The organism is Tateyamaria sp. Alg231-49, from assembly GCF_900143535.1.
Lineage (GTDB): Bacteria > Pseudomonadota > Alphaproteobacteria > Rhodobacterales > Rhodobacteraceae > Tateyamaria.
Genome location: NZ_FRFA01000001.1, coordinates 227,836 through 284,067 on the forward strand (window position 1 = coordinate 227,836; position 56,232 = coordinate 284,067).

General features: G+C 60.1%; 56 protein-coding genes and 2 riboswitches (2 of these 58 cut by a window edge). Of the genes, 31 read left to right on the plus strand and 25 right to left on the minus strand.

Going from position 1 to position 56,232, the window contains the following annotated elements:
• The 3 genes in view from ruvB to ruvC are tightly spaced (at most 3 nt apart) and all read right to left on the minus strand, a layout consistent with a single transcriptional unit that may run on beyond the window.
• Positions 1–637, minus strand: partial view of a Holliday junction branch migration DNA helicase RuvB gene (gene ruvB / locus DHN60_RS01085; RefSeq protein WP_108835419.1) — the 5' portion only. 398 nt of this gene lie to the left of the window's left edge; only the first 637 of its 1,035 coding nucleotides appear in the window; its start codon is at positions 635–637; its stop codon lies off the left edge, out of view.
• 3 nt (positions 638–640) lie between these two features.
• The gene (ruvA, locus tag DHN60_RS01090; protein WP_108835420.1) at positions 641–1,303 is read right to left on the minus strand and encodes a Holliday junction branch migration protein RuvA; all 663 of its coding nucleotides are present in this window, start codon (positions 1,301–1,303) and stop codon (positions 641–643) included.
• Positions 1,300–1,815, minus strand: a complete 516-nt coding sequence (gene ruvC / locus DHN60_RS01095; RefSeq protein ID WP_108835877.1) for a crossover junction endodeoxyribonuclease RuvC — start codon at positions 1,813–1,815, stop codon at positions 1,300–1,302. The genes ruvA and ruvC overlap by 4 nt, the downstream gene beginning before the upstream one ends.
• Before the next feature lie 342 nt (positions 1,816–2,157).
• Here ruvC and DHN60_RS01100 point away from each other — a divergent pair, with 342 nt between their 5' ends.
• The gene (locus DHN60_RS01100) at positions 2,158–2,367 is read left to right on the plus strand and encodes a DUF1127 domain-containing protein (RefSeq protein WP_108835878.1); all 210 of its coding nucleotides are present in this window, start codon (positions 2,158–2,160) and stop codon (positions 2,365–2,367) included.
• Positions 2,368–2,477: 110 nt separating this feature from the next.
• Here DHN60_RS01100 and DHN60_RS01105 read toward each other — a convergent pair whose 3' ends face one another.
• From DHN60_RS01105 to DHN60_RS01120, 4 genes are all read right to left on the minus strand, one after another.
• Positions 2,478–2,825: a hypothetical protein gene (locus DHN60_RS01105; RefSeq protein WP_108835421.1), complete on the minus strand. Its 348-nt coding sequence runs from the start codon at positions 2,823–2,825 to the stop codon at positions 2,478–2,480.
• Positions 2,826–2,937: 112 nt separating this feature from the next.
• Positions 2,938–3,804: a 50S ribosomal protein L11 methyltransferase gene (locus tag DHN60_RS01110; protein WP_108835422.1), complete on the minus strand. Its 867-nt coding sequence runs from the start codon at positions 3,802–3,804 to the stop codon at positions 2,938–2,940.
• Positions 3,804–5,189 (minus strand): MATE family efflux transporter, encoded by a 1,386-nt coding sequence (locus tag DHN60_RS01115; RefSeq protein ID WP_234423475.1) that lies wholly within the window; start codon positions 5,187–5,189, stop codon positions 3,804–3,806. The genes DHN60_RS01110 and DHN60_RS01115 overlap by 1 nt, the downstream gene beginning before the upstream one ends.
• 1 nt (position 5,190) lies before the next feature.
• A complete protein-coding gene (locus DHN60_RS01120; protein WP_108835880.1) occupies positions 5,191–6,423 on the minus strand; it encodes an MFS transporter in 1,233 nt (410 codons plus the stop codon).
• A gap of 133 nt (positions 6,424–6,556) precedes the next feature.
• Here DHN60_RS01120 and DHN60_RS01125 point away from each other — a divergent pair, with 133 nt between their 5' ends.
• Positions 6,557–7,012, plus strand: a complete 456-nt coding sequence (locus tag DHN60_RS01125; RefSeq protein WP_108835881.1) for a methylated-DNA--[protein]-cysteine S-methyltransferase — start codon at positions 6,557–6,559, stop codon at positions 7,010–7,012.
• Positions 7,013–7,020: 8 nt separating this feature from the next.
• Here DHN60_RS01125 and DHN60_RS01130 read toward each other — a convergent pair whose 3' ends face one another.
• From DHN60_RS01130 to fsa, 5 genes are all read right to left on the minus strand, one after another.
• Positions 7,021–7,710, minus strand: coding sequence for a phosphatidylcholine/phosphatidylserine synthase (locus tag DHN60_RS01130; RefSeq protein WP_108835882.1), 690 nt, complete (start codon positions 7,708–7,710; stop codon positions 7,021–7,023).
• 99 nt (positions 7,711–7,809) lie between these two features.
• Complete coding sequence (locus DHN60_RS01135) at positions 7,810–8,394, minus strand: cytochrome P460 family protein (RefSeq protein ID WP_108835423.1); 585 nt, start codon at positions 8,392–8,394, stop codon at positions 7,810–7,812.
• Positions 8,395–8,513: 119 nt separating this feature from the next.
• The gene (locus DHN60_RS01140; protein WP_108835424.1) at positions 8,514–9,434 is read right to left on the minus strand and encodes a tyrosine recombinase XerC; all 921 of its coding nucleotides are present in this window, start codon (positions 9,432–9,434) and stop codon (positions 8,514–8,516) included.
• A complete protein-coding gene (locus DHN60_RS01145) occupies positions 9,431–10,138 on the minus strand; it encodes a DUF484 family protein (protein ID WP_108835425.1) in 708 nt (235 codons plus the stop codon). Before DHN60_RS01145 ends, DHN60_RS01140 begins: the two co-directional genes overlap by 4 nt.
• Positions 10,139–10,415: 277 nt before the next feature.
• The gene (fsa, locus tag DHN60_RS01150; protein WP_108835426.1) at positions 10,416–11,069 is read right to left on the minus strand and encodes a fructose-6-phosphate aldolase; all 654 of its coding nucleotides are present in this window, start codon (positions 11,067–11,069) and stop codon (positions 10,416–10,418) included.
• A 90-nt stretch (positions 11,070–11,159) separates the two neighbouring features.
• On the opposite strand from fsa, the gene DHN60_RS01155 reads away from it, so the two are divergent.
• The gene (locus DHN60_RS01155; protein WP_108835427.1) at positions 11,160–13,355 is read left to right on the plus strand and encodes a primosomal protein N'; all 2,196 of its coding nucleotides are present in this window, start codon (positions 11,160–11,162) and stop codon (positions 13,353–13,355) included.
• 421 nt (positions 13,356–13,776) lie between these two features.
• Here DHN60_RS01155 and ileS read toward each other — a convergent pair whose 3' ends face one another.
• The 6 genes from ileS to DHN60_RS01190 form a co-directional block, all read right to left on the minus strand.
• A complete protein-coding gene (ileS, locus tag DHN60_RS01170; protein ID WP_108835429.1) occupies positions 13,777–16,683 on the minus strand; it encodes an isoleucine--tRNA ligase in 2,907 nt (968 codons plus the stop codon).
• Positions 16,684–16,955: 272 nt separating this feature from the next.
• Positions 16,956–19,652 (minus strand): DUF2339 domain-containing protein, encoded by a 2,697-nt coding sequence (locus tag DHN60_RS01175; RefSeq protein ID WP_234423476.1) that lies wholly within the window; start codon positions 19,650–19,652, stop codon positions 16,956–16,958.
• A gap of 467 nt (positions 19,653–20,119) precedes the next feature.
• Positions 20,120–20,251: a hypothetical protein gene (locus tag DHN60_RS22790; protein ID WP_255415543.1), complete on the minus strand. Its 132-nt coding sequence runs from the start codon at positions 20,249–20,251 to the stop codon at positions 20,120–20,122.
• 57 nt (positions 20,252–20,308) lie between these two features.
• Entirely contained in the window at positions 20,309–21,322 is a 1,014-nt protein-coding gene (locus DHN60_RS01180; protein WP_234423477.1) for a YcjF family protein, read from the minus strand.
• A complete protein-coding gene (locus DHN60_RS01185; RefSeq protein WP_108835431.1) occupies positions 21,322–21,771 on the minus strand; it encodes a GNAT family N-acetyltransferase in 450 nt (149 codons plus the stop codon). Before DHN60_RS01185 ends, DHN60_RS01180 begins: the two co-directional genes overlap by 1 nt.
• A complete protein-coding gene (locus DHN60_RS01190; RefSeq protein ID WP_108835432.1) occupies positions 21,768–23,180 on the minus strand; it encodes a YcjX family protein in 1,413 nt (470 codons plus the stop codon). Before DHN60_RS01190 ends, DHN60_RS01185 begins: the two co-directional genes overlap by 4 nt.
• 198 nt (positions 23,181–23,378) lie before the next feature.
• Between DHN60_RS01190 and truA the strand changes: the two genes are divergently transcribed.
• Positions 23,379–24,158, plus strand: a complete 780-nt coding sequence (truA, locus tag DHN60_RS01195; protein ID WP_108835433.1) for a tRNA pseudouridine(38-40) synthase TruA — start codon at positions 23,379–23,381, stop codon at positions 24,156–24,158.
• Here truA and DHN60_RS01200 read toward each other — a convergent pair.
• The 3 genes from DHN60_RS01200 to DHN60_RS01210 form a co-directional block, all read right to left on the minus strand.
• A complete protein-coding gene (locus DHN60_RS01200; RefSeq protein WP_159089077.1) occupies positions 24,155–24,658 on the minus strand; it encodes a hypothetical protein in 504 nt (167 codons plus the stop codon). The two genes, truA and DHN60_RS01200, sit on opposite strands and share 4 nt — an antisense overlap.
• The gene (locus DHN60_RS01205) at positions 24,655–26,295 is read right to left on the minus strand and encodes a hypothetical protein (protein ID WP_108835435.1); all 1,641 of its coding nucleotides are present in this window, start codon (positions 26,293–26,295) and stop codon (positions 24,655–24,657) included. Before DHN60_RS01205 ends, DHN60_RS01200 begins: the two co-directional genes overlap by 4 nt.
• Positions 26,296–26,461: 166 nt before the next feature.
• Complete coding sequence (locus DHN60_RS01210; protein ID WP_108835884.1) at positions 26,462–27,697, minus strand: acyl-CoA dehydrogenase family protein; 1,236 nt, start codon at positions 27,695–27,697, stop codon at positions 26,462–26,464.
• A 251-nt stretch (positions 27,698–27,948) separates the two neighbouring features.
• On the opposite strand from DHN60_RS01210, the gene DHN60_RS01215 reads away from it, so the two are divergent.
• The 4 genes from DHN60_RS01215 (at position 27,949) to DHN60_RS01230 (ending at position 31,928) form a co-directional block, all read left to right on the plus strand.
• Entirely contained in the window at positions 27,949–29,376 is a 1,428-nt protein-coding gene (locus tag DHN60_RS01215; protein WP_199913610.1) for a circularly permuted type 2 ATP-grasp protein, read from the plus strand.
• A gap of 3 nt (positions 29,377–29,379) precedes the next feature.
• Positions 29,380–30,321 (plus strand): alpha-E domain-containing protein, encoded by a 942-nt coding sequence (locus DHN60_RS01220; protein WP_108835436.1) that lies wholly within the window; start codon positions 29,380–29,382, stop codon positions 30,319–30,321.
• A 4-nt stretch (positions 30,322–30,325) separates the two neighbouring features.
• Positions 30,326–31,126, plus strand: coding sequence for a transglutaminase family protein (locus tag DHN60_RS01225; RefSeq protein ID WP_108835437.1), 801 nt, complete (start codon positions 30,326–30,328; stop codon positions 31,124–31,126).
• 64 nt (positions 31,127–31,190) lie between these two features.
• On the plus strand, positions 31,191–31,928 hold the full coding sequence (locus DHN60_RS01230; protein ID WP_108835438.1) for a proteasome-type protease: 738 nt from the start codon (positions 31,191–31,193) through the stop codon (positions 31,926–31,928).
• Positions 31,929–31,963: 35 nt separating this feature from the next.
• Here DHN60_RS01230 and DHN60_RS01235 read toward each other — a convergent pair whose 3' ends face one another.
• Together DHN60_RS01235 and DHN60_RS01240 are read right to left on the minus strand one after the other, a co-directional pair.
• Positions 31,964–32,356 (minus strand): 5-carboxymethyl-2-hydroxymuconate Delta-isomerase, encoded by a 393-nt coding sequence (locus tag DHN60_RS01235; protein ID WP_108835439.1) that lies wholly within the window; start codon positions 32,354–32,356, stop codon positions 31,964–31,966.
• 22 nt (positions 32,357–32,378) lie between these two features.
• Positions 32,379–33,824 carry a cobyric acid synthase gene (locus tag DHN60_RS01240; RefSeq protein ID WP_234423478.1) on the minus strand — a complete coding sequence of 482 codons (1,446 nt, stop codon included), beginning with the start codon at positions 33,822–33,824 and terminating at the stop codon, positions 32,379–32,381.
• Between the two features lie 86 nt (positions 33,825–33,910).
• On the opposite strand from DHN60_RS01240, the gene DHN60_RS22190 reads away from it, so the two are divergent.
• Positions 33,911–34,063, plus strand: coding sequence for a hypothetical protein (locus tag DHN60_RS22190; protein WP_159089078.1), 153 nt, complete (start codon positions 33,911–33,913; stop codon positions 34,061–34,063).
• Between the two features lie 265 nt (positions 34,064–34,328).
• Here the strand turns inward: DHN60_RS22190 and cobO are convergent, their stop codons facing one another.
• A complete protein-coding gene (gene cobO, locus DHN60_RS01245) occupies positions 34,329–34,940 on the minus strand; it encodes a cob(I)yrinic acid a,c-diamide adenosyltransferase (protein WP_108835441.1) in 612 nt (203 codons plus the stop codon).
• Between the two features lie 125 nt (positions 34,941–35,065).
• A riboswitch (cobalamin riboswitch) is annotated at positions 35,066–35,277 on the plus strand.
• Between the two features lie 85 nt (positions 35,278–35,362).
• Here cobO and DHN60_RS01250 point away from each other — a divergent pair.
• Genes DHN60_RS01250 through cobJ form a run of 7 tightly spaced genes read left to right on the plus strand, consistent with a single transcriptional unit; the run spans position 35,363 to position 43,336 of the window.
• Complete coding sequence (locus tag DHN60_RS01250; RefSeq protein WP_108835442.1) at positions 35,363–35,737, plus strand: DUF1636 domain-containing protein; 375 nt, start codon at positions 35,363–35,365, stop codon at positions 35,735–35,737.
• A 2-nt stretch (positions 35,738–35,739) separates the two neighbouring features.
• The gene (cobW, locus tag DHN60_RS01255) at positions 35,740–36,795 is read left to right on the plus strand and encodes a cobalamin biosynthesis protein CobW (protein ID WP_108835443.1); all 1,056 of its coding nucleotides are present in this window, start codon (positions 35,740–35,742) and stop codon (positions 36,793–36,795) included.
• A 12-nt stretch (positions 36,796–36,807) separates the two neighbouring features.
• Positions 36,808–40,089 carry a cobaltochelatase subunit CobN gene (gene cobN / locus DHN60_RS01260; RefSeq protein WP_108835444.1) on the plus strand — a complete coding sequence of 1,094 codons (3,282 nt, stop codon included), beginning with the start codon at positions 36,808–36,810 and terminating at the stop codon, positions 40,087–40,089.
• Entirely contained in the window at positions 40,086–41,231 is a 1,146-nt protein-coding gene (locus DHN60_RS01265; RefSeq protein ID WP_234423479.1) for a cobalamin biosynthesis protein CobG, read from the plus strand. The genes cobN and DHN60_RS01265 overlap by 4 nt, the downstream gene beginning before the upstream one ends.
• A 4-nt stretch (positions 41,232–41,235) precedes the next feature.
• Complete coding sequence (locus DHN60_RS01270) at positions 41,236–41,865, plus strand: precorrin-8X methylmutase (RefSeq protein ID WP_108835445.1); 630 nt, start codon at positions 41,236–41,238, stop codon at positions 41,863–41,865.
• Entirely contained in the window at positions 41,862–42,590 is a 729-nt protein-coding gene (locus DHN60_RS01275; RefSeq protein WP_108835446.1) for a precorrin-2 C(20)-methyltransferase, read from the plus strand. Before DHN60_RS01270 ends, DHN60_RS01275 begins: the two co-directional genes overlap by 4 nt.
• Positions 42,587–43,336 (plus strand): precorrin-3B C(17)-methyltransferase, encoded by a 750-nt coding sequence (gene cobJ / locus DHN60_RS01280; RefSeq protein WP_108835447.1) that lies wholly within the window; start codon positions 42,587–42,589, stop codon positions 43,334–43,336. Before DHN60_RS01275 ends, cobJ begins: the two co-directional genes overlap by 4 nt.
• On the opposite strand, the gene DHN60_RS01285 is transcribed toward cobJ, so the two are convergent.
• Positions 43,312–44,064: a cobalt-precorrin-6A reductase gene (locus DHN60_RS01285; protein ID WP_108835448.1), complete on the minus strand. Its 753-nt coding sequence runs from the start codon at positions 44,062–44,064 to the stop codon at positions 43,312–43,314. The two genes, cobJ and DHN60_RS01285, sit on opposite strands and share 25 nt — an antisense overlap.
• Here DHN60_RS01285 and cbiE point away from each other — a divergent pair.
• The 15 genes from cbiE to ureG all read left to right on the plus strand — a co-directional run.
• Positions 44,063–45,253, plus strand: a complete 1,191-nt coding sequence (gene cbiE / locus DHN60_RS01290; RefSeq protein WP_108835449.1) for a precorrin-6y C5,15-methyltransferase (decarboxylating) subunit CbiE — start codon at positions 44,063–44,065, stop codon at positions 45,251–45,253. The two genes, DHN60_RS01285 and cbiE, sit on opposite strands and share 2 nt — an antisense overlap.
• Complete coding sequence (locus DHN60_RS01295; RefSeq protein ID WP_234423480.1) at positions 45,208–45,618, plus strand: cobalamin biosynthesis protein; 411 nt, start codon at positions 45,208–45,210, stop codon at positions 45,616–45,618. The genes cbiE and DHN60_RS01295 overlap by 46 nt, the downstream gene beginning before the upstream one ends.
• Positions 45,615–46,409, plus strand: coding sequence for a precorrin-4 C(11)-methyltransferase (gene cobM, locus DHN60_RS01300; RefSeq protein WP_108835451.1), 795 nt, complete (start codon positions 45,615–45,617; stop codon positions 46,407–46,409). Before DHN60_RS01295 ends, cobM begins: the two co-directional genes overlap by 4 nt.
• The gene (locus DHN60_RS01305; protein ID WP_108835452.1) at positions 46,402–47,715 is read left to right on the plus strand and encodes a cobyrinate a,c-diamide synthase; all 1,314 of its coding nucleotides are present in this window, start codon (positions 46,402–46,404) and stop codon (positions 47,713–47,715) included. The genes cobM and DHN60_RS01305 overlap by 8 nt, the downstream gene beginning before the upstream one ends.
• Positions 47,712–48,431 (plus strand): uroporphyrinogen-III C-methyltransferase, encoded by a 720-nt coding sequence (gene cobA, locus DHN60_RS01310; RefSeq protein WP_108835453.1) that lies wholly within the window; start codon positions 47,712–47,714, stop codon positions 48,429–48,431. The genes DHN60_RS01305 and cobA overlap by 4 nt, the downstream gene beginning before the upstream one ends.
• A gap of 148 nt (positions 48,432–48,579) precedes the next feature.
• Positions 48,580–48,768: riboswitch (cobalamin riboswitch) on the plus strand.
• A gap of 52 nt (positions 48,769–48,820) precedes the next feature.
• A complete protein-coding gene (locus DHN60_RS01315; RefSeq protein ID WP_108835887.1) occupies positions 48,821–49,498 on the plus strand; it encodes an energy-coupling factor ABC transporter permease in 678 nt (225 codons plus the stop codon).
• 65 nt (positions 49,499–49,563) lie between these two features.
• Positions 49,564–50,298: a precorrin-6A synthase (deacetylating) gene (cobF, locus tag DHN60_RS01320; protein ID WP_108835454.1), complete on the plus strand. Its 735-nt coding sequence runs from the start codon at positions 49,564–49,566 to the stop codon at positions 50,296–50,298.
• A gap of 118 nt (positions 50,299–50,416) precedes the next feature.
• Positions 50,417–51,235 (plus strand): urease accessory protein UreD, encoded by an 819-nt coding sequence (locus DHN60_RS01325; protein ID WP_108835455.1) that lies wholly within the window; start codon positions 50,417–50,419, stop codon positions 51,233–51,235.
• Between the two features lie 3 nt (positions 51,236–51,238).
• On the plus strand, positions 51,239–51,541 hold the full coding sequence (locus tag DHN60_RS01330; RefSeq protein ID WP_108835456.1) for an urease subunit gamma: 303 nt from the start codon (positions 51,239–51,241) through the stop codon (positions 51,539–51,541).
• Positions 51,542–51,553: 12 nt separating this feature from the next.
• Complete coding sequence (locus DHN60_RS01335) at positions 51,554–51,859, plus strand: urease subunit beta (RefSeq protein ID WP_108835457.1); 306 nt, start codon at positions 51,554–51,556, stop codon at positions 51,857–51,859.
• 30 nt (positions 51,860–51,889) lie between these two features.
• Positions 51,890–52,711 carry a cyclase family protein gene (locus DHN60_RS01340; protein ID WP_108835888.1) on the plus strand — a complete coding sequence of 274 codons (822 nt, stop codon included), beginning with the start codon at positions 51,890–51,892 and terminating at the stop codon, positions 52,709–52,711.
• 253 nt (positions 52,712–52,964) lie between these two features.
• Entirely contained in the window at positions 52,965–54,725 is a 1,761-nt protein-coding gene (gene ureC, locus DHN60_RS01345; RefSeq protein WP_108835458.1) for an urease subunit alpha, read from the plus strand.
• A gap of 100 nt (positions 54,726–54,825) precedes the next feature.
• Complete coding sequence (locus tag DHN60_RS01350) at positions 54,826–55,281, plus strand: urease accessory protein UreE (RefSeq protein WP_108835459.1); 456 nt, start codon at positions 54,826–54,828, stop codon at positions 55,279–55,281.
• The gene (locus tag DHN60_RS01355; protein ID WP_108835460.1) at positions 55,278–55,910 is read left to right on the plus strand and encodes an urease accessory protein UreF; all 633 of its coding nucleotides are present in this window, start codon (positions 55,278–55,280) and stop codon (positions 55,908–55,910) included. The genes DHN60_RS01350 and DHN60_RS01355 overlap by 4 nt, the downstream gene beginning before the upstream one ends.
• A protein-coding gene (ureG, locus tag DHN60_RS01360; RefSeq protein WP_108835461.1) for an urease accessory protein UreG crosses the window boundary here: on the plus strand, positions 55,907–56,232 show its 5' portion. It continues 301 nt past the right edge of the window; the window shows 326 of its 627 coding nt (coding positions 1–326); its start codon is at positions 55,907–55,909; the stop codon falls past the right edge of the window. The genes DHN60_RS01355 and ureG overlap by 4 nt, the downstream gene beginning before the upstream one ends.

Here is a 56,232-nt window from a genome sequence, read left to right on the forward strand (position 1 = left end):
GCGCACCACCTTCCTCTGCAGGCGCGCCCAGCTTGCGCGCGTTGCGCTCTACAATCGTGAACAGTTCGTCCTCGGTGTAAAACTGTAGCCGCGTAGGAATGCCAAAGCGATCGCGCAGCGGCGTGGTCAACAGGCCCATCCGCGTCGTCGCCCCAACCAGCGTAAAAGGCTGGAGTTCGATGCGCACAGTACGTGCGGCGGGCCCTTCGCCAATCACAAGGTCCAGTTCGAAATCTTCGAGCGCAGGATACAGTACTTCTTCGACTGCCGGGTTGAGGCGATGGATTTCGTCGATAAACAGCACATCGCGCGCCTCAAGATTGGTAAGGATCGCGGCCAAGTCGCCTGCTCGGGCCAGCACAGGGCCGGACGTCATGCGAAAGTTCACCCCCAACTCGCGCGCCATGATTTGGGCAAGCGTGGTTTTACCCAAACCGGGAGGGCCGTGAAACAGGGTGTGATCCATCGCCTCGCCCCGCTGGCGCGCGGACTGGATAAAGACACGCAAGTTGGCACGTGCTTCTGCCTGTCCGACAAAATCGTCGAGCATTTGCGGGCGCAGCGCGCGATCGAACGCTGTGGCGTCGTCTTCGGGCAAAGGAGCAGCGCGCAAGGTAGGATCAGATTCGTCGGTCATCCCCTACCCCTTCGGTGCCAGCAGCTTGAGTGCTGCGCGGATCAGCGCTGGCGTATCCGCCTCCGGAGTTTCGCCGGCAGCTTGCGCGACCGCAGCGGCGGCGTCCGAGGGGCTGTAGCCGAGATTGCCAAGAGCGGACAACGCGTCGGCTTGGGCAGAAGACGGTGGCGCAGAGACAGGCATCGGTTCAATCACGTCCACTTCTGACGCTCTTGCAGGCACCTCTCCGCTCGCTTGGGCCACAGTGCCTCCCATCGCCATGACACCGGGAGCCTTGTCCTTGAGATCCAGCACGATGCGCTGCGCGATTTTCGGGCCAATGCCCTTGGCAGCCTTGACCGCGTTCCAATCACCAAGCGCAATGGCCCGGCTGACCCCATCCGGACCAAGCGTTCCGAGGATCGCAAGCGATGCCTTGGCCCCGACACCCTGCACCGACATCAAAAGGCGGTGCCATTCTTTTTCCACAAGCGTGGGAAAGCCGAACAGCTGCATCAGATCTTCGCGCACCACCAAATCCGTAAACAGCGCGCACGCCTGCCCTGCCCCGGGCAGCGTCGCCAATGTACGGTCCGAACAATAGACGAGGTAACCCACCCCGCCGACGTCCAGCAGGATGTGATCACCCGCCCGATAGTCAATCCGCCCTGTCAACTTGCCAATCATGCGCGCGCCCTTGCGACAGCCGCCGCCAAACCGCTGTTGGCGCTCGCCCCGCCGTGATGCGCATGGCAGATCGCTATCGCCAAAGCGTCCGCCGCATCAGGCCCTGCGATCTGAACCCCCGGCAACTGTACGCGGACCATGTGGGCCACCTGCCCCTTGTCCGCATGACCCACCCCGACGACAGTCTTTTTAACCGAGTTGGGGGCATATTCTCCAACGCTGAGTCCAGCACGGGCCGGAGCAAGCATCGCGATCCCACGCGCCTGACCCAGTTTCAGAGTCCCCGCACCGTCTTTGTTAACGAACGTCTGTTCAACGGCAGCAGTGTCAGGCAGATGCGTGGCAATCACTTTGGTGAGCTGATCAAACAAGGAAAGCAGGCGCAGCGACAAATCATCCCCGCTTGAGTTACAAACACCGTTGGCCACATGGCGCAATCTGGGGCCGTCAGCCTCAATGATTCCCCAGCCCATATGCCGCAAGCCCGGATCAATCCCCAAAATTCGCATGATGTACCGCCCGTTTCTGCACGCCTTACGGCTTTTTCTCAGGGTTAGCACGAAAGGCGAACATGCGCCAAGGGTTAACAGCCAGCATCTGAATGCGACATCCCAATGTTCTGGTCGCGACAGACCGGGCAAAAGAGGGACAAATACGCCATCAAACGGTCGAAAATCGACACGCCCACCGTTAAGATTTTCCCTTATTATACGGTGCGTTAGCATTGATTTCTGGCTATGCAATTTCTGCATAGCACATATGACTTTAACGTCCTTGTCCAAAGTTCTCACACTGCCTAAATGCGCAGCACAAGGCCGAATGGTTCGGCTCAGACAAACATAAAGGACTGCAAAATGGCATCATTCGACACCACCCGCCCCGTTTATGGCACTGCCCCAGCTGCAGGCCACGTCAAAGGGTTTGTTTCCAACCTGATTGCACAAGTGATCTCATGGAACGACGCGCGCGTCACACGCAAAGCGCTGAACACTTTGACGGACCGTGAACTGGAAGATATCGGCCTCGTTCGTGGCGATATCGACGATGTGGCAAACGGCCACTAAACCTAATGCAAAATGCGATGCATGCTCTTAAATGGGCAAAAGCCGCGAGACCCGAACTGGGCTCGCGGCTTTCTTATTTGAGGCGTTATCATTTCACTTACTAAAAAGTATTATTCAACAAAGGGTTCGATAAATCCTGCAAGATACGACGTGGCGGGATCGATTTGCATCAACCACGCCCCGCCCTGTTCGAACGCACCGCCTTGTTTAAGCTTGGCCACACGCTCGTTGTAGGTAATCTCACTCAAAGATGAGACCATAATCGCCTTGAACACAAAAAACCCGAGCACTAGGGCGAGCAGCCCTTTGATCGGAAATCCACGGCGCAATGCACGGTTTGGTCTGACAACAATCAGCCCGTCCTGACGCATTACGGTGGTGAACCCTCGGGACATGGCCTGATGTTTGCGGCCTAGCACCGAGAGGCGCTTGTTAAAATCAGCTTGCGAATCTCGCATGACAGCCTCGGTAAACACTCAAAACGGCCCCCACCGTCGAAGTGTCTAAACTGCATCTGAATTGTGGCAAAATCTGGGCAAACGTCGCAAATACCCTGAAAACAGGGGGGAATTATGGCTTTTTTTGCAATGTCAAAGTTGTCCAATCACCAATAACGTCACGATGAACAACACTGTTTCCGCACTGCGTGTAAACTTCAACCACAGCGTTTGCCTGCTCATTCAAGATCCCAGACAGAATCGCGTACCCGCCTTTATCGAGTCGCGCTGACAAGTCTGGGGCCAGCGCGATCAGCGGTCCTTTGAGGATATTGGCGAAAATCAGGTCGAAAGGCCCGGCAAGACCTGCGTGATCGAATCCCGCCGCCTCCAATACCGTGACACGGTCGGACATGGTGTTGGCCGCCAGATTGGCCTCAGCCACTTCGACCGCTTGGGCATCAATGTCACTGGCCAAAACGGGTGCGGGCCAGATCGCTGCGGCCCCCATCGCCAACACCGCAGTGCCGCAGCCTATGTCGACGGCGCGCTGCGCGACAAAATCGGTATCGGCCAAACGATCCAAGGCGCGCAAACAGCCCAGCGTCGTGCCGTGATGCCCGGTGCCAAAGGCCATCGCCGCCTCGATCAGCAAAGGGTATTTGTCGTCAGGCACTTTGTCGGCATCATGGCTGCCGTAGACGAAAAACCGCCCTGCCTCGACCGGGGCCAATTCGCGGCGCACGTGGGCGACCCAGTCCGTTTCGGGCAGCTGAGACACCTGAAAGGGTTTGGCCCCAAATGCAGTGGCCAGCAGCATCAACGCAGTGTCATCCGGGGCTTCTGTGAAATAGGCGCCCACTTCCCAAAGACCTGATCCATCCTCGACCTCAAACACGCCAACGCCTGTCGGTGTCTCGTCCAGTTCTTCGAGCGCTGCGCCCAGCCGTTCGGCGTCGGGCTTGCCCATGAGTGTCGTGAGGGCGGTCCATGTGGGCATCAGCGTCTCCGATATCTGTCAGCGTTGGGCCACGGGCGCGGCGGTGGAGGAGAGACATCCGTCTCTGGCCCGAGGCTCGCCACATACCGCCAGCCCCACAATGCCGCAAGTGCGCCCATGAGTGCCCCTGCTGCAGCTTGCCCGTATATAACGCCCGTCGCGCCAAAACTGGCCGCCAGAAACGCTGCCAACGGCCAGCTCAGAACCCCATCCTTGATCCAGCCCAGTAGGGTCGACCGCCCGGGCTTGCCCAGATTGTTAAAGGCCGCAGTCGACACAAACATGCCTCCCAGAAAAATGAAGGCACCCGAGCCCACGACGGTAAACGCACGCAACACTTCCGCCCCTTGCCCGGTCAAGGCAAAGGCGTCGATCACAAGCGGTGTGGAGGCCCAAAGCACCCCCCATGTGACAACCGTGTAGATCGCGCAAAAAATCAGAGCGTCGCGGTAGGTCGTGCGCAGTCTGTCATACTGCCCGGCCCCAAGGTTCTGCCCAAAGATCCCACCTATCGCCCCCGAAAGCGCAAAGACACCCCCAAAGGCAAGCACGGTCAGTCGCCCCACCACCGCCCAGGCGGCCACGGCGTCATCGCCAAAAGGGGCCATCACGATGGTCAGAAAATAGTTGCCCGCAGGGGTCGCCATTTGCGTGGCAATCCCCGGGACGGCCACGGCCATATAGGGACGAAAGGTTTCGACGACACCCGCCCAGTCGGGCCGCGCGATCAGATCGTGCTGATAGGCCGCAAAGAAAAGCGCAAGCCCCATCAAAGAGAACCGGAACAGAACAAGCCCGAGCGCCGCGCCGTCGAGCCCCATTTCCCAATAGATGATAAAGATCGGGTCCAGCACCATCAGCACAGCGCCCGAACAGAGGGTAACGTACATCGCCTTGGCCCCGAGCCCTTCGGCCCGCAACGTGCCAGACGCGGCAAATGCGACAGCCATGGGCACAAGTGACGGCACGGTATGCAGCAGATACCGCGCCGACAAAGCGGCCGTTTCGCCTCTCGCCCCTGCCAACGCCACAAGGTCGTGGCGCAATAGGACAACGATCAGGGCCACGAGACCTTGAATTGTGCATGAAATAGCAATGGTCGCACCAGCTTGGCGGCGGGCGGCGGCGCGATCCCCTTCCCCGATCCGGCGCGACACAAGCGCCGTCGCTGCAATCATGAGCCCTACGCCAGAAGACACCGAAAAGAACTGGATCGCGTAGGCAAATCCGATGGCGGCCACCAGTTGCGGTTGGCCCAATTGCGAAATCCAAAGCAGGTTCGCCGCATCCACCAGAAAGACAAAGGTAATTCCGAACGCACCCGTGGCCGTCATCCGCACCACATGACCCATCGTAGAACCCGTCAGAAAACGCCCAGCGGACATTCTATTCGGCCGGGGATGGCAAAGGTGTGGCCAAACGGGTCTCGTATCCCGGCTCAGGATGACGTGGGATCAGAAGGGCAAGGCAAAGCGAAGTCGCAGCCATACCTGCCGCCAGAAAAAACACAGCCCCCGGAGAGACAAGCCAGAGCAGGCCCAGCGGCAAGGGCAGCGTGACGGCCGCGATATGGTTGATGGTGAAGGCGACCGCAGCCGTCGGAGCGATGTCCTGCGGGTCCGCAATCTTTTGGAAATAGGTTTTCAATGCCAGTGCCAGACCGAAAAAGATGTGATCCACCACATAGAGCGTGGCCGCCACAATCAGCCCCCAACCTAGAAAATACACACCGCCATAGGCGAGAAATACGAGGACGAGCCCGGTGTATTCAAAGATGAGGGCTTTGTGCTCTCCGTACCGGGCCACAATGCGGCCCAAGAGGGGAGCGACCAGAATGTTGACCACAAGGTTGATTAGATAGAGCGCAGTGAGTTCATGTACCTCAAACCCGAACTTTTCGACCATCATAAAGCCTGCAAAGACCATAAAAATCTGGCGCCGCGCACCGGACATGAACTGCAACGCATAATAGAGCCAGTAGCGGCGTCGCAGCACAAATGTCTTGAGTTGGGGATGGGGTGCCTCGAACTGGGGGTAAGCGATCATGGCAAAGATGGCGATCGCTGCCGTAATGCCCCCGCCAACCATGTAAACTGTATTATAGGTCAGCCCCAGAGGTTCCCACAGGATCATGATGACGAAGTAAACAAGGAACGTGGCGACCGACCCTGCTGCCAGCAGCCATCCAAGCATTTGTGGAGCTTCAGCCTTTGTCAGCCATTGCAGTTGCAGCGACTGGTTGACTGTCTCGTAATAGTGAAAGCCGACCGAACTGATGAAGGTCAGGACCAGGATGCCGGTCAGCTCCGGGAACTGGGCTGTCACAGCAGTGGCAAGGCCTAGCATGACAAGGGAAATCAACCCAAGCACCTGCTCGCGCATGAACATGATCAAGACGATCACGCCGACAGCCAAAAAACCTGGGATCTCCCGGATTGCATGCAACAATCCGATGTCGCGCCCATCAAAATTCGCCGCTTCGACCACGAAATTGTTCAGCAAGGCCAGCCAAACGGAAAACCCGATTGGCATGGCAAAGGCCATCAAAAACAACAGCGCCTTGGGGCGACGCCATTTCGGCAGATCACCGGTCTCGGCAAGGGGGACATAACGGGTCATGCGATTTGCTTTACGCCCTTTGTTGTGTTCTGGCGAGTGACCAAAACGCACATTAGGCGCCATCTTCGTGCACAGATCGATGGCGCAGCTTTCGGGTTGCGCGACCGGCGTGGTCTGCGCCATGACCTATCCCATGAGAATGAAAGACATCACGACCCAATTTGGCGCGCTGACTGTCAGCGAAGATGCCGGAATGATTGTAAGACTGACCTGGGGTGTCTCGGGACGGTCCGACAGCTCAGATGTATTAGACGCCGCAGTCGCGCAGTTGGCCGAATATGATTCAGGCGCGCGCGAGGATTTTGACCTGCCGTTGCGTGTGAATGGCTCTCAGGTGCAACAGGACGTATGCACTGCCATGTCGCAGATTTCCTTTGGGGATACCTGCACCTATGGCGATATTGCAAAACAACTTGGCATACCCGCACAAGTCGTCGGGCAGGCCTGCGGAGGCAATCCGATCCCGATCATAATCCCCTGCCACCGGGTGATGGGCGCCAAGGGTCTGACAGGGTTTTCCGGCGCTGGAGGCGTCGAGACAAAGGTGGCGCTGCTGCGCCATGAAGGCGCGGGCGGGTTCCTGATCTGAGGTCCGCTTTAGCTCTGCGGGATCAGTTGCTGTGCGATCCCGGCAAATACCAAGTACAGCGATGTGACCACCAAGCCCCAGTGTGCCCAGCTTTCAGGGTGAAATCCGACCCAAGCAGCCCAGCCCGCAAAGAAGGTCCAGGCCAGCGCGGTCGGTAATGTCAGCCACCTCCAGCGTTCTGTGCGCACGGGATGCACAAATTTCAAAGGCAGGAACATACCCACGGCCAATACGCCCACAAGCGCAAGCGACACCCAGAAATTCGGCTCAAGCGCAAAGATCACCAGCACAACCATATTCCAGCAGCCCGGAAACCCGGAAAACGAATTGTCTTTAGTTTTCATACGGGTATCTGCGAAATACAGGGCAGAGGCAAAAGTGATCAAGATGATCGCCACCCAGCCGGTCCACCCATCCATCAACCCGGACTTGAACAGGGCAAAGGCCGGGATGAAAACATAAGTCAGATAATCAATTATCAAATCGAGCAAAACGCCATCAAATTCCGGCGCTTGGGTTTTGACGTGGTATCTGCGTGCAAGCGGCCCATCGATCCCGTCCACCACAAAAGCCACGACGAGCCACAAAAACATCAGATCCCATTTGGCATCGACTGCCGCCAGCATCGCAAGCATGGCAAACACAGCGCCCGTGGCAGTAAAAAGGTGGACACAGAGGGCGCGAAATTGTGTGGTCATCAAACTGTCATGATCCATAGCCGCGCAGGTTGCAAATATAAAAAGACCGCGCCAGTGAATACGGCGCGGCCAGACCAGAAAATCTGATCGACGTCTGGTTTATTGTGTCACACGTACCTCTTCGAGCGGATAGCCAAGGCTATCTTGTGCTTCCCACCCGACGTGACAGTCATGACAGAAGCTCTGCTTGACCTTCATGACTTTGCCGTTGGGTTGCAGGCCGGAATACAACCAGCCCCCGGCGTCGGGTGCTTCGTCCAGACCTACTTTTGTCATGATGAACAAAGGGCCCGGACGCGCAGCCTTTTTCTTGATCGAGACAGTGATAGATTCCTTGGCGAGGACAGACCCTATTGGCATCTCAAAGCCTTCCTCTTCGAACTTCAGGTATTGTTCGGCGGCGACGTCATTGGCGAAAGTATTCAAAAGACGGTTGCCGTGCGGACCCGCCACTGCGGGGCGCGTGGCCGTAGCCGCCCAAGAGCGATAGTTCGACCCGATGTCGTCACCTTCCTTGGCATACCCCGTGGCCATTTTTTCCTGCAAGCAATCGTACAGGACATTAATCTGCGTCTCGTCGAGATCAAAAGCATCTTCGACGGTGATGGCGGTGCAATCTTGTGCGCTGGCGACACTGGCAGTGGCGACTGTCATGGCAGCGGCAATAGCTAGCTTACGGATCATTTTGAGGCCCTCTTGAATTAAATGGTTCTGGCGTCGGTATACAGCAGTATGCCGTTAGCAATTCATGGCACAGCGCCCGCCTGCAGCAGCATCAAGATGGTGCACACTTTCGTGATTGCTCAAGCCTTTGGGTGGGCGCGCGCGTAGACGTCCATCAACCGGACCGTATCGACGGCCGTATAGGCCTGAGTGGTGGACAGCGAAGCATGTCCAAGAAGCTCCTGAATGGCGCGCAGATCACCGCCCGCATTCAGAAGGTGGGTTGCAAAGCTATGGCGCATCGCGTGAGGCGTGGCTGATGCAGGCAGGCCCAGTTGCATACGCCCCTGCGCCATGACCTTTTGAATTGCACGCGGCGCCAAGGCACCCCCACGGATGGCACGAAACAACGGTCCATCGGCATCCAGATCATAAGGGCAAGCGACTCTGTAGGCTTCGACCGCTTGCCGCGCGGCCTCAATCACTGGCACGATCCGTTCTTTGCCGCCCTTGCCAGTGATACGCATCACCTCTGGCAATGGGGCATCCCGTACGGTCAGCCCCAGCGCCTCGGAAATCCGCAAGCCACACCCCCACAAAAGGGTGAGGACGGCGGTGTCGCGGAGCCCCACCCAAGGCTTGTCCGATTGCAGGGATGCGATGTCGAGCAGATCGCGCGCAGCTTCTTCTGAAACCGGACGGGGTAGCTTTTTGGTAAATTTGGGCGCGCGGGTGGACAATACGGCCGTCGGTTCAAACCCTTCGCGTGTGCTAAGCCATTTGTAGAACGCCTTGACCGCAGACAGCTTGCGGGCGAGCGACCGTGGGCCAACGCCCCCACTGCGCGTGCGCGCCATCCAAGCACGCATGTCTTGCGTGTCGATCCGTGCCAGCGCCCCGAGGCCCTGAGTCTGCCCCGAATGTTCGGTCATGAAGGCAAGGAACTCAGTGATGTCGCGCCCATAGGCGATTGTCGTGTTCTGCGCCGCCCCCTTGATCGCCTGCTGATGTGCCAGAAACTGTTCCAGCGCATCGCGTGCCGCAGGGGAGATCATGCTCATCCCAACCAACGCCGCATGGCACGTTCAAACACCCCGGTGAAAAAGGCCAGCAGATCGGTGCCCTGCTGAGGGCCGAACATGTGCGGGTCCTCTGCTCCGAGAACCAGAAGGCCAGGCAGGCGCGCATCGCCGAAATCAAGTTTCAAACACGCCTCAGAGCGAATCCAGTCGCCGGATGCGCCATAAATTGCGGGATCGGCAGTTTGCACCTGACGCAATGTGACCTGACGGACCCCGCCTCCACGTCCTTGTGTCAGATAGCTGTCGATGAAACCCGGCTCGGCCACGCTTAGCACGTCACCCATACGTTTGATTGCCGGGTCATTGTCATTTTGAACCGACTCAAGCACCAGCTTGACCTCATCCACCCGCAGTATTTCGGCGACTTCGCCACCCAAATCACGCAGAAAAGGTTCAAATTCTAAGGGATCGAGCATGCGCAGGATCGCGCGGTGCACCTGATTGGTGCCCGCAAGGTTTTCGTAGGCCGCCGCAATTACAGAGCGGTGTGTGTCTTCGAGCCGATCAAGACGGGCTTCCAGACGTTCCATCGCAAGGCCGCGCAGGTCGACAATGTTGCCGCCCATCGACTTCTCGTTGGCTGCAATCAGCGCGTGCATCAAATCATTGTCGTCCAGAATCACATCGGGACGGGAAATAATCGCCTCTCGCAAGGCGTCATCGATATCGGGTTGGCTGCTCATACCATGCTCATTTTTATTTTGCGGTTGTCTAACACGAACGCAGGACAAAATCTGCCCTTTGATGCGAAAAACTTTGTGCTTTGAGCGCGCTGTTGCTCATGGGCGTCAACGACGGGGAAGACAGCCCAACTTCTCCCCCTGTTTTTTGAACAACCAAAGGTAGATATGACGCTCACTAACGCCACAGTGCTCCAGACCACTCACGGACAAGGGTCGACGGATTTTCCAAATTTCCGAGCCCAATAAGCGCTGTCTGGATGGGTCGGAAAACCCTGTTTTACAGGATTTTCTGGCCCGTTTTTGCCCAATCTTTCATAAACTGCTCAAGACCTGCATTGGTCAGCGGGTGGCTTGCCAGCTTCTTGATAACGTCCGGGGGGGCCGTGATCACGTCCGCGCCGATCCGCGCGCAATCCTGCACGTGATTTACCGACCGGATAGAGGCCGCGAGGATTTCTGTTTCATACCCATAGTTGTCGTAGATGGTGCGAATATCTTCGATCAGCTCCATCCCATCGATGTGGATGTCGTCCAGTCGTCCGATGAAAGGAGAGATAAAGGTCGCGCCTGCTTTGGCTGCCAGCAACGCTTGATTGGCGGAAAAGCACAATGTCACGTTGACCATCTTGCCTTCGCCCGACAGCACCTTGCACGCCTTGAGGCCATCCCAAGTCAGCGGCAATTTCACGGTGATGTTTTCAGCAATCTTGGCCAACTCACGCCCTTCGGCGATCATGGCGTCTGACTCGAGCGCCACCACTTCTGCGCTGACTGGACCATCGACCAGATCACAAATCTCTTTCGTGACCTCCATAATGTCACGACCAGATTTAAGGATAAGGGATGGATTGGTGGTCACACCGTCGACCATGCCCAGGTCGTTCAACTCGGCGATGGCGTCAATCTCGGCTGTATCTACAAAGAATTTCATCTCAGGGCCCTCTTGATGGCTTGGCGTTTGCTCAGGATGCCTTTACCTCATGGCGGGTGATGCTGAAACCCCTCATATGTTGGCGCTAACATGATTGACCCATCGTTTTTTGACGAAGGGGCGTTGGTGGCCGTGCTGACGACACAGCCGCTGGATCGTGCTTTGGATTACAAGGCACCGGAGGGCGGATGCCATCTGGGCGCCTTTGTCGAGGTGCCGCTGGGGCCTCGCAAGGTGCTGGGTGTGGTCTGGGGGCCGGGCAAGGGCGACTATGATTATGCCAAGGTGCGATCCGTGTTACGGGTGCTTGATGTCGCTCCGATGCGTGCAGAAATGCGGCGGTTTCTCGAAAAGGCTGCCGCCTACACCCTGACCCCGATGCCCGCCATGCTGCGCCTTGCCACACGTGCGCCGGGGTTGGGTGATCCTCCGTCTATGCGCAAGGTGTATCGCCGCGGCCCGGATGAACCAGACCGGATGACGGATGCGCGCAGGCGTGTTTTGGACTTTTTGGCCGAATACGGTGATCTGTCTTTTACTCTGAAAGAGTTGGCCGAGCTATCGGGTGTGACGTCGTCGGTTATCAAGGGGTTGGTGAAACAAGGTGCTGTAGCCGAAGAGGACAGCCCACGAGACCTGCCCTTTGCGCCGCTTGACCCAAATCTGCCCGGCAAAGAACTGACCGAGGATCAGGACCGTGCCGCCACGCATGTGGCCGAAGCGGTGCGCGCGGGCACATACGGCACGACGCTGTTGCGTGGGGTAACGGGGTCTGGGAAGACCGAAGTCTACCTGGAAGCTGTCGCTGCCTGTTTGTCCGCTGGGCGACAAGCCCTTGTTCTGCTGCCAGAAATCGCATTGACGGCTGAGTTTTTAAAGCGGGTCGAGGTCCGGTTTGGGGCGCGCCCTGCCGAGTGGCATTCGGGCGCGACCATGACAGAGCGCCGGCGCATCTGGCGCATGATTGGACAAGGGCAGGCACAGCTGGTGATTGGGGCGCGTTCGGCCCTGTTTCTACCCTATCAGAACCTCGGCCTGATCGTTGTCGATGAAGAACACGACACCTCTTACAAGCAAGAGGACGGGGTGTTGTATAATGCCCGTGACATGGCAGTTCTGCGTGCTTCGTTGTTGGGCGCGCAGGTGGTCTTGTCGTCGGCAACGCCCAGTTTGGAAAGCTGGGCCAATGCCGAAAGCGGCAAATACACGCGCCTTGATCTGGAAGCCCGGTTTGGTCCAGCAGTCTTGCCCACGATGAAGACCATCGACATGCGCGCCGAGACTTTGCCATCAGACCGGTGGGTGTCGGACACGCTGAAAAGGGCTGTGGATCAACGGCTTGAGGCGGGCGAGCAGGCGATGCTGTTTCTCAACCGGCGTGGATATGCCCCGATCACCTTGTGCCGCGCCTGCGGGCATCAGGTGGGGTGTGATCAGTGTGATGCGCGCATGGTCGAACATCGGTTCCTGAAGCGGCTGATGTGCCATCAGTGCGGCGAGACCAAGCCGATGCCGACGGTGTGTCCATCCTGCGGAGCAGAGGACCGGATGGCCCCTGTCGGTCCCGGTGTCGAGCGTCTTGGCGAAGAGGCGGTCAAGCTGTTTCCCGATGCCCGCGTCGCTGTCCTGAGTTCAGATATGTATGGCTCTGCCCGCGCGCTGAAAGCTGAGATCGAGGGGATCGCAGCGGGCGGTGCGGACGTCGTGATTGGCACGCAACTTGTAGCAAAAGGTCATAACTTTCCGAACCTTACACTGGTTGGAGTGATTGATGCGGACCTTGGCCTGCAAGGCTCAGACTTGCGCGCGGCAGAGCGCACGTTTCAGTTGATGCGCCAGGTCGCGGGTCGGGCCGGGAGGGCTGAAAAGCCCGGCACGGCGATGTTGCAAACCTTTCAACCCGAGCACCCCGTCATTCGCGCCATTCTGGCCGGAGATGAGGAAGGGTTTTGGCGCGCGGAAGCGGCCGAGCGCGAGGCGGCAGGTGTGCCGCCCTATGGACGTATGGCGGGCATTATCCTGAGCGGGCCGGACGCCGCGCAAGTGTTTGATGCGGCCAATGCGCTGGCACGCAATGCTGTGCCCCTTGCCCGAGTCGGGGCGCAGGTCTTTGGCCCCGCCCCTGCCCCAATCGCACGGATCAGAGGGCGGCACCGGGTGCGCTTGCTGGTCAAGGCGGGCAAGGGCGTGGCCTTGCAAAGCGCGATCGCGCAGTGGGTGTCGCAACTGCGTCTGAAGGGTGATATGCGGCTTGCTGTCGATATCGATCCGCAGAGTTTTTACTGACTGTGTAAGCGTTTGCGCCATTGAACCGAGACGAGCGCCTCAGAGACCATCTTTTCATAAAGATTGTCACAAAAAACAGCCAATGCAGCATGCGGCAATCCGGAGGCCGCTTACGCGACGACATGTATTGGGGGCTCTGCCCCGTCGCTTGCGCGACTCCCCGTGGTATTTTCGGTCAGAAGAAACTGGGAGGCCGAAGCGGATTGGGCCCTTGGCCTCAAGCGCGTTTGCTGAACGGCGTCGTTGAATGGCATCGATATGCCCCGCATCTGCGAGGCCTTGTCCAAACCGACGCACATCTTACATCAGCGCGCGCCATTCGGTGGCCATTGCGCGGGCCACTTCGGAGGGGCAAGTCGCCCTGCCCGCTCCGCGTGTCGTCATCCATAGCGATGGTATGTAAGGCGGAGGTACCCTCCGCCTAGCCCAGAGCCGTGTTGCAGCGCCCACAGACACTTGGATGCGTATGCCGTCCGACATCTGGCAGCACTTTCCAACAGCGCGCGCATTTTGATCCTTCGGCCTTTTCAAACAGCACGGCAACACCGGGCACGTCTGTCAGGCGAAACGCCTCCGCCGGGGCTGGATCGGACGTGATCGTGATCTGCGAGGTGATGCACAGATCCTCAAAAGGAACCGATTGTAGCTTGGCTGCGAGATCAGCGTCTTCCACGAACACAATCGGGGCGGCCTCAAGTGATGCACCGATCACCTTTTCCGTCCGTTGCACCTCGAGCGCGGCTGTCACGACACGCCGAGCGCCGCGCAGTCCGCTCCATTTTTGAACGATCTCGTCGTTGCGCCAGCTGCTCGGCGTTTCTGGCATGTCCACTAGATGGACCGAACTGTCGTCGCCGGGGAACCGTTCAAGCCAGACCTCTTCCATAGTGAACACAAGGATCGGGGCGAGCCATGTGGTCAGCCGGTGGAACAGGATGTCCAGCACTGTGCGCGCCGCACGGCGCCGCGCTGTGTCCCCGTCACAATAAAGCGCATCCTTGCGCACATCAAAGTAAAACGCGGACAGATCCACCGTGGCAAAGTTGAAGACTGCCGAGAGGACCTTTTGGAAATCAAAAGCCGCGTAGCCTTCGCGTACTGTGACATCCAGTTCGGCCAGACGGTGCAGCACCCATTGTTCCAGTTCGGGCATATCGGCAGGATCTGTCCTGTCGGCTTCGGTAAAGTCCGCCAGCGAGCCCAACATGTAGCGCATCGTGTTGCGCAAACGGCGATAGCTGTCGGCCACGCCTTTGAGGATTTCCGGCCCGATCCGCTGGTCAGCGGTGTAGTCCGTCTGGGCCACCCAAAGCCGCAGGATGTCGGCGCCATACTGGTCCACCACCTTTTGCGGCACGATGGTGTTGCCGATGGATTTGGACATTTTCATGCCCTTTGCATCCAGCGTGAACCCGTGCGTCACAACATTGCGGTAAGGCGCGCGGCCCATGGTGCCAACGGCCTGCAAGAGCGAGGAATGGAACCAGCCGCGGTGTTGGTCGGTGCCTTCCATATATACGTCTGCGATACCGTCTTCGGTCCCATCCGGGCGGTCGCGCAGGGTGAATGCGTGGGTCGAGCCGGAGTCGAACCACACATCAAGGATGTCCATGACCTGATCATAATCATCCGGGTTCACGATCCCTTCGAGAAAGCGCTGTTTGGCCCCTTCGTCATACCATGCATCCGCCCCTTCGGCCTCAAAGGTCGACGTAATGCGACGGTTGACCTGCGGGTTGCGCAGCAGGAAATCGTCATCCGTGGGCAGCGCGCCCTTTTTGGTGAAGCAGGTGAGCGGAACGCCCCAAGCCCGCTGGCGGGACAGAACCCAGTCGGGCCGCGCCTCCATCATAGAGTGCAGGCGGTTGCGCCCCGATTTAGGGGTCCAGTTGACGTTGTCAATTTCGGTCAACGCGCGTTCGCGGATGGTGGTGCCGTAGGTGTCCTGTCCGTCGCCGACCGGTTTGTCGATAGCGGCAAACCACTGTGGCGTGTTGCGGTAGATCACCGGCGCCTTGGAGCGCCACGAATGCGGGTAGCTGTGTTTGATCTTGCCACGCGCCAGCAGCCCGCCCACTTCGGCCAGCTTGTCGATCACGGCTGCGTTGGCGTTCCCTTCTTTCCCGTTGGGCTTCAGGATCGCCTTGCCACCAAAGAACGGCAGGTCATCGCGGAAGCGCCCGTCCGGGTTCACGTTGTAGGTAATCACCTGTTCGAGCATGCCCAGATCACGGTAAAGTTCGTACTCCTCGAGACCGTGCGATGGTGCGCAGTGGACGAAACCCGTGCCTTCGGTGTCGGTCACAAAGTCGGCGGCGCGGAAGTCGCGGATGTCGTCCCATTGGCCTTCCGCACCCTCAGCCCCGTTCAAGGGGTGCGTGAGGGTGATCTTGGCCAGATCATCCTGTGTGACGTCGCACAGACGGCGATACATCGTGTCATCAAGGCGCGCGCGGCCCAACACGTCCGCCGCCAGATTGTCGGCGAGGATGTAGCGGTCGCCGATATTGGCCCAGCATTCCTCGGGCCGTCCGGTCACTTCGTAGAGGCCGTAAGAAATGTCGGCGCCATAGACGACCGCTTTGTTCGATGGCATGGTCCACGGCGTCGTGGTCCAGATCACGACTTGCGCGCTGTCGAGCGTCGCATCGCCCGTGCCCACAACCTTGAACTTCACCCAGATCGTGAAACTGTCCTTGTCGTGATATTCGACCTCGGCCTCAGCCAACGCGGTTTGCTCAACCGGTGACCACATCACAGGCTTTGATCCCTGATAGAGCGTGCCGTTCATCAGGAACTTCATGAACTCTTCGGCGATCACCCGTTCGGCGTGGAAATCCATGGTCAGGTAGGGATTGTCCCAGTTGCCCGTGATCCCAAGTCGCTTGAATTCCTCGCGCTGGATGTCGACCCAGTGTTCAGCAAAGGCACGGCATTCCCCCCGGAATTCGTTGATCGGCACGTCGTCCTTATTGCGGCCCTTTTTGCGGTACTGTTCCTCGATCTTCCACTCGATGGGCAAACCGTGGCAGTCCCAGCCGGGGATATAGCGCGCATCGAACCCCATCATTTGGTGAGATCGGACAATCATGTCCTTGATCGTCTTGTTCAGTGCGTGCCCGATATGCAGGTTGCCGTTGGCGTAAGGAGGGCCATCGTGCAGGGTAAAGGACTCTCGGCCTTCTTTCTCACGCAGCCGGTCATAGACGCCAATCCGTGCCCAGCGCTCCAGCCACTCCGGCTCGCGCTTGGGCAGGCCTGCACGCATGGGAAAGTCGGTACGTGGCAGGTTCAGGGTCTGTTTGTATTCAGGTGTATCGGCGCACATCGGGGGCGTCCTTCATAGATCATTTTGGGCGAGGAATGGCATGGGCGGTGCGATAAGCTCAAGCACCTTTGTCCGGCGGCTCGAAAGTGGGATCAGAGCGCCGGGGATATAATTCGCAGAATGATGGTCGCATGCATCATGCTCGGCTTATATGACGCAGGTGCCGCGCTCTACAAGTCCCCCACTTCTCTGATTTAGAAAATCCCGGAGCGCGAGGCAGAGCCTCGCAAAACGCACCCGCGCAGCACGCGGGTGCCAAACATCTGGCGCGCTCAATCAAAAGACGCCCGTGCCTGCGCCCAGCGGTCAAACCACGCAAGGGCTGACAGCGACAGGCCCAAGACCACAAGGGACAGCACGCGGGTCAGCCCATCAAGACCGGAAATGTCGATAAGGAACACTTTGGCCACCGCCAACCCGATCACCACAAGTCCAGCTCGACGCAGCATGGTCGAGCCACGAGCAAGAGACTGATAGAACAGCGCGGCCCCAACCACGAGCAGCGCGACCGTGTAGCTGTAAAGTTCAGGCTGCAAAAACCCATTGCTCAGTTCCATCCCCTGAGCGCCCTGCCAGACATGGCGCAGCGCCGCAAAGGCCCAGACCGCCGACAGCCCGACAGCGACGCCAAACAAACCAAGCCGCAGGAACCTGTAGCGCAGCTGCCAAGCGGCCAGACCCAGCACAATGGCCGGAAACAGGTAGGCCACAAGAAGCGTGTTGAAGACTGCAGGACCCGCAACGTCACTCCCCCAATTTGTCAAAAGCGGCGAAAGGACCGTGAGCCCGAGGGCCAGAGCGCCAAAACCGATCAATCCGAACACAGTCGCAAGTCCCGCCCGCACGATACCCAAAAGGCCGCCAAGATCCTGCAGGCGCAGCAATTGCGCCGTCATCAACCCCAGCCATATCGTGGCATAAAGGCCCATGGCCCAGTGCGAGTTGCTGTTGTCGACGCCCGACATCCGCTCGAGCAAGCGGAACAGCAACAGAGACATCAGTGTCCCGCCCGTGGACCATGCGGCGGTATCAAGCATAACAGTCGCACTGACCCGCCCCTTTCCGCTGATCGCCCACAAAGAGGCCACGAAAGCCGCAAGCGCGCCGCCATAGGCCAGCAGGATCTCCCAAACGGGTGCGCCCAGTGCCCATGGCAATCCCGGATTAGCAATCAACCGAGCTCCCACGGCAATCACTCCCACGCTCACGGCCAACTGCATCAGCGGCAGGTCAAACCGCCGGTCCAGAACCGCAGCCACCAGCACTGTGATCGCCAGCGCCACTGTGAGAGCAGCAGAGGACAGGATCAGAACGAGGCCAAAACTGATTGCTGCCATCGCCGATAGAACAAACAAAGACGCCCGCGTTTTGTCCTCTCCGTCCACTCGAGCGAACCGCAGCGCGAGCGCGACCATGACCGCGGCCATCACCATTGCATGGAGCGCCCAAGGATAGGCTCCTATGACCTGTGCGGGTTGCCATGTAACCTCAAGCGCAATCGCCATTGCAGGCGCGAACACGGCAGCCCCGATGGCCCACGCGACCCCAAAACCGGGTCGCAGAGCGCGCCCTGCCGCTAGCGCGCTCAGACCAAGACCAAGCCCCCAGAGCATCGTTACGGCAAAGGGATAGTCAGCCTCGGCGCTCTCGGCATAAGCGGCCTCAAATGCGCGCAGCACAGATCCGCCCATCTGCCCTTCCAAAGCCACGACGCCGATCAACCCAAGGGCGGGCAGCAAAGCCATGTCCTGCAAGGCAGGCGCTGACAACGACCACAGTGCCAGTGCGACCGCCAGAACGACCAGACCCGTGACCCCGGGCCAGAACGCATCCGCGCCTATGCTACTTGTCCAGATCAGACCAAGACTGGCCATTGCCACGGCAACAAAGGCAAGGGCTGTCGGAAATTCGGTACGTGGACCCGAGTGCTGCATTGCCCAACCGGACACAAGCAAACCATCATGATCGGGCCAGACACTCCGGGCCGGAATGAGTATCGCCAAGCCTGCAATCGCCAGCACAAAAACCTGAAACCCGACCGTCAGGCTTGTCCCGCCGCCCTGTAACGTGAGCCAGCCCATGCCAAACCCCAATGCGACGCTCAACAAAGACACCCAAGCCCAGCGGCGCAACGTATCGACCGCAAGACCCACCGCGGTGACAATCCCGAAATAGAGGTAAAGCCAGTTGGTTGCAGGCTCCGTGCTGCCGACCAGCAATGGCGCCGCAAAGGCCCCGACCACGCCAACAGTCGTCAGCAGCGGGCCGTGCAACCAGCCAAGGGCCACGCCCAACAGCCCCACGCTTGCCATGCCGGCAAACGCAACCTCAACTCCGATCAGATCATAAAGAAGGCGCGCGGCAGCGACCGCGCCAAACAACGACACCAAGCCTGCTCCCGAAAAGACGGACGGGATATAGGCCGTCGTGCTGTCCGGACCGTCACCATAGCGGCGGCGGATCGCCTCGCCCCCTCCGATCAAAACAGCCCCAAAGGTCAGTGCTGCAAGTACACGGGCTGTGGGAGGGAACAGGTCGTTCTCGACCCCGTATTGCACAAGAAACAACCCGGCCAGCGCAAGAGAAAGGGCCGAGACCACGTAAAACCAGTTGTTCACAGCCCACGACAGAGCGATCTGCCCACGGCTTGGGCCGCTTGGAATGGGAGGTGGTTCAACAGCTTTTCTGGCCGCGACCACACGGGCTGCGGCAGGTTTTGCGGGTTGCGCAGGCGCTTTGTCTTTGTTTTCGGCGGGTTTTGGAGATGTCGCGGGTGTTTTGGATTTATCCCGTTCTGGCGAAAGTTCGCCGGGCTTTGTTGCAGGAGCCCCCGCCATCAGGCGTGCCACATCCGCTTCCAGCGTTGCGATCCGGCCGCGCAGACCTGACTGCGCCACGAGCAGGTAAATCACACCAACGGGTATGGCCAAAACCACCAGACCCAACAAAACAGCCAAAGGTTCCATCATTTATCCTTTTGAGATCACTCTAAAAATAGGAACGGACAAGCGTAATCAAAAGGCATGGAATACCCGACTTATGCGCGCAACAGACAGCTCATACAGTTTCCAGCCCGTTTTCCGATATCGAATTAACCGTCACCCACAGCAAAAACACCCGGACGCGATGCTTCAGTCTGAGAGCGCGCGCCAACATCTGGGCCAATGCGCTGGCCGATACCCATTCGTTACTATTGAGCCGGATGTGAAACAGCAGCTTTTCGCATTGTTCATAATGGTGCGCCCGCACGGCATCACAAACCGAGTGCCAAACTTCATCGCCCGCACTTTGCCGCGCCCGACAAGGTTAGTGCCCCTGATGCCTGCTAGAAAACCCATTTGGCTTTCGATCCGGGCCAAAGTGCACGCCTGACTGGCGATGGCAAGGTCCTCGAGCACGACAGCGCACAGCCTTTCAGCCCCTGCATAGACGCCCGCTACCACGCCTGCCAGGCCACCGCCACGAAGGCCACGTCAAACACATCTTCCTTGTGCAGGGACAGGTCCGGTACATGCACTATGGCCACTCCGCGCAGGGTCGGCGGATCAATGATCTGATGCTTGGCCAAGACGACAGCGGGGTGCGCACCATGGTATCGAGATCAGCGAAAGAGTTTCCATTGGCGTCAACCCTTTGGGTCAGATGCCTTTGACGGGAACAGCCCGCTGAGGGCCTGTTTGACCAATTGGCGTGCTTTGGGACGTTTGCCAGCCTGAAAGGCGAGCGGGCGGCACACTTCGATGGCCGCGACCCCGACGCGGGCCGTGAGCGCACCGTTCACCAAACCCTCGCCAAAACGGCGCGACAATTTACCAAGGATCGAGCCTCCAAGCAGCGGTTCAAGCATGTCGTCGCCCACTGCCACGGCGCCTGTGGCGACCAGATGGGTCATCACCGCGCGTGTCAGCCGCCAACTGCCCAAGAACCCGCCGCGTCCGCCGTAGACTTCTGCGATCCGACGGATCATGCGCAAATTGGCCGTGAGCGCGGCGACCACATCGGCGAGCGCGATCGGCACCAGAGCGGTTACGGTGGCGACCTGTCGTGTGGCTGAGGCAACTTCCCGCTCTGCTGCCGCGTCCAGCGGGGACAGCAGCGTATCTTCTGCCAGTGCAATCAGGCCCAACGCGTCCATCTGATCACCACGCAATTCGGCCAGCCGGGACCGCCCCCATTCGGTGTCCGGGCGCGCCTTGTAGAGAGACACAAGGCGGTCGGTGACGACCCGTGCTGCCGAAAGATCTTGGTTTTCAAGGGCCTCAGATGCAGCGTGCCGCAACCCGTCGATACGGGTCAGTCGGTTGAGCGCTGCAAGCTCGCGCAAGGCGATACCCAACAGGATCAGCACAAATGCTCCGGTAAGGCAGGCAAAAGTCCAGCCCACAGTTGGTGAGCGTTCGATCCAGCCAGTGACAAAATCCCATGCTGCCGCGCTGACCACGGCGGTCAGCAACGCCCCCGCAACGGCCCAGAACGCCCGCGCCAGACGCGAGGGCTTGCGGGCCATTGTGCGCGCAGCCATCTGCATGGCCGCCCCGGAAGGAGCCGGTAAATCCATGTCAGGCACGGGTGGCGCGTCACTGACAGCCGGTGCCACATCGCCTTCAAGGTCGATCAGGACGGGTCCTTTTTGCGCCATTACTGTGCCCCTCGCTTCCATTCCATGCGCATGTCCGGCAACCCTTCATCATTGCCTGCACCATCTGTTTCTTCGACTGTTTCAAAGCCGTGGCGCATGTAGAACGCCTGTGCGTCTGTGTTGGCTTGAAAGGTCCACAGGCTCAGACGCGCTGCCTTCTCCTTCAGCCCCGCAATCAAAGCAGACCCTATGCCCGATCGGCGGGCACGTGCTGCGATGTAGAGCGATTGGATATCTTCGTGATCAAGCGCTACAAATCCACTGATCTGCCCGGCGTCTTCGGCGACAGTCACCCAGCCCTTTTCAATCATATGTCCTGCAAATCCAATATCTTCTGCGCGCGTATGGATGCGGGGCATCCACGCGGTGGTATCGATGAACTCAGACAGAATGCCGCCCACTTTGCCTGCATCCGTACTGCGCGCCGGGCGCAAATGCACCGCGCTCATAGCTTGTCCCCAATCAGAAACTGTGCCGCGCGGTCCATACGCATATGCGGCGGCCCGTCGCCGGGGCGCAGGTTGAGCGGTGCCGGAGCAAAGCGCATAATCTGGTAGTCCTCATCCAGCCACGCAGCCGCCCCGTCCTTGGCGGGCGAAAGAATATGGGAGGGATCCTCCGGCAACGCGCCGGGGTAAAAAGCGGCCTGTTTACCAGTGTCGAGTAAAGTGCCCCGCACCACGTCCAGCGGCTCCCCGTCATGGGTCATCGTTTCCTCGGTTGTGGCGCGCAAAGCGGCCAGTGACAACGCTTGCGTCTCTGCACCGGCAAAACGGGCTCGGTCGCGCGCGTCACGTGTCAGCGCCTCCATAATTGCTGTCAGACGCGCGTGCTGAGAGTGGTGCAGATGGTCAGCCTTGGTCGCGGCAAAGAGGATCCGTTCGACCCGCTTGCCCCGGAACAATCGCGTCAGGAAGGCGTTGCGCCCCGGTTTGAACGCCCCAAGGATATCGGCCATCGCGGCACGCATATCTTCGACCGCCGCGGGCCCGGAATGGATCGCGCCCAGCGCGTCGACCAGCACAACCTGTCGGTCGATCCGCGAGAAGTGATCGCGAAAGAACGGGCGCACCACCTGAGATTTATAGGCCTCGTAACGCCGCGCCATTTCGCGCCGCAAAGATCGGCGCGGGGCATCGCCCGGCGAAAGTGGTGCAAATGTCAGCACGGGCGAGCCGTCGAGATCACCCGGCAACAAGAACCGCCCCGGCGTGCAATCGTAGAACCCTGCTGCGCGAGCGGCGTGTAGGTATTCTGCGAAAGCGGCGGCCAGTGACTTGGCCTGCACTTCGTCCAGTTTGTCGGCACCATCCGTTGCGGCCTCGGCTGTGCAGTACGCTGCACCGGCGTCGCGCGTTGCAAGCCGTGCGAGTGTTGCCGCTGACCAATCGTCATAGCTTTGATCCATGAGTGCGAGGTCCAGCAGCCATTCACCGGGGTAGTCGATGATGTCGAGATGCACGGTGCGCGGGCCCTGCAACCCCGCCAATAACCCGTTCGGTTTGACTCGCAATGATACCCGCAATTCGCTGACCGCGCGTGTGCTATCGGGCCATCGCGGCGGTTGCCCGGTGAGCGCGCCCATGTGTGCCTCATAGTCAAAGCGGGGCACGGTATCATCCGGTTGAGGTTGGAGATAGGCAGCAGAAATGCGCCCCTCACTTGCCGCTAGCAGATGTGGCATCCGCCCCCGGTCCAGCAGGTTGGCAACGAGCGAGGTGATGAACACCGTCTTGCCTGAACGCGCAAGCCCGGTGACCCCCAGCCGGATCGTTGGCGTCCCCACAAGGTCGGCCCCGGTATCGTATATGCCCTGGGCCACATCGAGCACCCCGTCGGCGATTGTCGTTAGAACCACGTGGCACTTCTCCTTTGGTCATGGGGATGTACATAAGGTGCAGGGCGTCACATCGCCAGAGACGTGTGGCGTGCACTGATGCGGCGGCAGTCTCCGGAACGCGCTTATCTGGCGAGACAAAGAGGGTTTTTGGGCTTTGGGGGCTGCGCGCCGGTTCGGCGTTGCCAGCTCCGGGCTTTGGCGTTAGGTGCTCGGGCCATGCCACGCTATGCCATGAAAATTGAGTACCACGGGGGCCCGTTTGTGGGCTGGCAGCGCCAGACGGACCTGTCTTCGGTGCAGGGCGCGGTCGAGGCGGCGCTGAGTGAGTTGGAGCCCGGCGTGCACAACATCGCAGCCGCCGGGCGTACCGACGCAGGCGTGCACGCCCTTGCACAAGTTGCCCATTGCGATCTGACTCAGGATTGGTCGCCCTTCCGTTTGTCAGAAGCGCTGAACTATCATTTGCGCCGAGTTCCCGTTGCGATCGTCGATTGCGCCGCAGTCGCCCCGGACTGGCACGCCCGATTTTCGGCGCGCGAGCGGCGGTATCACTATCGCATCCTCACCCGTCGGGCGCCTGCCACCCATCTCAAGGGTTTGGTCTGGCACATCAAACAGCACCTCGATGTGGACGCCATGCAGGCCGGGGCAGCACATCTGATCGGCAAGCACGACTTTACCACGTTCCGCTCGACTATCTGTCAGGCGGACAGTCCCGTAAAAACGCTGGATCGTCTGGATGTGCGGTCTGTCGAGGGGGACCATGGCACTGAAATTCATTTCGACGTGCGCGCCCGGTCGTTCCTGCACAATCAGGTGCGCAGCCTCGTCGGCACGTTAGAGCGCGTGGGCGCAGGGTCATGGTACCCGGATCAAGTATCGGAGGCGCTTAACGCTAGAGACCGGGCAGCCTGTGGGCCGGTCTGTCCGCCTACGGGGTTGTATCTGGCTGGCGTCGGCTATCCCGACGATCCGTTTGCGCCTGAAGCGTCCTAGTCAAGATCCATCAGCCCAGCCCCGGCACCGGTGGAGCGGGAGGCATCACTGTCCGGCACATAGGTGCGCGCGGCAAGGTCTTGCATCTGATCAAACAGAGCTGTCCCAATGTGCACCCGCGCCGGGCGGGTGCGTGCACTGGGGTCGGTCAGAGACAGGCGGACCCGTATTTCTGCAGACGTGGCGTTGGTCTCTGCCTGACAGGGCAGGCTTGCGAGCCAGCTTATGAGGAGCGCGCGTCGCCCGGAATTCTGTTCTGACACTCGTACAGGCTGTTCCGAGATTGACGCGGTTTCGATCACCGCCTCAATCTGATGGGCAAGGTCGACTATGGTGCCTGAATCGCTCAACGCTTCGGACAGCGGCGCCTCGGGCCCGCCATCGGCCAGATGGCGGGTTGCCATAGCGCCGAAGGCCAGTGCCTGCGCGGGCGGAACCGCCGCCCCCGTCGCCGCTTTGACCGCAAGGGCCTGAATTTCAGTCCACGATTTTTCTGTCATCCCAGCACCGGCAACCACCAATCATCCGCTTCTGGCGACAGTTCACCTCCCAAAGGCGCGCCTTGGGCCAAAGTGATCCGGGTCCACAGGTCAGACTTGGGGTCGAACTTGGTCGCTCCAAAGAAACTGAGCTTGCAGCGCAGCATATCAATAGGGCGACAGGTCGCAGCGATCAAATTGTCGCGAATTTCGGCGTAAGGGTAGCGCTTCAACACAGCGATACGGGCGCAGGCATGGGCGTGTTCGGGGTGGTCCGTCAGGAAGCTTGAAACGCTCTGATCCTGCGCGGGCAGGTCCGCGTGCAAGGCTGTCACCCGGCGGGCGATGTCCAAAGGGGTTTCCAGCTCAGCTCCGTCATCGGCAAAGCGATCACCAAGACGCGGTTCAAGCTTTGCCTCGCTCACGTACCAAAACCGACGGCACATTTCGGGGTCTTCGTAATCCTGGGCCAACGCCCAGCGCCAATCTGCCTCGATAGCGGCGCGCAGGGCGTCCGTACCCGCAAACGGCGTCGTCAATGGCCCGAATGAATCACCCATACAGTCGGTCAGGCCGTCCACTTCGTCTGGGAAAGCCTCGATCAGCAGCGCGACCAGTAGTTCTTGCAAAGGTACGCTCTGTTTTAGCGCAGCTTGCCAGAGGGTCTCGATCGGGAAAGTGCCGTTCAGTGTTTCGAGGTGCGGGAGAAAGCCCGCCCATTCGGTTTCGAGGTCGCGCAAAATGGCATCGTGATCAGGCGCTGGAACGTGCCATTCTGTCAGATGCCGCTGGGCACGCGCGCCCAACGCAACAATCGAGGCGCGCTGCGCAGCACTCAGTCCATCAAGTGCGCGCACGCGGGCAAAAGCGGTTTCGCGCGCCAACATCCAATTGTTGAGCAGGACGGGGTGGGTCACGAGGAACGGTGCCATACCAAGGCCCGTGGCATTTCCGACCCCGAAATGGCGCGCAAGAACCGGGTCAAGCGGCGCGCGCCCGACATGCGCTACAAGGTCGAGCGTGAAATGGCGGATCAGGTATACGGCCAGCATTTCTGCGGCAAACGGGCCGCCTAGCCCATCGCGTGTTTCGATAAGATGGCGATCAGCGATGCCAAATTTGCCGTTGCCGTAAACAGCGGTCGTGCGCATCAGATAGCCGATGTCGCGGATCATGGCCGCATCTGGTTGGTCGCCTGAACGCAGCGCCGCGACGGTTGCGTCCCACATCCGCACGGATTTGTTTGCGCGGCTCAGCACCAGATCTTTCGGGCTGAAACGCCCCGCCTCTTGAAGCGGCGCCTGAGCCGCGATGCGGTCAATGTCAGCGATATCCGGGGTGCCATCATAAAGCACAAAGGCCGCATCCCAAGCCGTTGCGATCACCCGGTCACTGCGTTGATCGGCGGGCAGGTCGTTCGAAATGGCCACAAGCGAATAGGTGTGCCCGCCCAGTTCCACGCTGTAGACAGCGCGCCCATGCCCGTCAGGCGACATGTCCCAATGGGTGCGCTTTATTGCGGCCCGTTCGGTGCAAAGACGGCGGATCAGTACCCTGAGAAAGCTCAGGCGTGTGGGCATCATGGCCCCCATACGCGCAAGCCGCATCACCTCACCCGGGGGGCGCAGTGGCAGGGTTTGAGGCGCGTGGTCCTTCATGCCGCATGTACCATAATTGTCATAGTGATGATTAGGAGCGCGCGCCGGAATTTATGCAAGCGTTTTTCGGCACCGAAAACGCTCGGAAAGCGACGTCCCTTCCAATTCTGCGCAAGAACTTCTGCGCTAAAATCCAACCACGAACAGTGCCTGTTTGCGCGCCAGCCTACAATTTTTGTTGGGTGTATTTCTTCAACTCGGCCCGTGCCACTTGCCGACGGTGCACTGCGTCGGGTCCATCCGCCAATCGCAAGGTGCGCTGATGTGTCCATGCATGGGCAAGCGGGGTATCCTGACTGATCCCCTGTCCGCCGTGCATCTGCACCGCCTCGTCAATCACCTTAAGCGACACGCGCGGGGCAACCACTTTGATCTGGCTGATCCAAGGAGCTGCTGCGCGGGCGCCGCCCTGATCCATCATCCATGCAGCCTTGAGGCACAGCAGACGCGCCATTTCGATCTCCATCCGCGCCTCGGCGATGATGTCGTAGTTTGCGCCAAGTTGGGCGAGCGGTTTGCCAAACGCCTCCTTGGACAGCGACCGTTTACACATCAGTTCCAACGCTGCCTCGGCCTGCCCGATCGCCCGCATGCAGTGGTGAATGCGCCCGGGTCCAAGCCGCCCTTGCGAGATTTCGAACCCGCGGCCCTCGCCCAGCAGCAGGTTTTCGGCAGGCACGCGCACATCAGTAAACCGGATATGCATATGCCCGTGGGGCGCGTCGTCGTGGCCATAAACCAGCATGGGGCGCAGCACTTCGATGCCCGTGCTCCCGGCGGGCACGACGATCATCGACTGGCGTTTATGTTTTGGGGCCTCGTCGCCTTGGGTTTTGACCATGACGATATACACCTTGCAGCGCGGGTCCCCTGCCCCGCTGGCCCAGTATTTTTCGCCGTTCAGGACGTAGTGGTCCCCGTCGCGCACGCAGGACATCGAGATATTGGTGGCATCAGAAGAGGCCACGTCAGGTTCGGTCATGAGATAGGCCGAGCGTATCTGACCCTCCAATAGCGGGGCTAGCCAGTCCCGCTTCATCGCGTCCGTTCCGTAGCGCTCGAACACCTCCATATTGCCAGTATCCGGGGCGGAACAATTAAAGACTTCGGCCCCGAGGGGGGTCTTGCCCATCTCTTCGGCGAAGTGGGCGTATTCGACCGTGGACAGGCCGAACCCCTTGTCACTGTCTGTCAGCCAGAAGTTCCACAAACCGGCCGCCTTGGCCTTGGCTTTCAACCCTTCGAGGATCTCGGTCTGGCGTTCAGTGTACTGCCAGCGGTCACCTTTTCCGACTTCGGCAGCGTACTCCTCCTCCATCGGCATGATCTCGTCCCGGATCATGGTCGACACACGCTCCAGCAAATCGCGGTTTTCGGGTCGCAGCGTGAATGACATGTCCATGGTTTTGATCCTCCCTGTGGCCGCGTCAGCGTGGCGGATTGGCGGGGCAGTGTCCAGCATCCGCGGACCGATGCGGGTGGCAATTTTGCGACGTGAAAAATTGGCCAATTTCCTTTCACAAGAAATCGTGCGCGGCCGCGTTTCAAGAGCAGGTGTAGAGAGTGCCTGCGAATTAGGCGCACCGTCGAAGACATCTGATGCTGGAAAGACAAGCCGGTTGCAGGTCCTCACGATATGTGCAGGCTGAACATATGCCGAATACGCCAAAGTACTTTGACGAGATGAATGGGACCGGCAGCGGTCCGCGCCTGCCCTATGAAGCGTATTGCAAGTGGTTTGCTGGCGAAAACAATGCACGACTGCTGGAAAAGTCCGAAGAGGCAGAAGCCCTGTTTCGCCTGATTGGTGTTACCTTCAATGTCTACGGCGATCCGGACGCCACCGAACGGCTGATCCCCTTTGATCTGGTCCCACGGATCATCGCCGCACGGGAGTGGGCGCTCTTGTCCAAGGGAATCGAACAGCGGGTGCGCGCCCTCAACGCGTTTCTCCACGATATCTACCATCGTCAGGAAATTGTCCGCGCAGGCCGCATGCCAGCTGAAATGATTGCCCGCAACGAGGCCTTCCTGCCGCAGATGATTGGCGTATCGCCCCCCGGTGACGTCTACACCCACATTGTCGGGACCGATCTTGTGCGCACAGGCGATGATGAGTTCTTTGTGCTCGAAGACAATGCGCGCACCCCGTCCGGCGTCAGCTACATGCTCGAAAATCGCGAAACCATGCTGCACATGTTTCCCGAGCTGTTTTCCAAGGTAAAGGTTCGCTCGGTCGGCCAGTACCCTCGTTCTTTGCGCCGCTCGCTGTCGGCTTGCGCCCCAGATGCCTGTGAAGGGCGGCCAAGGTTGGCTGTGCTGACCCCCGGCATCCACAACTCGGCCTATTACGAACACGCGTTCCTCGCCGATCAGATGAGTGCCGAACTCGTTGAAGGCCACGATCTACGTGTCGTGGATGGGCGCGTGGCCATGCGCACGACCCAAGGATACAAAGCTATCGACGTGCTATATCGGCGCGTGGACGACGAATACCTCGATCCGATGAACTTTAATCCCGACAGCATGTTGGGCGTTCCGGGCATCATGGATGTCTACCGCGCGGGCGGTATCACCATCGCCAATGCGCCCGGAACAGGTATCGCCGACGACAAGGCAATCTACAGCTATATGCCTGATATCGTTGAATTCTACACGGGCGAAAAGGCGATCCTGAAAAACGTACCCACGCACCGCTGCTCTGATCCGCAAGCGTTGAAATACGTGCTCGACAACCTGTCTGAACTGGTGGTCAAGGAAGTGCACGGCTCAGGTGGCTATGGGATGTTGGTCGGCCCTGCGGCTTCGAAAAAGGAGATCGAGGCCTTCCGGGCAAAACTGACGGCCAAGCCTGACAACTACATTGCCCAGCCGACGCTGGCGCTTTCTACCGTGCCAATCCTGACCGAAGCCGGGCTCGCCCCGCGCCATGTCGATTTGCGCCCCTTTGCACTGATGTCACCGGAGCGCGTCGATATCACGCCAGGTGGTCTGACCCGCGTTGCGTTGACCGAAGGGTCCCTGATCGTCAATTCGTCTCAGGGTGGAGGCACCAAGGACACTTGGGTGCTGGAGGACTAGGCGATGTTAGGCAAAACCGCAGGCGGCCTGTTCTGGATGTTCCGCTATCTTGAGCGGGCAGAGAATACCGCCCGGATGATCGATGCTGGATTGCGCATTTCGCTCACCCGGTCGAGTGCGGCGGAAAGCGAGTGGACGGCAATTCTGTCGTCGACAGGTTTGAGCGAGACATATGCCTCGCTGCACGGTGAGCCCTATGGGGCGAAGATCATCGATTTCCTGCTGCGTGATCCGAACAACCCGGCAAGCATCATGGCCCAGATCGAGGGCGCGCGCATGAACGCCCGCGTTGTGCGCACTGCGCTCACCCGCGAAGTGTGGGAAGCCGTGAACGAGTGTTACATGGTGCTGAAACGTCTGCTGTCACAGCCTGTTGAGGACCGAGACCTGCCGCGCGTTTTGCAAATCATCCGCCAACGCAGTGCTTTTGTGCGCGGAGCCAAGCATGGGTCCATGGTGCGCAATGACATGTATAACTTTGGGCGCATTGGCACCTTCTTTGAACGGGCTGACAACACGGCCCGCATTCTGGATCAGAAATACTACATCCTGCTCCCGTCCGTGCGCCTCGTTGGCTCCGCCTCGGACAATGTTCAGTGGGACACGATCCTGCGCGCCACATCCACCACGCGCGCCTACCAAACTCTGCACGAAGGCGAGACAGACCCAATGGCCATTGCTCGCTTTCTCATTCTGGATGGACGTTTGCCGCGCAGCCTCGCTTTCAGCTACCGGAAGATCGAGGAAAACCTCGGCTTTCTAGCAGAAGAGTACAACGCGCGTCATGAATGCCACGCTCTGGCGGACAACTTGTGTGGCCGGTTCAAGACCAGAGATATGAACGCGATTTTCGAATATGGCCTGCACGAGTTTATCTCGGACTTTCTACGCGACAGCGCAGCCTTGGGCCGCCAGATCGAGATCGACTATAGGTTCAGCGAGTGATGATATGCGCCTGAGAGTCGAACACAAAACCCACTACACCTACAACGAACCGGTACCTTACGCCTTGCAGCAAGTCCGCCTGCGCCCCAAATCGCGCCCCGGCCAGACCATCGTTGACTGGGACATCGAGGTTCGCGGCGGACAGGTCGAAGTGGCGTTCGAAGACGAACATGCCAACTCCGTCGATCTCGTGAGCTTTACCCCCGGCGAGACGGAAATCGAGATTATCTGTCGTGGCACTGTGGATGTAGATGACCACAACGGGGTTGTTGGACCGCAAGGGGGTTATGTGCCCCTTTGGCTGTTTCAGCGCAGCACCGATTTGACCAAAATAGGCCCTCAGCTTGAGGCGCTGATCGCTTCGGCTGAGCAAGAGGGCACACCGCTCGACGTGCTGCATGGCTTGTCGGCCCACATCCTTGCCGCTGTGCCCTACTCCACCGATCAATCTGCTGCCGATTTAACGGCCGAAGATGTGCTGAGCGCGGGTCACGGGGTCTGTCAGGATCACGCCCATGTCTTCATCACCTGCGCGCGCGCGCTTGGGTTTCCGGCGCGCTATGTTTCGGGCTACCTGATGATGGATGACCGGATCGATCAGGACGCCACCCACGCCTGGGCTGAGGCCCATGTGCCAGAATTGGGCTGGGTCGGCTTTGACATTTCAAACGGTATTTCACCGGATGCCCGCTATATCCGCGTGGCGACTGGGCTGGACTACAGAGGGGCTGCGCCAATCTCGGGGCTTCGCTTTGGTAAAGCTGGCGAGGCGATGTCTGTGGCATTGCAAGTCCAACAACAGTAACGCAATGCTACGTCGGGAACGGGAACACCCGACCGACTCGATTGCGCAGAAGGCACAAAGAACTATGACATATTGCGTGGGGATGCGGCTGAACGCCGGACTGATCTTCATGTCCGACACCCGAACAAATGCGGGCGTCGACAACATCTCAACTGTGAAAAAGATGCACACATGGGAAGTTCCCGGTGAGCGGATGATCGTGATTATGACCGCAGGCAATCTGGCAACCACGCAATCGGCGATTAGCCTGTTGGACGAGCGGGCCAAAGCCCCCGAAGATCGCAATCCGTCCCTGCTGCAAGCCCCGTCGATGTTCCAGATCGCGCGCGAAGTCGGCCGAACGTTGCGCGAGGTGATCGCAGACAACGCCACAACGGGGCAAGAGGCTGATGGCGCCTTTGGTGCGACGCTGATCGTCGGTGGGCAAATCGCGGGCGCGCCGCCTCGCCTGTTCCTTATCTATCCCGAGGGCAACTTTATCGAAGCCTCTGACGACACACCGTTTTTCCAGATTGGCGAGGCCAAATACGGCAAACCCATTCTGGTACGGGCGCACGATCCAGAAATGTCGTTCGAGGATGCGGTCAAGCTTCTGATGGTCAGCTTTGATTCCACGATCAAGTCAAACCTGTCTGTCGGACTGCCGCTGGATTACGTGACCTACAACTCGGACAGTCTGCAAATCGAACATGCCGCGCGGGTTGAATCTGACGACCCGTATTACCAGACAGTCTCAAATGGCTGGGGCGAAGCGTTAAAACTGGCGTTTCAGCAATTGCCGCCTTTCAAATTTGAAGATTAGTCGAGAGGCGGGGCACTTCCGCCTTTCAATAGTTTTCAGTGCATTTCCGGCGGCAGATAATCCCGGATTGAACTGTCTTTGCGACTGTATTCCGGATCGATTTCACGCAACTCGAGCGACAGCATAAACGGGGCTGAAGCCATCAAGTCTGACGTAAAATCACGCGCAGCATCAAACACTGCGTCGGTCGCGTGGGCCTTGGCCGCCGCTTCGCGCCCCGATGCTAAACGGAGGGTAATGTCGATAAAGGCGTGCCCCGGATCCCCGTCTGCAATTACCACGTGATCAGCCACATGGGCGCGTACCCGGATACCCGCCGGAGGAAAAACGCCCGTCGCGGCAGCGGCGTCTTTGAGCACGTGGCACAGGGCGGCCATATCTAACCTGTCTTCCAGATTGGCAGAATATTCGAGAATGATATGCGGCATCTGGCAACCTTTGACGCCACGCCTAGCGCGCGCAAGCCAAAAGTGCAGGTACGTCCAGATGTGTTTCCAGATGATCAGCCAACATATCCAGAGTCGTCTCAACGGTTTGGTCGTAAGCTGTAGCGCTCGTTGCGACACCAAATCCGGCCAACCACGCCGCGCGAAACCCGTCATCTCGGAACATTCCATGCAGATAGCTGCCTGCAACGCGTCCGTCCGGGCTGATCGCGCCCTCGTCTTGTCCGGCCACACGGGCAAAGGGGCGCGCACGATCCGGGCCTTCACTGCGGCCGATGTGGATTTCATACCCATCAAATTGCTGCCCGGTCGGCACATGCAACGCCTCAACCGTGGTCAGTCGTTTGTCCCCGGTCATGGTTGTCTCAACGTCCAGAAGGCCAATGCCGCTTGCTTGCGCAGGCGGGCCTTCGATCCCATCCGGGTCATCCACCCCGCGCCCAAGCATCTGAAACCCACCACAGATGCCCAGAACTTGCCCGCCACGGCGGTGATGAGCGCGGACATCCTCGTCCCAGCCTTGTGCATTGAGAAAGGCGAGATCACCGATGGTCGACTTTGACCCTGGAATGATCACGACATCGGTATCGCCCGGCAGCGGCTGGCCTGCATGCAACATAGTCACGCGCACGCCCGGTTCCTGCGCCAACGGGTCCAGATCGTCGAAATTGGCGATCCGAGACAGCTTGAGGCACACGATGTGAAGGCCGGTGTCTCGTTTAGGTGTGGCAATGTCCAAAGCGTCCTCGGCAGGCAACTTCCACGCATCGCCAAACCACGGCACGACACCAAAACCGCGCCAGCCTGTGTGGTCGCCGATCATGGCATATCCATCATCAAACAGACGGGGATCACCACGAAACCGGTTGATCAGAAACCCTGCGATCATGGCGGCATCGTCTGGATCGATCACAGCCTTGGTCCCAACGATCTGAGCGATCACTCCGCCCCGATCAATGTCGCCCGCCAAAATCACCGGGCAGTCCGCGGCCCGTGCAAAGCCCATATTCGCGATGTCACCCGGGCGCAGGTTGACCTCTGCCGGACTGCCCGCCCCTTCGACGAGCACCAGATCATATTGCGATTTCAGGCGCTCAAAGCTGTCGAGAACAGGTGCCATCAGCTTCGGCTTGAGATCCGAATATTCCCGCGCTTTGACGGTGGCCATGCGCTTGCCCTGCACAACAACCTGAGAGCCAACATCGGTTTCAGGTTTCAGCAAGACGGGGTTCATATCGGTGTGCGGCGACACCCCACAAGCCATCGCCTGCAAAGCCTGTGCGCGTCCAATCTCGCCACCATCTTGCGTTACGGCGGCATTGTTCGACATGTTCTGCGGTTTGAAGGGCGCAACAGACAGCCCTCGGCGTAATGCCGCGCGGCACAGCCCTGCAACAAGCATGGATTTGCCAACGTTGGAGCCCGTGCCTTGGATCATCAGGGCGGTCACAATAAGGTCTCTTTCACTGCTCAGCTTTGCCCTGATTGAACGCTACATTCTGCTTCATCGCATCATAAGGAAAGAACGGAAAGCCCATGCTGGATTTCACGAACACTCCCGAGCGTCGCCGCAAAGCCAAAAAAGCGCGCGAACGGAAAACGATGTTGCTTCTGGGTCTCGCGATCCTGATACCGGCGGCTGCAAGTGCCATTGATCTACAAAGCCTTGGCTTGCTGACCGGTAGCTAAAACCGCGACCTTTAATTCGTAAACTATTTTGCCAACCGCAAAGCCTTAGTCGGCTTTGCGGTTTTGCGATTCTCAACCTTTGAGAGTGCCATAACGCAGCAAAATACCATCAAGATTCTACTTATTCTGGTAGTTGCCCTTACAAATCTCATCCGCCGGTAGAATGTGGCCAGAATGCGGCCACTATTCCCTGCCCGCTCCTTTGGGAACTGGAACGCTGTGCGCATATTTTGTGTGGCATTGGGCGCCTACTGGTTCCGAGAACCTAGAATTCCACACCTTTCTGCGCCTTGACCCCCAGATCCTTGAACGGGTGTTTGATGAGCGTCATCTCGGTCACCAAATCCGCCGCCTCGATCAGCTCTGGCTTGGCATTGCGGCCTGTCAGCACCACGTGGGTCATGGGTGGTTTTTGCTCCAGCAGGAAATCGACCACCTCGTCGATGTCCAGATAGTCATAGCGCAGTGCGATGTTGATCTCGTCCAGCAGGACAAAGTCGACCTCGTCGTCCAGTATCTGCTCCTTGGCGATCTCCCAGCCCTTCTTGGCGGCCATGATGTCACGATCTCTATCCTGCGTTTCCCAGGTAAAGCCTTCGCCAGACACAAAGAACCGGCACTCATCAGGGAAACGGTCACGCAAGAAGGTCTTTTCCCCGGTGTCCCAGTTGCCCTTGATGAATTGGACCACGGCGCAAGGGATACCGTGCGAAATGCAGCGCATAATCATGCCAAAACCGGACGACGATTTCCCTTTGCCCGGCCCCGTATGGACAATGATCAGACCTTTTTCCTCGGTCTTGGTTTCCATCATCTTATCGCGGGCCGCCTTGATCTTTTTCATCTTGGCGTTGTGGCGTTCGGTGATGTCGTCCATGGGCAAGGCTCCGGAGGTTTGAGGTCTGCACTTTGTTTGGCATGGCTGCGAGGCAATCGCCAGAGCACAAAGCTGCACGTGGCGTCTGAGTTGACACAACCCCGCTTGACTCGCACCCAAACCGCGCGCACTACGGTTTCGCTGGTGCCCGGGGCAACTTGGGTGAAAAGGGAATGCAGACGGGTCAGCGCGACCCCGAAACGCAGCCGCCCCCGCGACCGTGACCGGAGAAGGTCGCCCATTGCCACTGACCCAAAGGTCGGGAAGGCAGGGCCGCCACCGAGGGAAACCTCGACATCCGCAAGCCGGGAGACCTGCCAGCATGACGTTTACGAAACCGGACGGGGTGTTCCGGGTGTCGGGAGTTTTTGGCCCTCGCGCCACCCGCCATCCCTGCCCACGCCCAAACCATGGGATAAGAGATGAGCGACCTGCCCCCCGTCGAATTGTTGGTCTGCGTCAAATGCCGCCGCGAGACTGAGGTGCCCGAAGGCGGCACCCGACCCGGTGAAGTATTGCACGCCGAACTGGCGGCCCGCACCATGCCCGAAGGGGTGACCCTGAAAGCGGTGGAATGCCTGTCCAACTGCTCCTCCGGCTGTTCGGTCGCAGTGCGCGGCGGGGCCCAGCGCTGGACCTATGTCTACGGCAACCTCATGGAAGACCGTGACGCCGATATGGTTGTCGACGGCATTGCCAAATACGCCGCCACTCCGGATGGTCTTGTCCCGTGGCGTACCCGACCCGAACATTTCCGCAAGAACTGCATCGCCCGCATCCCTCCGCAGGAGTTTTGAACATGGCCAACCTCAACAAAATCCCCGTCACCGTCATCACCGGCTTTCTAGGGTCGGGCAAGACGACCCTTGTCCGCCACCTGATGCAGAACCCGCAAGGCAAGCGGCTGGCCGTTATCGTCAACGAGTTCGGTGATGTGGGTGTGGACGGCGAAATCCTGAAGTCCTGCGCCATTCCCGAATGCCCGGCGGAAAACATCATGGAACTGGCCAATGGATGCATCTGCTGCACGGTTGCGGATGATTTCATCCCCACAATCGAGGCCCTGATGGCCATCGACCCGCAGCCTGAGCACATCCTGATTGAAACCAGCGGTCTTGCGCTGCCAAAGCCGCTGCTCAAAGCCTTTGACTGGCCCGATATCCGCAGCAAGATCACCGTGGACGGTGTGATTGCGCTGGCTGATGCCGAAGCTGTCGCTGCGGGTCGCTTTGCCCCGGATGTCGCCGCGGTTGATGCACAACGTCTGGCCGATGACTCGCTGGATCACGAAACGCCTTTGTCCGAGGTGTTCGAGGACCAGATCGCCTGCGCAGATATCATCCTGCTGACCAAGCCCGACCTCGCAGGGCCAGAGGGCATTGCGCGCGCCAAGGAAGTGATTGCCGCCGAAACACCGCGCCCCCTGCCCGTGGTCGAAGTGGCCGAAGGCGCCGTGGACCCGCGCGTGATCCTTGGCCTTGAGGCCGCCGCCGAAGACGACATCGACGCTCGTCCCTCTCATCACGACGGGCACGACGATCATGAGCATGACGATTTTGAGTCCGTGATCATCGACATCCCCGAAGTGAGCGACCCAGCCGAGCTGGTTGCGCGGATCGAAGAGATGGCGAAATCACAGAACATTCTGCGCGTCAAAGGCTATGCTGCCGTGACCGGCAAACCGATGCGCCTGCTGGTGCAAGCCGTCGGTGCACGTGTGCGCCACCAGTTTGACCGTCCGTGGGGTCCGAATGAGACGCGGCAGGGCCGTTTGGTCGTGATTGCCGAACATGACGACGTGAACGCTGCAGCCATCAGCGCCGCTTTGGTCAAAACTCCGGCAGCCGCTGAATAGCAAAGGTGCCACATGCACGTCGTCTTTCGCGAAAGCCATGGGCTAGAAGAGACCGAGACACCCACCGATCTGGGGCAAACGCCTGCGGATCTGGTGGTGCTATCGTTCTCGGACAGTGACCTTGGCGCGTTTGGCGCGGGCTGGCATCGTGGTGGCGGTGCGGATGGCATGCCGACTCTGCGGCTCGCCAATCTTGTTGGGCTAAAACACCCGCTTTCGGTCGACACCTATGTTGAGCAAACGCTTGCGGGCGCCAAGGGCATCCTGATCCGGCTGATCGGTGGCGTGCCTTACTGGTCCTATGGGCTGCAACAGGTGCGCGCACTGGCTGAAGCCAAAGGCATTGCACTCGCCGTGCTGCCGGCCGACGGGCGGGTGGATACGCGGTTGGACGAGATGTCTACTTTGCCGGTGTCGACGCTTCGGCGCCTCGCACATCTCTGCGACACCGGAGGTGCGGTTGCCGCGCAAGCCGCGTTGGCGCAAATGGCGCTGGCGTCGGGCCTTTATGCAGGACCGGTGCGGGGTGCCAAGTCTTTGCCAATGGTCGGTGCTTGGACGCCGGAACACGGGTTGTCCTGCCCATTGATCCACGCCGAAGACGATCGTCCCCTTGTGATCGTCACTTTCTACCGCGCTTATCTCGCGGCGGCCGATCTTTCGCCCATTGAAGCGCTGTTTGACGCTTTGCGGCAGCGCGAGTTTCTTGTGTTGGGGCTGTTTTCACCCTCGCTCAAGGCCCCTGATGCAGCGCGCTGGATGTCCCGCCAGATTGCTGGCCTCGGTCCTTGCGCCATCGTCAATGCCACCGCGTTTTCCGGCAAAGGCAAGGACGGCACATCCCCGTTGGACGCAGGCGACGTGCCGGTGTTTCAGGTTGCCCTTGCAACGTCGACCCGCGACATGTGGGAAGAGGCGGAACGCGGCCTTTCCCCCGCCGACCTTGCGATGCATGTGGTTTTGCCAGAGGTGGACGGACGTTTGTTCGCGGGCGTGTCCTCGTTCAAAGAGCCGCAGGCCCGAGATGCAGACCTGCAATTCTCGCGCTATGCTCACAAGGCAGACTTGGCGCGGACACAAGCCGTGGCCGATAAGGTCAAGGCGTGGACGGATCTTGGCCAAACAGCGCCGAAAGACCGCCATTTGGCGCTGGTTCTCAGTACTTATCCTGGCAAAGACTGGAACATGGCCCATGCCGTAGGACTCGACGCATTGGCGTCAGCAGAGGCGATCCTCGAAGACTTGGGAGATGCTGGCCACAGCACAAGGCGTGAGGGCACGCCTCTCGATCACGCCTTGGGTCATGAGACACTCACATGGCCGCTTGAAGCTTACAAATCCGCGCTCGCCGACCTGCCTCAATCGCTTCAGGACGACCTGACGGCTGCGTGGGGAGACCCCGCAGACGAAGTGCTGGACGGAAAATTCCAATTTCCGGCTCTGCGGCGGGGCAACGTCACCATCGCTTTGCAACCCGAGCGCGGCACGCCGGAAGCGCGCGACGACGACTACCACGACCTCGGCCGCACACCGCGCCATGCTTATGTCGCCTTTTACCTTTGGTTGCGCACGCAGGCTCAGGCCTTCATCCACATTGGCGCACATGGCACACTGGAATGGCTACCGGGTAAATCCGTCGCCTTGTCCGATGCCTGCTGGCCAGAGGCGCTCGTTGGGTCCACCCCTGTCCTCTACCCCTTTATCGTCAATGATCCCGGCGAAGCTGCACAGGCCAAACGGCGTATCGGGGCAATGACCCTTGGCCATCTGCCGCCGCCCATGAAGGACAGTGCAACACCAGATCGTCTGTTGCGCCTTGAAACGCTGCTCGACGAATTTTCCAATGCCGACGGTCTTGACCCCAAACGCCGCGACCGCCTCCAGGAGGACATCCGCGCCGAGGCTCAGGCGCTGGGGGTCGAAGATGACCTTGGCCTTGCCCGCGCAACGTCCACAGCCGAAGCGATCACCCGCATCGACCGATTTGTCTGCGACATCAAGGAAAGCCAGTTTGGCGACGGGTTGCACATCTGGGGACGGGGCACACCGACCGGTGCGCCTGACGGGCAGGCCGCGTCGGTGAATGCCGAAACCACCAACCTCATCGCCGCTCTGAACGGGCGACGCATCCCCGGTGGCCCATCCGGCTCTCCTTATCGCGGACGCACCGATGTTTTGCCCACCGGGCGCAACCTGTTCACCACTGATCCACGGTCTGTGCCGACCCGGGCGGCCTATGCACAAGGCGTCAAACTGGCCGAGGAACTGGTACGCCGCCACTTGCAGGACAATGGCGATTGGCCGCGGGGCCTGATCGTCGATCTGTGGGGGTCGGCCACCATGCGCACGGCAGGCGAAGAATTCGCGATGGCGCTGCACCTTTTGGGGGTCAAGCCGGTCTGGGATGCCGGATCAGAACGTGTCTCCGGCATTGAAGTCCTTCCCATTACGGACCTCGATCGTCCCCGTCTGGACGTGACCTTGCGCGTCTCGGGGCTATTCCGTGACGTGTTCCCGACGCTGTCTGCTCTGTTCAACCAGGCGGTCCGCACACTTGCCGCGCGCGACGAAGCCCCCGACTGGAACCCTTATGCAGGGCGGCAGGCGTCCGCGCGCGTCTATGGCCCTGCACCGGGCAGCTTTGGGCTTGGTATGGGAGCCGACCTTGAAACATTCACCGAAGAAAGCCGCGCGGCGGCAGGGCGCGCGTGGCTTGCCGCAAGTGCATACGCGTTGGATGGCAGTGACGCTATCAAGGACGCGCACGGCATACGTCAACGTGTGGCGCTGGCCGACAGCTTTGTACACCTGCAGGACCTGCCGGAAACGGACGTCCTTCTGGCCTCTGACTACGCCGCGCATGAGGCTGGGTTTGCCGCCGCCCAAGCCGTCACGGGTGGCAGTGCAGCCCTGTACCACCTCGACAGCACCAACCCGGACCACCCCCGCGCCCGCGCCCTGCCCGAAGAAATCGCCCGCGTTGTACAGGCCCGCGCGGTGCAGCCTGCATGGCTGGCAGGCATGATGCGCCACGGCTTTCGTGGTGCTGCCGAGATTGCGGCAACGCTGGACCATATGGCCGCCTTTGCGCACCTCGCAGGCGTGGTTCAACCGCACCTTTTTGACCTCTATCACGAAGCAACACTTGGCGATCCGCAGGTTGAAACCTTCCTGCGCGACGCAAATCCCGGCGCGTATCGGGCGATGATTGACCAGTTCGCGGCACTCGACGCTGCTGGCCTGTGGCAAACCCGGCGCAACTCGATCCGCGCAGCCCTTGAGGCCGCGCAATGACGATCAAAGGCTGGTGCCCGGGGGCTTACCGCCCGATGATGTCCGGCGACGGGCTTATCATACGGGTGCGCCCACGGCTTGGACGTTTGATGGCAGATCAAGTGCTTGGCCTGTGTTCCTTGGCTCAAGAGTTCGGCAACGGCATCATTGACCTGACAAGCCGTGCCAATCTCCAAATGCGCGGCGTGCAGGAAGACGCACACCAACAGGTATTGGACGCATTGCAGTCGCTTGGTCTACTTGACGACACACCCGCGCTGGAAAGCCGGCGCAATATCACCATCACGCCGCATTGGCAGGTCGGTGACATCAACCAGCACCTCCACGACAGTCTTTGTGACCAAATAAGCGACATGCCCGAACTGCCTGCCAAAATGGGCGTGGCAATCGATGCAGGGGCCCGTCCCGTCCTTCAGAGCACACCCGCCGATTTCAGGTTTGAGGCAGGCGTCGGTACCGATCTTATCCTGCGTCTGGATGGCCTGACGCTTGGGCGGTCCGTAACGCCAGACACAGCAGTTTCAGCGCTCATCGAGGCTGCGCAGTGGTTTGTCAGTTCAGATGGCTTCGCATCAAAGCGAATGGCGCATCACGTCAAACGCTACCCACCGCCTGATCAGTGGAGTGTGCATGCCTCTGCTGCGCCCGGCAGAGCCCTGTCGCCCGGCACAATGGCCCAAGGGATTGCCTATGGCGCCGCGTTTGGAAGCTTGGACGCTTTGGCCCTCTCCAACCTCGTGGCGGACAGTCAAGCAACTGCGATGCGTGTCACTCCCTGGCGCGTGTTTGTGCTGGAAGACGCGCAGCCCGCTGTGGCCCAAGGATTTGTCACCGAGGCGCGCGACCCGATTTTGTCTGCCCATGCCTGCCCCGGTGCGCCGGCTTGCGAGGCGGCAACTGTGGACACACGCACATTGGCGCGTGCTCTCGCAACATTGCACCCAAACGGCCTGCACGTGTCTGGCTGCGCCAAGGGGTGTGCACATCCCAAGTCCTGCGCGACCACGCTTGTCGGCCAAAACGGCGCCTTCGACCTTGTGGAGCAGGGCCATCCATGGGATCAGCCCCGCCAGCGTGGACTAAGTGCCACCGAGATACTGCGCGCTCCAACACCCGACCAACTGATGATGCTCAAGGCCTGACCATATGCCCTACGAATACCAGACCGATGGCGCGGCCATTTACCTCCAGTCCTTTGCCACCATCCGATCCGAGGCTGACCTTTCGCGCTTTGATGCGGACGAAGAACAAGTCGCTGTGCGGATGATCCATGCCGCTGGCATGGTGGGGCTGGAACAGTTTTGCCATTTCTCGCCCGGTTTTGTGCCTGCGGCGCGGGCTGCCCTCGAAAACGGGGCACCGATCCTGTGCGATGCACGCATGGTGTCCGAAGGGATCACGCGACCCCGCCTTCCTGCCGATAACGCGGTGATCTGCACGCTGCATGACGAGGCGGTCCGCCCCTTGGCCGCGGAAATGGGCAACACCCGGTCTGCCGCTGCGCTGGAGTTGTGGCGGCCCCACCTTGGCGGGGCCGTAGTGGCCATTGGCAACGCGCCCACGGCTCTGTTTCACCTGCTCAACATGCTAGAAGATCCCGACTGCCCTCGCCCCGCGGCCATTATCGGTTGTCCAGTCGGCTTTGTCGGCGCAGTGGAATCCAAAGACGCGCTTTGGGCCGACCAGCCTGTACCTTGCTGCATCGTGCAAGGGCGCTTGGGTGGCAGTGCCATAACTGTGGCGGCCGTCAACGCCATCGCGAGCCGCAAGGAATGACTGTCGGCACCGTCTACGGCGTAGGCCTAGGCCCCGGCGATCCCGATTTGCTGAGTGTGCGTGCAGACCGGCTGGTCCGAGGCGCGCGCCACATCGCCTTTTTCCGCAAGGCAGGTCGACCCGGACAGGCACGCACGCTGGCCAATGACTTGCTGCCAGACGATGCCACTGAACACCCGATGGAATACCCGGTCACAACTGAAATCCCGCTCAGTGACCCCGCCTACAACGAAGTTCTCAGTGCGTTTTACACCGAATGCACCAAACGCCTACGTGCACTCACGGATGCGGGTGAAGATGTGGTGGTGTTGTGCGAAGGTGATCCGTTTTTTTATGGCTCGTTCATGCATCTTTACACCCGGCTGAAAGACGACGTGCCTACCCATGTCGTGCCCGCCATCACTGGCATGTCGGGCGCATGGACAGCGACAGGCGCGCCAATCACGTGGGGCGATGACATCCTGACGGTGCTGATGGGCACGCTGGACGAAGACACGCTGACCCGGAATATGGGCAATGCCGATGCGCTGGTGGTCATGAAGATCGGGCGCAACATCGACAAGGTGCGCCGCGCATTGCGCAACGCGGATCGATATGACGATGCATGGTTGATCGAATACGCCACGATGCCGAACCAGACGGTGCAAAAACTGGCCGAGGCCGAGGGCAAAGTGACTCCGTATTTCTCGATCATCGTGGTGCACGGACAAGGGCGCAGGCCATGACGGGCACTCTGGTGATTGCGGGGCTTGGACCGGGGGACGAGGCGCTTGTCACGCCCGAGGTAAGCGCCGCCCTTGCTCGCGCCACAGACATTGTTGGCTATATCCCATACGTGGCCCGCATCGCCGAGCGGCCCGGCCTTACTCTGCACCCTTCTGACAACCGGGTCGAACTCGACAGATCACGCCACGCGCTGGAGATGGCGGCGAATGGGCGCGATGTCGTGGTCGTGTCCTCTGGTGATCCCGGTGTGTTTGCTATGGCCGCCGCCGTGTTTGAGGCGTTGGAGGCAGGGCCCGCAGAGTGGCGCGCGCTCGACATCTCGGTCCTGCCCGGCATCACTGCGATGCTGGCCGCGTCAGCCCGTGCGGGTGCTCCATTGGGCCATGATTTCTGCGCCATTAACCTCAGCGACAACCTCAAACCGTGGAGTGTCATTGAAAATCGTCTGCGGCTGGCAGCTCAAGCCGATTTCGCCATGGCATTCTACAACCCACGTTCCAAGTCGCGGCCCGAGGGGTTTGTGCGCACGCTCGAGGTGCTTAAAGAAGCTTGCGGCGACAACCGCCCGGTGATCTTTGCGCGCAACGTCTCTCAGAGCGATGAACAGATCAAGGTGGTTCCCTTGCAGGACACAACGCCGGAGATGGCCGACATGCGCACCATGGTCATCGTCGGTTCCAGCCAGACTCGCATCATCGAAACTGGCCGCGCACCCATCGTCTACACCCCAAGGTCAGCACCGTGACCCAGCCACGCCATCACTTCGTCCACGCTGTAGGCTTCGGCGCGATCCGGAATCGCCGGGCGATCAATCATGATCACCGGCAGGCCAAGTTCGCGAGCCGCCTCAATCTTGGCATAGGCTCCGGTACCACCTGCGTTCTTGGAGACGATCAGGTCAATGCCGTACGCTTCCATCAAGGCGCGATCGTCGGCAGCCGTAAACGGCCCGCGCGACACAAGGACATGGTGGTCCGGAAAGGGTGGCGGGCTTTGCGGCGGGTCAACCAGCCGCAACAGGTAGAAGTGCTGCGGATTGGGGGCAAAGTCGTTCAGATGCATGCGCCCCACGGCCAGCATGATACGCGCAGCGGGGCGATCCAGCGCGGCCACAGCGCCTGCAATATCAGGGACATGTGTCCAGCTATCGCCGGTTTGTGCACCCCACGGCGCACGGGTCAGGGCAATCAGAGGAACACCCGCTTGGGCACAGGCCGTTTTGGCATTGCGGCTCATCTGCGCGGCAAACGGGTGTGTGGCGTCCACCACATGGGTGATCTGATGGGAGACGAGGTAGTCTCGCAAGCCCTCAACACCACCAAACCCGCCGATCCGCTGGGGCAGCGGTTGGCGCTTGGGCCGTTCCACCCGACCCGCAAAACTGACGGTGCCGCGCAGTCCGGCCTCGGCCACTGCGCCCCCAAGGGCTGTCGCTTCGGTCGTGCCCCCAAGGATCAGGAGGTTGCGCGTCATGTCTGATACCCCCTGGCTCACAATCATCGGAATGGGCGAGGACGGAGTTGCCGGGCTGAGCATGCGAAGTCAAGACGCGCTGGCACAGGCCGAAGTCGTGATGGCGCCGCCCCGACATCTTGAATTGTTAGGTGGCACCACAGCTCAGACCATCCCGTGGCCCGTGCCCTTCAGTGACGGCATTGACCACCTTGAAACCTTGCGTGGGCGGCGGGTCGTCGTGCTCGCATCGGGCGATCCGTTCTGGTTCGGGGCCGGATCAGTGATCGCGCAGCGATTTGGCGCGGGTGAGTGGGCGGCACATCCCGGCCCGTCCTGCTTTGCTCTTGCCGCGAGCCATCTGGGATGGGCCTTGGAACGGACGACATGCCTTGGTCTGCACGCAGCGCCTATGGCCCGTTTGCGGCAGAATCTGGCTCAGGGCACGCATGCTATCGTGACGCTCCGTGATGGCGATGCGGTGGGTACTCTGGCAAAATATCTTTGCGATCAGGGCTTTGGCGACAGCACAGTCATTGTGTTCGAACATTTGGGCGGGCCACAAGAACGGGTCACGAACCATGCGGCAACCACCCTTAATGGCACATTCAGCCATCCGGTCTGCGCCGCCATTGCGGTTGCGGGGTTGGGCAATGCTCTTACGCACGCTTCTGGACAATGCGACGACATCTTCCAAAATGACGGACAGATGACCAAACGCCCTATCCGTGCGATCACCCTGTCGACCCTCGCCCCCAAGCCACACGAGCACCTTTGGGACATCGGCGGCGGATCGGGATCTATCGCGCTCGAATGGTTGCTCGCCCATCCAAGCACCCGCGCCACCTGCATAGAACCCCGCGAGGACCGCGCCGCCAACATCGCCGCCAATGCGGATACGCTTGGGGTGTCACACCGTTTGACTCTGGTGACCGGATCGGCCCCCGAAGCCTTACCCGGGCTGGACACGCCCGATGCGGTCTTTGTTGGAGGTGGTCTGACAGCGGCGCTGCTGGATGACGTCATCGCCCTGCCCGCCCGCCTTGTCATCAATGCCGTCACACTGGAGGGCGAAGCGTGGCTGAGTGCCGCGCAGGCTGAGCGAGGCGGCGATCTGATGCGCATCGAAATCGCAAATGCCAAACCCTTGGGGCGCAAACGCGGATGGGTGTCCTCGTATCCCGTGGTGCAATGGAGCCTGAGCCGATGATTGTCGCGGGGTTTGGGTTCACGACGCGCGCGACGTCTGACAGCTTGCACAGCGCACTGCATGCTACGGGGTTCACCGGTGCGCTGACGAAAATCGCCAGCGCGTCGGATAAGGTGCAAACTGCCGCCTTCACCGATCTGGCGACAAACCTTAACGTTCCGGTCGCGGCAGTCTCTGCCGAGCAGATCGCGAATGTGCAAACGACCACCCAATCCACAACAAGCAAGAGCGCGCGCGATACAGGATCTGTCGCCGAAGCCGCAGCGCTTTCCGCCGCAGGCCCAGGCGCGCACCTGTTGGTCACCCGCCACATATCCGCTGATCGCATGGCCACCTGCGCCATCGCCAAAGGAGCCGACACATGACCGTCCATTTCATAGGCGCAGGCCCCGGTGCGCCTGATCTTCTGACGTTGCGGGGGCGCGACCTGATCGCCGCTGCACCCGTCTGCCTTTATGCAGGGTCGCTTGTCCCCGAAGCGATCCTTGGCCACTGCCCACCTGACGCGCGGGTGGTGAACACAGCCGCCATGGACCTTGATCAGATCATGGAAGAGATTAGTGCCGCCCATGCCAAAGGACACGACATTGCCCGGCTTCATTCCGGCGATTTGTCAGTCTGGTCAGCAATGGGCGAACAGTTGCGTCGCCTCAAGGCTGCGGACATTCCCTTTACCGTGACCCCCGGCGTGCCGTCCTTTGCCGCCGCCGCCGCCACCCTTGGGGCCGAGCTGACCTTGCCCGGAGTGGCCCAATCGGTGGTTCTGACGCGCACGCCGGGACGGGCCTCTAGCATGCCTGCGGGCGAAAGCCTCACCAACTTCGCCGCCACAGGCGCGACACTTGCCATTCACCTGTCCATTGGCAATCTCACCCAAGTGATCACCGACCTCACCCCCGCCTATGGCGCGGACTGTCCTGTTGCGGTGGTTTACCGCGCAAGCTGGCCAGACCAGCAGGTGATTCACGCCACACTCGCAACCCTGCAGGACGCCATGGATGCGGGCATCTCGCGCACTGCGCTTATCCTTGTCGGCCGCGCCATCGGGGCCGAGCAGTTCGACGAAAGCTGCCTTTACGCCCCGGATTACGACCGCCGGTATCGCCCGCAAACCGCGGACAGCCCTTGGGCAAGCTGGAGCCACGGAGATGACTAACCCCCCCGGACTGATGATCTCGGCCCCCGCCTCGGGCACCGGGAAAACCACTGTGATGCTGGGACTATTGCGCGCGCTGCGCGACGACGGGCTGGTTGTGCAGCCCTACAAATCGGGGCCCGACTACATCGATCCGGCCTTTCATCTGGCCGCCGCCGGTCGACCGTCGTTCAACTTTGACACCTGGGCGATGGACGCAGACCTATTGGGTGGGATCAGCGGGCAGCAGGATGGCGCAGACATCTGCGTGGCCGAAGGATCCATGGGTTTGTTTGATGGGGTCGCAACGCGCGGCCAATCCGGATTCGGGTCCAGCGCAGAGACGGCGCTGGCCATGGGCTGGCCTGTGGTCCTTGTGATCGACGTCAGCGGGCAAGCGCAATCGGCTGCGGCCACAGCGCTTGGGTTCAGGATGTACAATCCCGATCTGCCCTTCGCGGGCGTGATCCTGAACCGGGTTGCCAGCCCCCGGCACGAGCGGCTGACGCGTGTCGGCATGGAACAGGCAGGGATCACCGTTCTGGGCTCACTCCCACGGCGAGGCGATCTGAAACTGCCCGAACGGCATCTGGGTCTGATTCAGGCTGTAGAACACCCCGATCTTGAGGCGGCCATTGCGGGATACGCCGAATTCTTGCGGGAAAATGTTGATCTTGAGGCGATACGCGCCGCCGCCAAGGCTGGGCAAGCGGCGCCTGTGCACCCTTTGCCATTGCCGCCCGCCCAGCGGATCGCGCTGGCTCGAGATGCCGCGTTCTCTTTCACCTACCCCCATTTGCTGACAGGATGGCGTGCTGCGGGGGCGGAAATCCTGCCCTTCTCTCCACTGGCCGATCAAGCCCCGGACCCAACGGCCGATCTGGTCTGGCTGCCCGGAGGATACCCTGAGTTGCACGCAGGAACTTTGGCCTCAGCGGCGACCTTCAAAGCTGGATTGCGCAAACATGCCAAAACCAAGCCCGTGCACGGAGAATGCGGAGGGTACATGGCCCTCGGCGAGATCCTGATCGACAAAGAGGGCGCACGCCACGAAATGGCCGGGTTGCTGGGGTTGGTGACGTCATACGAAAAGCGGAAGTTCAACCTTGGCTATCGCCGCGCTGTGTTGGAGCGGGCGATGCCGGGCTTTGACACTGGAACCGCCTTGCGCGGTCACGAGTTCCACTATTCCTCGATCATCGAACAGCCTGACGCGGCACTTGCGGCGGTCTTTGATGCAGACGGCAACCCCGTGACGCAAACCGGTTCGCACAAAGGCAATGTGACGGGCACCTTCTTTCACCTGATTACGGGCGAGGCGACATGAGTGGTTTTGTCAGCTTTGTAGGCTCAGGCCCCGGCGATCCCGAGTTGCTGACGCTCAAGGCCGTAGATCGGTTAAAGCGTGCCGATGCAGTGCTGTTTGACGATCTTAGTGCCGGGCCGATCCTGACCCATGCCCGTGGCGGAGCGGACCTTGTGGGCGTCGGCAAACGGGCTGGGCGCCCGTCACCCAAGCAGAACCACGTGAGCCAACTCTTGGTGGACTATGCCGAAACCGGGCAACGGATTGTGCGGTTGAAATCAGGAGATGGCGGAACGTTTGGGCGGCTGGAAGAGGAAATTGACGCGCTGAAGGCCGCAGGTATCGCGTATGAAATCATCCCCGGTGTCCCCTCGGCCTGCGCGGCAGCGGCAGCGGCGGGCATTCCGCTGACCCGGCGGCTGACCGCACGGCGGGTACAGTTCGTCACAGGCCACGATGTGCGCGGTGCCTTGCCGGACGATCTGAACCTCGCGGCTCTTGCCGATGCGCAGGCGACAACCGTGGTCTTCATGGGCCAACGTACGTTCCCTGCCTTTGCTCAAATGTTGATGGATGCGGGCCTGCCTGCTGATACCCCTACTCTCCTGGCCGAAGGAGTGAGTACACCCGCACAGGCCCTTCACCGGATGAGTGTTGCGGACCTTTCCCTCAAACTGAGCCAAGGGGTTAGCGACGCGCCCGCTTTGATCCTTTACGGAGCGTTGGCGGATGGGTGACGAAGTCCCGCTTCATCTCGCACAATGATCCATGGCGGAAGCGCGCAGCGCCATGCCAAAGCCCCCGTAAAAGAATGAACCAAGCACGGCGTGGCAAATCCATACTTCCAAATGCCGCATCCAGACTTGCCCACCTTGGGAATCAATGTAAACGTGAGGTGACGATGGTGGCCCCGAAAGGGGTCTGAAAAGGGAACCGGGTGTAAATCCCGGACTGCCCCCGCAACTGTGACCGGTGAGCGGCCCGGCGAGCACCACTGACGCAACATGCGTCGGGAAGGTCCGGCCCCGCAGCGACCCGGCAGTCAGGAGACCTGCCATCGCCAAAACGAAACGCGCCGGAACACCGGCCATGAATGCTGCCGGGGTGGTGGCGAGGAGACAAAAAGATGCATATCGAACCGGGTGTCGTGGACGGCGCAAAAATGGTGCTGGCCTACGGGACTGCAGCTGCAGCAGCGGGCTACACATTGAAACTTGCGGCAGACGACTTGAAGTCCCATGCCCTTCCGTCACTTGTGGTGCGCACTGTACTGGCCACCGTCGGCGTTTTCATCTTCTTCGAAATCCTGCCCCATTTTGCCGTGGGCATATCCGAAGTTCACTTTATCCTCGGCACCACGCTGTTCCTGCTGCTCGGCCCCGCCGCTGCAGCCCTTGGGCTTGCGGCTGGCCTGTTGATCCAAGGGACTGTTTTCGCGCCTTCGGACATGCCGATGTTCTTTGTGAACGTCACCACGCTTCTGTTCCCGCTCTTTGCCATTCACGCACTGGCCAAACCGATTGTGCCGGATGCCACAGCCTACGTCGATCTGAGCTATGCCCAAGTCCTTAAAATGTCAGCCATTTATCAGGGTGGTGTTGTGGCATGGGTCGCCTTCTGGGCGATCTACGGTCAGGGCGTTGGCGCCGAAAACATGCAGTCCGTGCTGACATTCGGAGCAGCGTACATGCTGGTTATCCTGATCGAACCACTGGCTGACCTCGCCGTTCTGGGCGCCGCAAAGACCATCCGGGACCGCAAGACCGGCCCGTTGTTCACGCAACGCCTGTTCAACGCGGCCTGAACGCGCACCTGAAACGAACCAAAGGGCTGCGCCATCCGCGCGGCCCTTTTTCGTGAGTGAGAACCATGATCGAGCTACACCTGATTGGCATCGGCACCGGCAACCCGGATCACCTGACGGGTGAGGCACGTCGCGCCATTGCACAGGCTGATTTGTTTCTGGTGCCTCACAAACCCGGCAAATCCGATCTTGCCGATCTGCGCACCAGCATCATCGACAGCGTGCGCAATGACGCCGTGGTTGCCCTGTTTGATATGCCGGTCCGCGATGACACGCTGCCATATCTGACCCGTGTGGATGCGTGGCACGACGAGATCGCGCAGGTCTGGGCCAACACAATGGCGGCCCACCCTGACGCCAAGCGCGTTGCCCTGCTGGTGTGGGGTGACCCATCTCTTTATGACAGCACTCTGCGCATCGCCGCCCGGCTCGATCCCGCACCAAAGCTGCATGTGGTGGCCGGGATCACATCTGTTCAAGCGCTCACTGCGGCACACGCCATCCCTCTCAATACGCTCAACGCGCCCATCACGATCTCGACCGGCAGACGCCTACGCAATCATGGCTGGCCAGAGGACTGCGAAACACTGATCGTAATGTTGGACGGCGATTGCACGTTTCAGACTTTGGACGGCACATCCTTTGACATTTGGTGGGGCGCGTACCTTGGCATGCCAGAACAAATCCTTGCCCACGGACGGCTTGGCGAAGTCAGTGCGCAGATCATCGCCCAACGGGCAGAGGCGCGCGCCGCCCATGGCTGGATCATGGACACCTATCTGCTCCGCCGACGCGCCTAAAAATTAGGCAGGTCGCCAAGCCACTGGTCGCACTGGGAACGTGGGGCTGGCCCTATGGCGCACAGAATGCTCTTATCTCGGCATCTGCTGACGGACTGACCCTTGAATGACTGCTCTCATGCCCTTGCCCACCCAACTGCCTGCGCAACCGCGGGCCATTGGGTCAGTGCGGCTGTCGACCAAAACACATGCGGGCCATTCGGTGCTGGATGGTCTTTATCAAAAAGGGGCGGCCAAGGCCGTCTTTCCGCGCGCAAATGTCGGCCTCACAGCCGTACTTCTGAACACATCCGGAGGCGTCACGGGCGGTGATCGGTTTTGCTACGAAGCCGAGGCTGGCCCGGGCACTCACCTGACCCTCACCACCCAAGCCTGCGAACGCGCTTATCGCGCACAGGATGGGGAAACCGGGCGGGTCAGCACCACCTTGCGCGTCGCGGATGGAGCAAGCCTTTGGTGGCTTCCGCAGGAAACACTTGTCTTTGACGGTTGCGCGCTGGAACGGCGGCTTGCGTGCGATATCGCAGGGACAGGCCGAGGCTTGATCGTCGAGCCGATTTGCCTGGGCCGCCTTGCGATGGGCGAAGCGCAGGTGCACGGCCATATCTCGGACCGGATCAGCATCACGCGCGACAGTGCGCCACTTGTCGAAGATGCCTGGTGCCTGAGCGGTGATATCACAGCGCAAATGGCGCAAAGCGCAACAGGTGGTGGGGCGGCGGCAATGGTCTCTCTTACATACATTGCACCCGACGCCGAAGCACGGCTGGCCGCGGTTCGCGCCCATTTGCCAAAAACCGGCGGGGCAAGCCTACTGGCTGATGATGTGCTTGTGCTCCGTCTTCTCGCGCCATCGGGATACGCCCTGCGCGCCTCTCTTCTGCCTATTCTGGACCAACTGACGGGCGGTGAAATGCCGCTCTGCTGGAGACTATAAGACATGCAACTCACCCCGCGTGAAAAAGACAAACTGCTGATATCCATGGCCGCCGAAGTGGCGCGCAAGCGCCTTGCGCGCGGCGTGAAGCTTAACCACCCGGAGGCGATTGCACTGATCACCGACGCCGTGGTTGAGGGCGCGCGCGACGGCCATTCGGTCGCGCATATGATGGAAGCGGGCGCGCAGGTCATAACCCGCGATCAATGCATGGCAGGCGTGCCCGAGATGATCCACGACGTGCAGGTCGAAGCCACCTTTCCCGACGGGACCAAGCTTGTCACCGTCCACAACCCCATTCGCTAAAAGGATGCGCTCATGATCCCCGGAGAAATCATCCCCGCAGCAGGCAGTATTGAGCTCAATAGCAGCTCGGAGGCAATAACAGTGCATGTTGCCAACACCGGCGACCGACCTGTGCAAGTCGGATCGCACTATCATTTTGGAGAGGCCAACGCCGCGCTGGACTTCGATCGTGATGCCGCACGTGGTATGCGTTTGGACATTGCCGCCGGAACGGCGGTGCGGTTCGAGCCGGGACAGGAACGGGACGTACAGTTGATCCCACTAGGCGGAGGACGAAAAGTATACGGGTTCAATCAACAAGTAATGGGCGATCTTTGAGCAGGGCAAACTTTTTGAAAGGAATAGATGATGTGTGACGTATGTGTGATGAACGCGGTCAAGGACCGGATGCTGTCGCGACGCGACTTCTTCAAAACCACTGCCGCCGTCGGTGCCGCAGCCACAGTTGGTATGGCCGCAGCCCCCGCTGCAATGGCTGCCGGACACGGCGGCGTGGTCGACATGACCCACAAGCTCAGCCCAGACTTTCCTACGTTCTTCGGAGTGCCTGGCATCTCGATGGAACAGCAGTTCAACTTTGCCGAACATGGGTTCAACTTGATGAACCTGACGATCAACGAGCACACGGCCACCCATATTGATGCACCCCTGCACTTTTCGGCGGACGGGACATCGGTTGATGAAATCCCTGTGTCGGACCTCGTCATTCCTTTGTGTGTGATCGACATCGCAGCCAAGGCGGCAGAGAACCCGGATGCGCAAGTGACACCGGATGACCTGAAGGCGTGGATCGCCGCCAATGGCGATATCCCGGACAAAGCCTGCATTGCGATGCATTCAGGCTGGGCGGCAAAATCGGGCGATGCGGCGGCCTATGTGGGCAACGACGCAGATAACGTCAAACACTTCCCCGGCTTCCACATCGAAGCGACGCAAATGCTGCTAGAGGAGACCACCGCCGCGGCAATGGCCGTCGACACCCTATCGCTGGATCATGGTCCCTCTCCCGATTTCGTGACGCACTACGCTTGGTTGCCAGCGGGTCGCTACGGGATTGAGAACCTTGCTGGCTTGGAGAATGTGCCAGCCGCAGGGGCCACGCTGGTTGTGGGCGCGCCCACACATCCCGGCGGCACCGGCGGTCCTGCGCGTATCTTTGCGATGGTGTGATGTTGGCGAACTTAAAAATGATTGAGGTGATCCAAAATTGACACCGGAAACTCCAATCCCAAAAGCACGCCCACAAGACGGGTGGGCGTGCGGCCATCCACTGCGGGTCAGTATCTGCGTCGAGGGCTCCTTTTGTCCAAGTCCTCGACCCCGCTTCGCATCAAGTCCAAACGGCTGAAAGTGCACGCGCATTTTGAAGTCAAAAATCTCTCAAAACCGAGCGTTTTTAATCGCGTAACATCAAGGATTTAGAATGCCCACATCCATCTCCCGCCGCGACTATGCTGCCATGTTCGGCCCCACTGCGGGCGACAAAGTGCGCCTTGCGGACACCGACCTGATCATTGAGGTCGAACGCGATCTCACGGCCGAAGGTGCTGGCGCAGCTTCGACCGGGGGCAGCGGCGACAACGCCATGCTCTATGGTGAAGAGGTCAAGTTTGGAGGCGGCAAAGTCATCCGTGACGGTATGGGGCAATCCCAAGTCACCCGCGCCGACGGCGCAGTTGACACCGTCATCACCAACGCGCTGATCGTGGACCATACTGGCGTCTTCAAGGCCGATGTTGGCCTCAAGGACGGGCGCATCGCAGGTATCGGCAAGGCAGGAAACCCGGACACTCAGCCGGGCGTGAACATCATCATCGGCCCCGGCACCGAGGCCATCGCGGGCGAAGGCAAGATCCTGACCGCAGGCGGGTTTGATTCACATATTCACTTCATCTGTCCTCAGCAGATCGAGGATGCCTTGCATTCCGGCCTCACCACCATGCTCGGCGGCGGCACGGGCCCCGCACACGGCACGCTGGCAACGACCGTGACCCCCGGCCCCTGGCATTTGGGGCGCATGTTGCAGGCGGCGGATGCGTTCCCGATGAACCTCGCCTTTGCAGGCAAGGGCAATGCGTCCCTCCCTGCTGCGTTGGAAGAACAGATCAAAGGCGGCGCGTGCTCGCTGAAACTGCACGAAGACTGGGGCACCACCCCTGCGGCGATTGACTGCTGCCTGTCTGTCGCTGACGCCATGGACGTGCAGGTTATGATCCACACCGACACGCTGAACGAAAGCGGCTTTGTCGAAAATACAGTCGCAGCAATGAAGGGCCGCACCATTCACGCCTTTCACACCGAAGGTGCAGGTGGTGGGCACGCGCCCGACATTATCAAAATTTGTGGTGAAAAGCATGTACTCCCTTCTTCCACCAACCCCACACGCCCCTTCACCGTGAACACGCTCGAAGAACACCTCGACATGCTGATGGTCTGTCACCACCTCGACAAATCGATCCCCGAGGACGTGGCCTTTGCCGAAAGCCGGATCCGGCGCGAGACCATTGCCGCCGAAGACATCCTGCACGACATGGGCGCGTTCTCGATCATAGCGTCGGACAGTCAAGCCATGGGTCGCGTGGGCGAGGTACTTATCCGCACGTGGCAAACGGCGGACAAGATGAAGAAACAGCGCGGACGCCTGTCTAAAGAAACCGGAGAGAACGATAATTTCCGCGTGCGCCGTTATATCGCCAAGTACACGATCAACCCCGCGATTGCGCATGGAATCAGCCACGAGATTGGGTCCATCGAAGTCGGAAAGCGGGCCGATCTGTGCCTGTGGAATACAGCGTTCTTTGGGGTGAAGCCTGAGATGGTGCTGCTTGGCGGCACCATCGCCTGCGCGCAGATGGGCGACCCCAACGCATCTATCCCAACGCCGCAACCGGTCTACACCCGGCCCATGTTTGGCGCCTATGGGCGCAGCGTAGAACGCTCGGCGGTAACGTTTGTCTCGGCTGCGGCCCAAGCCGAAGGTATTGGGGCAAGCTTGGGTTTGCACAAGGACACAGTCGCGGTGCAGAACACCCGCCAGATCGGCAAGAAAGACCTCAAGCTGAACGATGCCACGCCACATGTCGAGGTGCATCCGGAGACATACGAAGTGCGCGCGGACGGTGAATTGCTGACTTGTGAGCCCGCCGAAGTGCTGCCAATGGCGCAGCGGTATTTCTTGTTCTAGGCCCCCGCGTGACGCCCAAACCAAGCAGCTCCCGACCGCCCTCGGGGCGGGGGCTACACAAATACACGCGGCCGGGGACCGCCCTTTGAACAGAATGACAATGTTGACCGCCCAAACCTACCACGCGCACATCCACGATGCGCCCATTGACCACGTAGAACTCACCTACGAGGACCGCTTTTTGCGGCGTAAGGTGCTGACATTGTCCTCCGGTGCCCAACTTCTTGTGGACTTGCCCCACACGACATCTCTGGGTCATGGCGGTGCCTTGATCACCACGGATGGGGGCGAAGTCCGTATCGATGCGGCACCTGAACCGCTGCTCGAAGTGACCGGAGAGGCCCTCCACCGCATCGCGTGGCACATCGGCAACCGCCACACCCCCTGCCAGATCGAAGCCACCCGCCTGCTGATCCAACGCGATCACGTGATGGCCGATATGCTGAGCAAGATCGGGGCCACAACGCGCGATGTCGTTGAACCTTTCACCCCGGAAGGTGGCGCTTATGGGCATGGCCGCACGCACGGGCACGATCACAGTCATTCGCACACATGAGTGATCCCGCCCTCACCCTGATGCAGTGGCTGTCCCCCGCCTTTCCGGTCGGAGCATTCGCCTATAGCCATGGGCTGGAACAGGCCGTTGCGGACGGGCAGGTCACAGATGATGCCAGCTTGCAGGACTGGATTGCGGTTCTGATCACAGAAGGATCAGGCAAGGCAGATGCGGTGCTGTTGTCGGCGGCCTATCAATCAGACACACCAGAACAAATCGACGCCACCGCTCGCGCCTTTGCAGCCAGTGCCGAACGATTGAAGGAGAGCGATTTGCAAGGGGCGGCATTCTGCGACACCGCACGGGCGGTCTGGAATATCCCTATCAGTGGGTTCACCTATCCCGTCGCGGTCGGTGCGGCGGCCCGCGCTAAGGATGTGCCGCTGGCCCAGACGCTCCCGCTCTATCTGCACGCCTTTGCATCCAACCTTGTCGCCGCCGCGCAACGGCTCATGCCACTGGGCCAAACGGCAGGACAAAAAGTACTGGCAAATCTCGCCCCGATCATTGCGGCCACAGCCAGCAACGCACAGAAGGCGTCGGTTGACGATCTGTCGGCCACCAGCTTTGCCGCCGACATCGCCGCGATGCGCCATGAAACGCTGACACATAGGATCTTTCGCACATGACCCAACTCAATGGCCCCCTGCGGATCGGAATCGGCGGTCCCGTGGGCGCAGGCAAAACGACGCTCACGGCTGCGCTGGCAACCGCGCTCAAGGGACAGCACTCCATCGGAGTGATCACCAACGACATCTACACGCAGGAAGACGCCGAGGAACTGATGCGGCGCCAAATTCTGCCGCAAGACCGGATCATCGGTGTGGAAACCGGGGGCTGTCCGCATACAGCGATCCGCGAAGATGCCTCGATCAACCTGGCGGCTGTGGCTCAGATGCAGGCGCGTCACCCAGACGTCGAAGCCATCCTGATCGAAAGCGGCGGTGACAA

Excerpts from the sequence above, each read along its gene's own strand:
- ruvA (WP_108835420.1), bottom strand. The coding sequence starts at position 1,303 with ATGATTGGCAAGTTGACAGGGCGGATTGACTATCGGGCGGGTGATCAC.
- DHN60_RS01100 (WP_108835878.1), top strand. The coding sequence starts at position 2,158 with ATGGCATCATTCGACACCACCCGCCCCGTTTATGGCACTGCCCCAGCT.
- DHN60_RS01105 (WP_108835421.1), bottom strand. The coding sequence starts at position 2,825 with ATGCGAGATTCGCAAGCTGATTTTAACAAGCGCCTCTCGGTGCTAGGC.
- DHN60_RS01110 (WP_108835422.1), bottom strand. The coding sequence starts at position 3,804 with ATGCCCACATGGACCGCCCTCACGACACTCATGGGCAAGCCCGACGCC.
- DHN60_RS01115 (WP_234423475.1), bottom strand. The coding sequence starts at position 5,189 with ATGTCCGCTGGGCGTTTTCTGACGGGTTCTACGATGGGTCATGTGGTG.
- DHN60_RS01120 (WP_108835880.1), bottom strand. The coding sequence starts at position 6,423 with ATGACCCGTTATGTCCCCCTTGCCGAGACCGGTGATCTGCCGAAATGG.
- DHN60_RS01125 (WP_108835881.1), top strand. The coding sequence starts at position 6,557 with ATGAGAATGAAAGACATCACGACCCAATTTGGCGCGCTGACTGTCAGC.
- DHN60_RS01130 (WP_108835882.1), bottom strand. The coding sequence starts at position 7,710 with ATGACCACACAATTTCGCGCCCTCTGTGTCCACCTTTTTACTGCCACG.
- DHN60_RS01135 (WP_108835423.1), bottom strand. The coding sequence starts at position 8,394 with ATGATCCGTAAGCTAGCTATTGCCGCTGCCATGACAGTCGCCACTGCC.
- DHN60_RS01140 (WP_108835424.1), bottom strand. The coding sequence starts at position 9,434 with ATGAGCATGATCTCCCCTGCGGCACGCGATGCGCTGGAACAGTTTCTG.
- DHN60_RS01145 (WP_108835425.1), bottom strand. The coding sequence starts at position 10,138 with ATGAGCAGCCAACCCGATATCGATGACGCCTTGCGAGAGGCGATTATT.
- fsa (WP_108835426.1), bottom strand. The coding sequence starts at position 11,069 with ATGAAATTCTTTGTAGATACAGCCGAGATTGACGCCATCGCCGAGTTG.
- DHN60_RS01155 (WP_108835427.1), top strand. The coding sequence starts at position 11,160 with ATGATTGACCCATCGTTTTTTGACGAAGGGGCGTTGGTGGCCGTGCTG.
- ileS (WP_108835429.1), bottom strand. The coding sequence starts at position 16,683 with ATGTGCGCCGATACACCTGAATACAAACAGACCCTGAACCTGCCACGT.
- DHN60_RS01175 (WP_234423476.1), bottom strand. The coding sequence starts at position 19,652 with ATGATGGAACCTTTGGCTGTTTTGTTGGGTCTGGTGGTTTTGGCCATA.
- DHN60_RS01180 (WP_234423477.1), bottom strand. The coding sequence starts at position 21,322 with ATGGCGCAAAAAGGACCCGTCCTGATCGACCTTGAAGGCGATGTGGCA.
- DHN60_RS01185 (WP_108835431.1), bottom strand. The coding sequence starts at position 21,771 with ATGAGCGCGGTGCATTTGCGCCCGGCGCGCAGTACGGATGCAGGCAAA.
- truA (WP_108835433.1), top strand. The coding sequence starts at position 23,379 with ATGCCACGCTATGCCATGAAAATTGAGTACCACGGGGGCCCGTTTGTG.
- DHN60_RS01200 (WP_159089077.1), bottom strand. The coding sequence starts at position 24,658 with ATGACAGAAAAATCGTGGACTGAAATTCAGGCCCTTGCGGTCAAAGCG.
- DHN60_RS01205 (WP_108835435.1), bottom strand. The coding sequence starts at position 26,295 with ATGAAGGACCACGCGCCTCAAACCCTGCCACTGCGCCCCCCGGGTGAG.
- DHN60_RS01210 (WP_108835884.1), bottom strand. The coding sequence starts at position 27,697 with ATGGACATGTCATTCACGCTGCGACCCGAAAACCGCGATTTGCTGGAG.
- DHN60_RS01215 (WP_199913610.1), top strand. The coding sequence starts at position 27,949 with ATGCCGAATACGCCAAAGTACTTTGACGAGATGAATGGGACCGGCAGC.
- DHN60_RS01220 (WP_108835436.1), top strand. The coding sequence starts at position 29,380 with ATGTTAGGCAAAACCGCAGGCGGCCTGTTCTGGATGTTCCGCTATCTT.
- DHN60_RS01225 (WP_108835437.1), top strand. The coding sequence starts at position 30,326 with ATGCGCCTGAGAGTCGAACACAAAACCCACTACACCTACAACGAACCG.
- DHN60_RS01230 (WP_108835438.1), top strand. The coding sequence starts at position 31,191 with ATGACATATTGCGTGGGGATGCGGCTGAACGCCGGACTGATCTTCATG.
- DHN60_RS01235 (WP_108835439.1), bottom strand. The coding sequence starts at position 32,356 with ATGCCGCATATCATTCTCGAATATTCTGCCAATCTGGAAGACAGGTTA.
- DHN60_RS22190 (WP_159089078.1), top strand. The coding sequence starts at position 33,911 with ATGCTGGATTTCACGAACACTCCCGAGCGTCGCCGCAAAGCCAAAAAA.
- cobO (WP_108835441.1), bottom strand. The coding sequence starts at position 34,940 with ATGGACGACATCACCGAACGCCACAACGCCAAGATGAAAAAGATCAAG.
- DHN60_RS01250 (WP_108835442.1), top strand. The coding sequence starts at position 35,363 with ATGAGCGACCTGCCCCCCGTCGAATTGTTGGTCTGCGTCAAATGCCGC.
- cobW (WP_108835443.1), top strand. The coding sequence starts at position 35,740 with ATGGCCAACCTCAACAAAATCCCCGTCACCGTCATCACCGGCTTTCTA.
- cobN (WP_108835444.1), top strand. The coding sequence starts at position 36,808 with ATGCACGTCGTCTTTCGCGAAAGCCATGGGCTAGAAGAGACCGAGACA.
- DHN60_RS01265 (WP_234423479.1), top strand. The coding sequence starts at position 40,086 with ATGACGATCAAAGGCTGGTGCCCGGGGGCTTACCGCCCGATGATGTCC.
- DHN60_RS01270 (WP_108835445.1), top strand. The coding sequence starts at position 41,236 with ATGCCCTACGAATACCAGACCGATGGCGCGGCCATTTACCTCCAGTCC.
- DHN60_RS01275 (WP_108835446.1), top strand. The coding sequence starts at position 41,862 with ATGACTGTCGGCACCGTCTACGGCGTAGGCCTAGGCCCCGGCGATCCC.
- cobJ (WP_108835447.1), top strand. The coding sequence starts at position 42,587 with ATGACGGGCACTCTGGTGATTGCGGGGCTTGGACCGGGGGACGAGGCG.
- cbiE (WP_108835449.1), top strand. The coding sequence starts at position 44,063 with ATGTCTGATACCCCCTGGCTCACAATCATCGGAATGGGCGAGGACGGA.
- DHN60_RS01285 (WP_108835448.1), bottom strand. The coding sequence starts at position 44,064 with ATGACGCGCAACCTCCTGATCCTTGGGGGCACGACCGAAGCGACAGCC.
- DHN60_RS01295 (WP_234423480.1), top strand. The coding sequence starts at position 45,208 with ATGGGTGTCCTCGTATCCCGTGGTGCAATGGAGCCTGAGCCGATGATT.
- cobM (WP_108835451.1), top strand. The coding sequence starts at position 45,615 with ATGACCGTCCATTTCATAGGCGCAGGCCCCGGTGCGCCTGATCTTCTG.
- DHN60_RS01305 (WP_108835452.1), top strand. The coding sequence starts at position 46,402 with ATGACTAACCCCCCCGGACTGATGATCTCGGCCCCCGCCTCGGGCACC.
- cobA (WP_108835453.1), top strand. The coding sequence starts at position 47,712 with ATGAGTGGTTTTGTCAGCTTTGTAGGCTCAGGCCCCGGCGATCCCGAG.
- DHN60_RS01315 (WP_108835887.1), top strand. The coding sequence starts at position 48,821 with ATGCATATCGAACCGGGTGTCGTGGACGGCGCAAAAATGGTGCTGGCC.
- cobF (WP_108835454.1), top strand. The coding sequence starts at position 49,564 with ATGATCGAGCTACACCTGATTGGCATCGGCACCGGCAACCCGGATCAC.
- DHN60_RS01325 (WP_108835455.1), top strand. The coding sequence starts at position 50,417 with ATGCCCTTGCCCACCCAACTGCCTGCGCAACCGCGGGCCATTGGGTCA.
- DHN60_RS01330 (WP_108835456.1), top strand. The coding sequence starts at position 51,239 with ATGCAACTCACCCCGCGTGAAAAAGACAAACTGCTGATATCCATGGCC.
- DHN60_RS01335 (WP_108835457.1), top strand. The coding sequence starts at position 51,554 with ATGATCCCCGGAGAAATCATCCCCGCAGCAGGCAGTATTGAGCTCAAT.
- DHN60_RS01340 (WP_108835888.1), top strand. The coding sequence starts at position 51,890 with ATGTGTGACGTATGTGTGATGAACGCGGTCAAGGACCGGATGCTGTCG.
- ureC (WP_108835458.1), top strand. The coding sequence starts at position 52,965 with ATGCCCACATCCATCTCCCGCCGCGACTATGCTGCCATGTTCGGCCCC.
- DHN60_RS01350 (WP_108835459.1), top strand. The coding sequence starts at position 54,826 with ATGTTGACCGCCCAAACCTACCACGCGCACATCCACGATGCGCCCATT.
- DHN60_RS01355 (WP_108835460.1), top strand. The coding sequence starts at position 55,278 with ATGAGTGATCCCGCCCTCACCCTGATGCAGTGGCTGTCCCCCGCCTTT.